Source organism: Amycolatopsis sp. NPDC047767, assembly GCF_040704195.1.
Taxonomy (GTDB): domain Bacteria; phylum Actinomycetota; class Actinomycetes; order Mycobacteriales; family Pseudonocardiaceae; genus Amycolatopsis.
This window is the reverse complement of sequence record NZ_JBEYSJ010000048.1, coordinates 1-57,671: the sequence shown is the minus strand read 5'-3', so window position 1 is coordinate 57,671 and position 57,671 is coordinate 1. Positions and strand designations below refer to the sequence as shown.

49 protein-coding genes, 1 tRNA gene and 1 pseudogene (1 of these 51 running past the window's edge) are annotated in these 57,671 nt (G+C 71.1%); 40 read left to right on the top strand and 11 right to left on the bottom strand.

Going from position 1 to position 57,671, the window contains the following annotated elements; all coding sequences use genetic code 11:
- Positions 1–161, top strand: partial view of a bifunctional DNA primase/polymerase gene (locus AB0878_RS45335; RefSeq protein WP_366588816.1) — the 3' portion only. 460 nt of this gene lie to the left of the window's left edge; only the last 161 of its 621 coding nucleotides appear in the window; its start codon lies beyond the left edge, outside the window; its stop codon occupies positions 159–161.
- 42 nt (positions 162–203) lie between these two features.
- Here the strand turns inward: AB0878_RS45335 and AB0878_RS45330 are convergent, their stop codons facing one another.
- Positions 204–3,290 (bottom strand): DEAD/DEAH box helicase, encoded by a 3,087-nt coding sequence (locus tag AB0878_RS45330; RefSeq protein WP_366588813.1) that lies wholly within the window; start codon positions 3,288–3,290, stop codon positions 204–206.
- A 276-nt stretch (positions 3,291–3,566) separates the two neighbouring features.
- Here AB0878_RS45330 and AB0878_RS45325 point away from each other — a divergent pair, with 276 nt between their 5' ends.
- Complete coding sequence (locus tag AB0878_RS45325; RefSeq protein ID WP_366588811.1) at positions 3,567–5,828, top strand: sodium-translocating pyrophosphatase; 2,262 nt, start codon at positions 3,567–3,569, stop codon at positions 5,826–5,828.
- 160 nt (positions 5,829–5,988) lie between these two features.
- A complete protein-coding gene (locus tag AB0878_RS45320; RefSeq protein ID WP_366588809.1) occupies positions 5,989–6,573 on the top strand; it encodes a hypothetical protein in 585 nt (194 codons plus the stop codon).
- Between the two features lie 886 nt (positions 6,574–7,459).
- Here the strand turns inward: AB0878_RS45320 and AB0878_RS45315 are convergent.
- Positions 7,460–7,915 carry a MarR family winged helix-turn-helix transcriptional regulator gene (locus tag AB0878_RS45315; RefSeq protein ID WP_366588807.1) on the bottom strand — a complete coding sequence of 152 codons (456 nt, stop codon included), beginning with the start codon at positions 7,913–7,915 and terminating at the stop codon, positions 7,460–7,462.
- Between the two features lie 52 nt (positions 7,916–7,967).
- On the opposite strand from AB0878_RS45315, the gene AB0878_RS45310 reads away from it, so the two are divergent.
- Entirely contained in the window at positions 7,968–9,275 is a 1,308-nt protein-coding gene (locus tag AB0878_RS45310) for an MFS transporter (RefSeq protein WP_366588804.1), read from the top strand.
- Positions 9,276–9,345: 70 nt separating this feature from the next.
- Positions 9,346–10,065 carry a hypothetical protein gene (locus AB0878_RS45305; RefSeq protein WP_366588801.1) on the top strand — a complete coding sequence of 240 codons (720 nt, stop codon included), beginning with the start codon at positions 9,346–9,348 and terminating at the stop codon, positions 10,063–10,065.
- Here the strand turns inward: AB0878_RS45305 and AB0878_RS45300 are convergent.
- Positions 10,062–10,877: a serine protease gene (locus tag AB0878_RS45300; protein ID WP_366588799.1), complete on the bottom strand. Its 816-nt coding sequence runs from the start codon at positions 10,875–10,877 to the stop codon at positions 10,062–10,064. The genes AB0878_RS45305 and AB0878_RS45300 overlap by 4 nt on opposite strands.
- 317 nt (positions 10,878–11,194) lie before the next feature.
- On the opposite strand from AB0878_RS45300, the gene topA reads away from it, so the two are divergent.
- The 7 genes and pseudogenes from topA (at position 11,195) to AB0878_RS45265 (ending at position 21,915) form a co-directional block, all read left to right on the top strand.
- Entirely contained in the window at positions 11,195–14,083 is a 2,889-nt protein-coding gene (topA, locus tag AB0878_RS45295; protein WP_366588797.1) for a type I DNA topoisomerase, read from the top strand.
- 71 nt (positions 14,084–14,154) lie between these two features.
- Positions 14,155–15,294: an MFS transporter gene (locus AB0878_RS45290; RefSeq protein ID WP_366588794.1), complete on the top strand. Its 1,140-nt coding sequence runs from the start codon at positions 14,155–14,157 to the stop codon at positions 15,292–15,294.
- A gap of 78 nt (positions 15,295–15,372) precedes the next feature.
- Positions 15,373–15,498: pseudogene (locus AB0878_RS45285) on the top strand (ESX secretion-associated protein EspG); the annotation flags it as partial.
- A 429-nt stretch (positions 15,499–15,927) separates the two neighbouring features.
- Positions 15,928–16,581, top strand: a complete 654-nt coding sequence (locus tag AB0878_RS45280) for an ESX secretion-associated protein EspG (protein WP_366588841.1) — start codon at positions 15,928–15,930, stop codon at positions 16,579–16,581.
- A gap of 1,193 nt (positions 16,582–17,774) precedes the next feature.
- A complete protein-coding gene (locus AB0878_RS45275; protein ID WP_366588792.1) occupies positions 17,775–18,413 on the top strand; it encodes a hypothetical protein in 639 nt (212 codons plus the stop codon).
- A gap of 140 nt (positions 18,414–18,553) precedes the next feature.
- Complete coding sequence (locus AB0878_RS45270) at positions 18,554–20,719, top strand: dTMP kinase (RefSeq protein WP_366588789.1); 2,166 nt, start codon at positions 18,554–18,556, stop codon at positions 20,717–20,719.
- Positions 20,716–21,915: a DNA polymerase III subunit delta' gene (locus AB0878_RS45265; RefSeq protein ID WP_366588787.1), complete on the top strand. Its 1,200-nt coding sequence runs from the start codon at positions 20,716–20,718 to the stop codon at positions 21,913–21,915. The genes AB0878_RS45270 and AB0878_RS45265 overlap by 4 nt, the downstream gene beginning before the upstream one ends.
- A gap of 60 nt (positions 21,916–21,975) precedes the next feature.
- Here the strand turns inward: AB0878_RS45265 and AB0878_RS45260 are convergent, their stop codons facing one another.
- Positions 21,976–23,655 carry a hypothetical protein gene (locus AB0878_RS45260; protein ID WP_366588785.1) on the bottom strand — a complete coding sequence of 560 codons (1,680 nt, stop codon included), beginning with the start codon at positions 23,653–23,655 and terminating at the stop codon, positions 21,976–21,978.
- A 135-nt stretch (positions 23,656–23,790) separates the two neighbouring features.
- Between AB0878_RS45260 and AB0878_RS45255 the strand changes: the two genes are divergently transcribed.
- Positions 23,791–23,864 (top strand) — tRNA-Thr (locus AB0878_RS45255).
- 283 nt (positions 23,865–24,147) lie between these two features.
- On the opposite strand, the gene AB0878_RS45250 is transcribed toward AB0878_RS45255, so the two are convergent.
- Positions 24,148–24,567 carry a hypothetical protein gene (locus tag AB0878_RS45250; RefSeq protein ID WP_366588783.1) on the bottom strand — a complete coding sequence of 140 codons (420 nt, stop codon included), beginning with the start codon at positions 24,565–24,567 and terminating at the stop codon, positions 24,148–24,150.
- Positions 24,539–24,769, bottom strand: coding sequence for a hypothetical protein (locus AB0878_RS45245; protein WP_366588781.1), 231 nt, complete (start codon positions 24,767–24,769; stop codon positions 24,539–24,541). The genes AB0878_RS45250 and AB0878_RS45245 overlap by 29 nt, the downstream gene beginning before the upstream one ends.
- Before the next feature lie 166 nt (positions 24,770–24,935).
- On the opposite strand from AB0878_RS45245, the gene AB0878_RS45240 reads away from it, so the two are divergent.
- Complete coding sequence (locus AB0878_RS45240; protein WP_366588778.1) at positions 24,936–25,364, top strand: hypothetical protein; 429 nt, start codon at positions 24,936–24,938, stop codon at positions 25,362–25,364.
- Between the two features lie 61 nt (positions 25,365–25,425).
- On the opposite strand, the gene AB0878_RS45235 is transcribed toward AB0878_RS45240, so the two are convergent.
- Complete coding sequence (locus tag AB0878_RS45235) at positions 25,426–25,884, bottom strand: GreA/GreB family elongation factor (protein WP_366588776.1); 459 nt, start codon at positions 25,882–25,884, stop codon at positions 25,426–25,428.
- 122 nt (positions 25,885–26,006) lie between these two features.
- Between AB0878_RS45235 and AB0878_RS45230 the strand changes: the two genes are divergently transcribed.
- From AB0878_RS45230 to AB0878_RS45210, 5 genes are all read left to right on the top strand, one after another.
- The gene (locus AB0878_RS45230) at positions 26,007–26,594 is read left to right on the top strand and encodes a TetR family transcriptional regulator (RefSeq protein WP_285971906.1); all 588 of its coding nucleotides are present in this window, start codon (positions 26,007–26,009) and stop codon (positions 26,592–26,594) included.
- Positions 26,595–26,613: 19 nt separating this feature from the next.
- Positions 26,614–27,132, top strand: coding sequence for a gamma carbonic anhydrase family protein (locus tag AB0878_RS45225; protein ID WP_366588773.1), 519 nt, complete (start codon positions 26,614–26,616; stop codon positions 27,130–27,132).
- 124 nt (positions 27,133–27,256) lie between these two features.
- Complete coding sequence (gene glyA / locus AB0878_RS45220) at positions 27,257–28,528, top strand: serine hydroxymethyltransferase (protein ID WP_366588771.1); 1,272 nt, start codon at positions 27,257–27,259, stop codon at positions 28,526–28,528.
- Positions 28,529–29,329: 801 nt separating this feature from the next.
- Positions 29,330–29,647 carry a ParB N-terminal domain-containing protein gene (locus AB0878_RS45215; protein ID WP_366588769.1) on the top strand — a complete coding sequence of 106 codons (318 nt, stop codon included), beginning with the start codon at positions 29,330–29,332 and terminating at the stop codon, positions 29,645–29,647.
- Between the two features lie 123 nt (positions 29,648–29,770).
- Positions 29,771–31,405, top strand: a complete 1,635-nt coding sequence (locus AB0878_RS45210) for an MDR family MFS transporter (protein ID WP_366588767.1) — start codon at positions 29,771–29,773, stop codon at positions 31,403–31,405.
- A gap of 70 nt (positions 31,406–31,475) precedes the next feature.
- Here AB0878_RS45210 and AB0878_RS45205 read toward each other — a convergent pair whose 3' ends face one another.
- Both AB0878_RS45205 and AB0878_RS45200 read right to left on the bottom strand, forming a co-directional pair.
- Positions 31,476–31,991, bottom strand: coding sequence for an inorganic diphosphatase (locus AB0878_RS45205; RefSeq protein WP_326566764.1), 516 nt, complete (start codon positions 31,989–31,991; stop codon positions 31,476–31,478).
- Between the two features lie 324 nt (positions 31,992–32,315).
- Positions 32,316–32,993: a hypothetical protein gene (locus tag AB0878_RS45200; RefSeq protein ID WP_366588765.1), complete on the bottom strand. Its 678-nt coding sequence runs from the start codon at positions 32,991–32,993 to the stop codon at positions 32,316–32,318.
- Positions 32,994–33,350: 357 nt separating this feature from the next.
- Here AB0878_RS45200 and dacB point away from each other — a divergent pair, with 357 nt between their 5' ends.
- The 13 genes from dacB (at position 33,351) to folK (ending at position 46,775) form a co-directional block, all read left to right on the top strand.
- Positions 33,351–35,390, top strand: coding sequence for a D-alanyl-D-alanine carboxypeptidase/D-alanyl-D-alanine-endopeptidase (dacB, locus tag AB0878_RS45195; protein ID WP_366588763.1), 2,040 nt, complete (start codon positions 33,351–33,353; stop codon positions 35,388–35,390).
- 91 nt (positions 35,391–35,481) lie between these two features.
- Positions 35,482–36,498 carry a zinc-dependent metalloprotease gene (locus tag AB0878_RS45190; protein ID WP_366588839.1) on the top strand — a complete coding sequence of 339 codons (1,017 nt, stop codon included), beginning with the start codon at positions 35,482–35,484 and terminating at the stop codon, positions 36,496–36,498.
- The gene (tilS, locus tag AB0878_RS45185) at positions 36,495–37,469 is read left to right on the top strand and encodes a tRNA lysidine(34) synthetase TilS (protein WP_366588761.1); all 975 of its coding nucleotides are present in this window, start codon (positions 36,495–36,497) and stop codon (positions 37,467–37,469) included. Before AB0878_RS45190 ends, tilS begins: the two co-directional genes overlap by 4 nt.
- Positions 37,470–37,471: 2 nt before the next feature.
- A complete protein-coding gene (gene hpt, locus AB0878_RS45180) occupies positions 37,472–38,023 on the top strand; it encodes a hypoxanthine phosphoribosyltransferase (protein WP_220247209.1) in 552 nt (183 codons plus the stop codon).
- A gap of 195 nt (positions 38,024–38,218) precedes the next feature.
- Positions 38,219–38,584: a hypothetical protein gene (locus AB0878_RS45175; RefSeq protein ID WP_285971916.1), complete on the top strand. Its 366-nt coding sequence runs from the start codon at positions 38,219–38,221 to the stop codon at positions 38,582–38,584.
- Positions 38,585–38,603: 19 nt separating this feature from the next.
- The gene (locus tag AB0878_RS45170; protein WP_366588759.1) at positions 38,604–40,016 is read left to right on the top strand and encodes a hypothetical protein; all 1,413 of its coding nucleotides are present in this window, start codon (positions 38,604–38,606) and stop codon (positions 40,014–40,016) included.
- A gap of 149 nt (positions 40,017–40,165) precedes the next feature.
- Positions 40,166–40,969, top strand: a complete 804-nt coding sequence (locus AB0878_RS45165) for an ESX secretion-associated protein EspG (RefSeq protein ID WP_366588757.1) — start codon at positions 40,166–40,168, stop codon at positions 40,967–40,969.
- A gap of 98 nt (positions 40,970–41,067) precedes the next feature.
- On the top strand, positions 41,068–41,892 hold the full coding sequence (locus AB0878_RS45160; protein ID WP_366588755.1) for an ESX secretion-associated protein EspG: 825 nt from the start codon (positions 41,068–41,070) through the stop codon (positions 41,890–41,892).
- Between the two features lie 200 nt (positions 41,893–42,092).
- A complete protein-coding gene (gene ftsH / locus AB0878_RS45155) occupies positions 42,093–44,492 on the top strand; it encodes an ATP-dependent zinc metalloprotease FtsH (RefSeq protein WP_366588753.1) in 2,400 nt (799 codons plus the stop codon).
- The gene (gene folE / locus AB0878_RS45150; RefSeq protein WP_366588751.1) at positions 44,464–45,090 is read left to right on the top strand and encodes a GTP cyclohydrolase I FolE; all 627 of its coding nucleotides are present in this window, start codon (positions 44,464–44,466) and stop codon (positions 45,088–45,090) included. The genes ftsH and folE overlap by 29 nt, the downstream gene beginning before the upstream one ends.
- Before the next feature lie 35 nt (positions 45,091–45,125).
- Entirely contained in the window at positions 45,126–45,932 is an 807-nt protein-coding gene (folP, locus tag AB0878_RS45145; protein WP_366588749.1) for a dihydropteroate synthase, read from the top strand.
- On the top strand, positions 45,925–46,284 hold the full coding sequence (gene folB / locus AB0878_RS45140) for a dihydroneopterin aldolase (protein WP_366588747.1): 360 nt from the start codon (positions 45,925–45,927) through the stop codon (positions 46,282–46,284). Before folP ends, folB begins: the two co-directional genes overlap by 8 nt.
- Positions 46,281–46,775 (top strand): 2-amino-4-hydroxy-6-hydroxymethyldihydropteridine diphosphokinase, encoded by a 495-nt coding sequence (folK, locus tag AB0878_RS45135; protein ID WP_366588745.1) that lies wholly within the window; start codon positions 46,281–46,283, stop codon positions 46,773–46,775. The genes folB and folK overlap by 4 nt, the downstream gene beginning before the upstream one ends.
- A 358-nt stretch (positions 46,776–47,133) precedes the next feature.
- Here the strand turns inward: folK and AB0878_RS45130 are convergent, their stop codons facing one another.
- A complete protein-coding gene (locus tag AB0878_RS45130) occupies positions 47,134–48,072 on the bottom strand; it encodes a MerR family transcriptional regulator (RefSeq protein ID WP_366588743.1) in 939 nt (312 codons plus the stop codon).
- Positions 48,073–48,133: 61 nt separating this feature from the next.
- Here AB0878_RS45130 and AB0878_RS45125 point away from each other — a divergent pair, with 61 nt between their 5' ends.
- The 7 genes from AB0878_RS45125 (at position 48,134) to AB0878_RS45095 (ending at position 55,860) form a co-directional block, all read left to right on the top strand.
- Positions 48,134–48,595, top strand: coding sequence for a DUF3180 domain-containing protein (locus AB0878_RS45125; RefSeq protein ID WP_366588741.1), 462 nt, complete (start codon positions 48,134–48,136; stop codon positions 48,593–48,595).
- A gap of 69 nt (positions 48,596–48,664) precedes the next feature.
- Entirely contained in the window at positions 48,665–50,500 is a 1,836-nt protein-coding gene (locus AB0878_RS45120; RefSeq protein WP_366588739.1) for a DUF6779 domain-containing protein, read from the top strand.
- A gap of 847 nt (positions 50,501–51,347) precedes the next feature.
- Positions 51,348–52,454 (top strand): PrsW family intramembrane metalloprotease, encoded by a 1,107-nt coding sequence (locus tag AB0878_RS45115; protein ID WP_366588837.1) that lies wholly within the window; start codon positions 51,348–51,350, stop codon positions 52,452–52,454.
- Positions 52,455–52,716: 262 nt separating this feature from the next.
- Positions 52,717–53,619 (top strand): DUF2520 domain-containing protein, encoded by a 903-nt coding sequence (locus AB0878_RS45110; RefSeq protein WP_366588736.1) that lies wholly within the window; start codon positions 52,717–52,719, stop codon positions 53,617–53,619.
- Complete coding sequence (gene panC / locus AB0878_RS45105) at positions 53,616–54,524, top strand: pantoate--beta-alanine ligase (protein WP_366588734.1); 909 nt, start codon at positions 53,616–53,618, stop codon at positions 54,522–54,524. The genes AB0878_RS45110 and panC overlap by 4 nt, the downstream gene beginning before the upstream one ends.
- Before the next feature lie 12 nt (positions 54,525–54,536).
- Positions 54,537–55,031, top strand: a complete 495-nt coding sequence (gene panD / locus AB0878_RS45100) for an aspartate 1-decarboxylase (protein ID WP_220244802.1) — start codon at positions 54,537–54,539, stop codon at positions 55,029–55,031.
- Positions 55,032–55,086: 55 nt separating this feature from the next.
- Positions 55,087–55,860: a type III pantothenate kinase gene (locus AB0878_RS45095; RefSeq protein WP_366588731.1), complete on the top strand. Its 774-nt coding sequence runs from the start codon at positions 55,087–55,089 to the stop codon at positions 55,858–55,860.
- Here AB0878_RS45095 and AB0878_RS45090 read toward each other — a convergent pair.
- Complete coding sequence (locus tag AB0878_RS45090) at positions 55,857–56,594, bottom strand: NAD(P)H-binding protein (protein WP_366588729.1); 738 nt, start codon at positions 56,592–56,594, stop codon at positions 55,857–55,859. The two genes, AB0878_RS45095 and AB0878_RS45090, sit on opposite strands and share 4 nt — an antisense overlap.
- A 79-nt stretch (positions 56,595–56,673) precedes the next feature.
- Here AB0878_RS45090 and AB0878_RS45085 point away from each other — a divergent pair, with 79 nt between their 5' ends.
- Positions 56,674–57,534 (top strand): sigma-70 family RNA polymerase sigma factor, encoded by an 861-nt coding sequence (locus tag AB0878_RS45085; protein ID WP_366588726.1) that lies wholly within the window; start codon positions 56,674–56,676, stop codon positions 57,532–57,534.
- The last annotated feature ends 137 nt before the right edge of the window (positions 57,535–57,671 follow it).

Sequence of the window (57,671 nt, the reverse complement as noted above, 5' to 3'; positions counted from 1 at the left end):
CGCTGCCGCCTTCGCCGTTCCAGCACGGTGTCGTGCACTGGCGCGTGAAGCCCGAGGTGTGCGGCTGGCAGCTGCCCGACCCGGCCGAGGTGCACGACGTGCTCATGCGGGCCCTCGCCGACGAGCACGCGCCGCTGCTCGCGGAGACCACCGCTGCCTGACCGGTTCGACCCCGGCAAGCAGCGTCGACAACTGAAGAGATTTCACGCACCACCGTGGCCGCACCGCTCCCCGTGCTGACGCAAAGCCCCAAGCACGGTATCCAGTACGGCCACCGCCCCTGCCTTGTCCAGCGGTTCGTTGCCGTTCCCGCACTTCGGCGACTGAACGCAGGACGGGCAGCCCGTCGGGCACTCGCAGGAGACGATCGCCTCCCGCGTTGCGGCCAGCCACGGGACAATCGCGGCATAACCGCGGTCGGCAAATCCCGCACCCCCGGGATGCCCATCGTGCACGAACACCGTTGCCTCCCCGGTGTCCTCGTGCCACGCGGTAGACACCCCGCCGATGTCCCAGCGGTCGCACGTAGCGAACAGCGGTAGCAGGCCGATCGCCGCGTGCTCGGCGGCATGCAGGGCACCGGGGACGCGCGCCGGAACCAATCCGGCGCCCCCCGGTGCTCTGCCAGCACCCCCGGTCCCCACCGACTCCACACTCTCGGCCCCGACCCGAGCGCCTCCGGTCCCCACCGGCGCGACGGCCTCGGCCCGAGCCTCAGCACCAGCCCCGCCCTCAGCACCCCCGGTCCCCGCCGATACGACCTCCGCACCCGCGGCGTCGCCCAGAGCACCCCCGGTCCCCACCGACTCCACACTCTCGGCCCCGACCCGAGCGCCTCCGGTCCCCACCGGCGCGACGGTCGAACCCGCGGTTTCAGGAGCAGCTTCGGTCCCCACCGGCTCGAGGTCATCGGCCTCGATCCGCGCGCCCCCGGTCCCCGTCGGCGCGATGGTCGCACCCACGGCCTCGTCACGAGCACCCTCGGTCCCCGCCGAAGCCACCTGCACCGCAGGCGACTCCTGTACCGGCCGGCCCTTGTCGACTTCCGGCGACACTTGCTCCGTCGGCCCCGGCTCCATCCGGCTACCTCGCCCGGCATTCGGCACGTGAGCGCCCGAAGCCGCATTGCCGGCCTCGTCCGGCTCAAACTCTTCCTGGCCGCGGGTGGCTGGCGTCGAAGCGCTGCGGTCCGCGGCCGAAGCTTCCGGTTCCACCCGAGCGCGTTCGACCCGTGCAGAAGCTGCAGCGTCGGACGCCGTCTTCCCGGCGGTCCCGACCGCAGCGTCTCCCGCCCCCGCCCCCGCCGCCGCGACCGCACCGGGCCGAGCCGCGCCCACGACACCGGTCCCCACCCGATAAGACGGGCCGAGCAGGTCGCTGGTCACCGTGTACCAGACGGCGCGCGTGTGCAGGCTTTGTTCCGGCAGGTCCAGTGGCGTGTGGTCCAGCACCTCACCCGACGGGCGGCGGCGCAGGTAGCCGACGACCTGCGACGTCACCGCGACCTCGCCCAGGCTCACCGTGACGCCGCCGTGGGTGCACTGCTCCTGGGTGGACAGCACCGAGATGTCCACGACCTCCCGCGGCGACGTGTGCCAGTCCGGGTCCTCGGCGTGCACGAGGGCGAGGCCGGTCTCGAGGTCGAGCTCGTCGACGACGTACGACGAACCCTGGTGCAGGTACACCGCACCCGGGTGCACCGCGTAGCAAGCCGACCCCGGGTCGACGGTGCCGAGCATGCGCCCGGAATCCGCCTCCACCACGGCGATCTGGTCGCCGCCCGAGCCGCGGATGCCGACTTCCGCGTGGGGGCGGTCGCGGGCGGTCCAGTACCAGCCGCTGGACCGGCGGCGCAGCAGCTTCTCCTCCGCCAGGTCCGCGAGCACCGCGCGGGCCGCCGCACCGCCGAACATCGGCAGCTCCGGTTCCGTCAGAGGCAGCTCCGCGACCGCGCACGCGAGCTGCGGCCCGAGCACGTACGGGTTCGTCGGGTCGAGCACGGCCGTCTCCACCGGACGCTCCAGCAACGCCGCCGGGTGGTGCACCAGGTACGTGTCGAGTGGGTCGTCGCGGGCCACGAACACGACCAGCGCCTCGTCGCCCGAGCGGCCCGCGCGTCCGGCCTGCTGCCAGAACGATGCCAGCGTGCCCGGGTAGCCGGCGAGCACCACGGCGTCGAGGCCCGCGATGTCGACGCCGAGCTCCAGCGCGTTGGTGGTCGCCACCCCCAGCAACCGGCCGGACAACAGCGCGGCCTCCAGCGCGCGACGCTCCTCCGGCAAGAACCCGGATCGGTACGCCGCAACGGTTTCCGCCAACGCAGGGTCCACTTCGGACAGAAGGCGCCGCGCGCCCAACGCCGTGAGCTCCGCCCCGCGCCGCGAGCGCACGAAAGCCAGCGAACGCGCGCCTTCCACCACGAGGTCCGTGAGGATCCGCGCCGTCTCCACGCCCGCCGAACGTCGCACCGGCGCGCCGTTCTCGCCCGTCAGCTCGTCGAGCAGCGGGGGCTCCCACAACGCGACCGTCCGCGCGCCCCGCGGCGAAGCGTCCTCGGTGACCGCGGCGCAGGGCAGCCCCGTGAGCCGCGAAGCGAAGTTCGCCGGCGAAGCCGTCGTCGCCGAGGCCAGCACGAACACCGGCGACGCCCCGTAGTGCGCCGCCACCCGACGCAGCCGGCGCAGCAGCAGCGCGACGTGCGAACCGAACACCCCGCGGTAGCTGTGGCACTCGTCGACCACCACGTACGCCAGGTTCTTGAAAAACCGGGTCCACCGCGAATGCGACGACAGGATGCCGCGGTGGAGCATGTCGGGGTTCGTGAACACCCAGTTCGCGTGCGCGCGCACCCAGTCGCGCTCGGTCATCGGGGTGTCGCCGTCGTACGACGCCGCCCGCACCTCGGGGACGTCCAAAGAGGACACCGAACGCAGCTGGTCAGCGCCCAGCGCCTTGGTGGGCGAGAGGTACAACGCGGTCGCCGCGGAACCCGTGGCCAGCGCGGACAGCACCGGCAGCTGGTACGCCAACGACTTCCCCGAAGCCGTGCCCGTCGACACCACCACATGGGACCCCGCGTGAACCAGCGAAGCCGCCTCGACCTGGTGTTTCCAGGGAGTCTCGAGTCCGGAACCCGCGAACGCCGACACGACCGACGGCGCGGCCCACTCCGGCCACGCCACGAAACCGGCTGCCCGCGCGGGAAGCTCGGCCACGTGCGTGACCGGGTTCTCGTTCACCGGGACCCCCGCCGTGACCCGGCTGAGCAGCCTCCGTCCTCGCTCGACCACGTGCCGCAGCTAAGCACAGGGCACCGACAAAACCGGCGCCAGATCGATCAAGTGAGCAATCACACAAGGTCACGGAACGTACTGTCACCGGGACGCGTTGCACGGCCGCTGAGCACTACCAATACACTCCCGCAATCCACACCCTCTGTGGCGATCGTCATGTGAGACGTGCATTGCCCGCACGGCTAGCGTGTCGCTCGGTACAGATCCCATGCCAGTGCAGGCACGCCGGGTACGACGAGTCCGCATTGGCCAACGGCGTTCCCAGGAGGACGAATGTCCCGGCAGTTCCTCGCGGAGGGCGGTCTCACGCTCTCCGGGGGTGGCTACACCATCGTCGGTGTGGTCGCCGTGGTCGCCCTTGCCGCACTCGCCATCGGTTACGTGCTGCTCAGGGAGGTGCTGGCCGCGGGCCAGGGCACCGCCAAGATGCAGGACATCGCCAAGGCGGTGCAGGAAGGTGCGGCCGCATACCTGAAGCGGCAGCGCAACACCCTCGCCATCTTCGGCGTAATCGTGTTCCTGCTGCTGTTCGCGCTCCCCGCCGACGACTGGAACGAGCGCATCGGCCGCTCGATCTTCTTCCTCGTCGGCGCGGTGTTCTCGTTCACCATCGGCTACCTCGGCATGTGGCTCGCGACGCAGGCGAACCTGCGCGTGGCGGCCGCGGCGCGCGAAGAAGGCGGCCGCGAGATCGCGATGCGCGTGGCGTTCCGCACCGGCGGCGTGGTCGGCATGATCACCGTCGGCCTCGGCCTGTTCGGTGCCGCGATCGTCGTGCTCGTCTACACGGGCCAGGCCCCGAAGGTGTTGGAGGGCTTCGGGTTCGGCGCCGCGTTGATCGCGATGTTCATGCGTGTCGGCGGCGGCATCTTCACGAAGGCCGCCGACGTCGGCGCGGACCTGGTCGGCAAGGTCGAGCAGGGCATCCCCGAGGACGACCCGCGCAACGCGGCGACGATCGCCGACAACGTCGGTGACAACGTCGGCGACTGCGCCGGCATGGCGGCGGACCTCTTCGAGTCCTACGCGGTCATGCTGGTCGCCGCGCTGATCCTGGGCAGCTCCGCCTTCGGTTCCAGCGGCCTGATCTTCCCGCTCATCGTGCCGGCCATCGGTGTCATCACCGCCGTCATCGGCGTGTACATCACGAAGGCGCGCGCGGGCGAGGGTGGTCTCGTCACGATCAACCGCTCGTTCTACATCTCCGCGGTGATCTCCGCGGTGCTGTCGGCCGTCGCGGCGTTCGTGTACCTGCCGAGCAGCTTCTCCGACTTCGGTGCGGAGTTCGCCGGCAACAGCGGCAACCCGGCGGTCATCGCGACCGTCGCCGTGATCATCGGCATCGTGCTCGCCGCGATCATCCTGAAGCTCACGGGTTACTACACCGGCACCGAGCACAAGCCGGTGCAGGACGTCGCCAAGACGTCGGAAACCGGTGCCGCCACGGTGATCCTGTCCGGCATCTCGGTCGGTTTCGAGTCCGCCGTGTACACCGCGCTCGTGATCGGTGCCGCCGTGTTCGGCGCGTACCTGCTGGGTGGCGGTGTCGCACTGTTCGCGGTCGCGCTCGCCGGTACCGGCCTGCTGACCACCGTCGGCGTCATCGTCGCGATGGACACCTTCGGCCCGGTCTCCGACAACGCGCAGGGCATCGCCGAGATGTCGGGCGACGTCGACGAGAAGGCCGCGCAGATCCTGACCGAGCTGGACGCGGTGGGCAACACCACCAAGGCCATCACCAAGGGCATCGCGATCGCCACGGCGGTCCTCGCGGCCACGGCGCTGTTCGGGTCCTATTCGGACGCGATCACGAAGGCCGTGGGCGGAACGGGTGCGTTCATCGCCAACGTCGTGAACCCGTCGACGCTGGTCGGCGTGATCGTCGGCGCGGCTGTGGTGTTCCTGTTCTCGGGTCTGGCCGTCAACGCGGTTTCGCGCGCGGCCGGCGCGGTGGTGCAGGAAGTGCGCCGCCAGTTCCGCGAGATCGCCGGGATCATGGAGGGCACCACGCGGCCCGAGTACGGCAAGGTCGTGGACATCGTCACGCGCGACTCGCTGCGTGAGCTCGCCACGCCGGGTCTGCTCGCGGTGTTCGCCCCGATCGCCGTGGGCTTCGGCCTCGGCACGGGCGCGCTCGCCGGCTACCTGGCCGGTGCGATCGCCACCGGCACCCTGATGGCGATCTTCCTCGCCAACTCCGGTGGTGCCTGGGACAACGCCAAGAAGCTCGTCGAAGACGGCAACCACGGCGGCAAGGGCTCCGACGCGCACGAGGCCACCATCATCGGTGACACCGTGGGTGACCCGTTCAAGGACACCGCGGGCCCGGCCATCAACCCGCTGATCAAGGTGATGAACCTGGTCTCCGTGCTGATCGCGCCGGCGGTCGTCTCCCTGACGCTGGGCGGCGGCGCCGACACCACGTGGCGCATCGTGATCGCGGTCGTCGCGCTGGCGGTCATCGTCGCGGCGGTCGTCGTGTCCAAGCGACGCGGCACGGTCATCGAGAACACCCCGGCGGAGGCGAAAGCCTGATCCGCCGTATCGAACACCGTTTCGGGGCCCGGCGCGCCGCTCGCGTGCCGGGCCCCGGCGTGTCGGGAATTGCTCCCGCACTCCGGTGGGTGACTTGCGAATGATTCTCGGATCGGTACGGTCGGGGGCACCTGGACGTCGACGGGCAGGAGGTGTCGCGGTGCGGCCGCGGTCGACCGTTCTAGCCGCGCTGGTCACGGCACTCGGGATCGGCCTCGCCGGCTGCGGGCAGCAGCCGCCGGTGTCGCAGACCCACAGCGGTGGGCAGGCAGACCCCTCCAGCCAGGCCGACCCGGCCGCGAGATGGGCGGACGGCTACTGCTCGGCGGTCACCCACCTCGTGCGCACCCTCGCGAACCTGCCGGCGATCGACCCCAGCTCACCCGAACAGGCCTCCCGCACCTCGAGCCGGCTCCTGTCGTCCGTCGTCGACGGCATCGACCAGACCGTCGAGGGCCTCAACCGCGTCGGCCCCCCGCCACTCCCCGGCGACGACCAGGCCCGCACCGACCTGCTCAAGCAGTTCTCGTCCGTCCGCTCGCGCGCCGACACCGCCCGCGAACGCCTCGACACCGCCACCGACGCCGCCACCACCAAAACCGCCCTCGGCGACGCCCGCGCCACCCTCGACGACGTCTCCGCCCTCGACGTCCTCCACGCCCTCAACGCGACGCCGGAACTCTCGGCCGCGGGGAAGCGGGCGCCGGACTGCCAGCAACTGGTGGTGCCGCCGGCGCCACGGTGACGACGTGGCTGTTGGGTTGGGTGGCTGAGGTGGCCGGGGTTGGCTGGCGCGCAGATCGAGGCGGGGTGTGGTGACGCCGGTCGCCGCCATCGGTGGGCCGCTCGCGCCCCTGCCGGTGAGCAGCGACGCAAGGCAGCGGCCCTGTTCCGCGGTGCTTCGCGAGACGTGACCGCCCGCGGTCGGGCTTTTGAGCCAGCCGGCGGTCGGTTGCTGTGCGGGCGGCGGTGCGCTGGTCGGACGCCAGCCGCTGTCGCTCGTGAAGGCACGTCGAGCAGTTCGCGACCGCTGCCGATGAGCAACGCCCCCCCCGGCGGCAACCCTGACCCGCGGTGCTTCGCGAGACGTGGCCGACCGCGGTCGGGCTTTTGAGCCAGCCAGCGGTCGGCTGCTGCGCGAGTGGCGGTGGGCTGGTCGAACGCCGGCCGCTGGCCGTCGCTGGGACTGGTCGAGCAGCTCGTGCCTGCGTCCACTGAGCGACAGCGGCGCCCGGCGGCGACGGTGCTTCGCAAGACGTGAACGCCCGCGAACAGCCGGCTGAGCTAGTCGACGGTCGGCCGCTGCGCGAGTGGTTGTGAGCTGGTCGAACGTCGGTCGCTGCCATTCATGGGACGCGTCGGCAGTTCGCGCCTGCGTTCGATGAGGTGCATTGACGCCGGTTCCGAGCCTGGTGTGCGTGGCGTGGCCGACGATCGTCGGGAGTTGAGGTAGCCGGCGGCTGGCCGCTGCGCGGGTGGCCGTGAGTTCGTTGAAGGTCGGCTGCTGCGCGACTGGCGGTGAGCTGGTCGCTGCCGGTGAGCTGCGGCGGCGTGTGGTGCAAATCTTGCGCCGAGGCATCAGGCGTGACCGGCCGCCGTCACCGCGGACCGTGCGAGCGCGCCCGCGCTGACTAGCTCTCCAGGTCGAGTTCGGTCGTCAGCCGGATCAGGTAGGTGGCGAAGCGTTGGCGGTCGGTGGGCGACCAGGTGGCGGTGAGGTCGTTGAAGGTTCGGCGTTGCCATTGGTGCGAGGCGTTGAGCAGGTCGCGGCCGCTGTCCGTGAGTTCCAGTGATGCCCGGCGGCGGTCGTGGCCCGAGGTGCCGCGGGTGAGGTAGCCGGCGGCGGTTGCGTCGCGGACCATGCGGCTGGCGCCGGAGTGGTCGAGGCCGAGGTGGTGCGCCACGGTCGCGACGGTCACCTCGTCGGTGTGCTCGCTGCCCGTGTCGACGGCTTCGACCGCGAGGATGTGCTGCACGTGGCGCATCTCGCCCGTGAGTTCGGTCGATGTGCGCACGGTCCAGCGCCGGGACCAGTGCCTGACCAGGCGGAACAAAGCGGGGCCGGCTTCGGTGAGGGGTGGCGTCACGGCAGCCACCCTACCTTGACTGTGTGCGATTCGCATGCATAACGTGTGCGATATGCACATACTTTTCCGTGGCCGCGACGTCGCGTTCGCCGCGCTCGTGCTGGGGATGCTGATGGCTTCGCTCGACACGAGCGTGGTGGTGGCGGTGTTGCCGTCGATCGGCGCGGACCTGGGTGATCCGGGCTCGGTGGGTGGGGTGACGGCGGCGTACCTGCTGGCGGTCGCGGTCGCCACGCCGGTGCACGGGAGTCTCGGTGATCGGTGGGGGCGGCGGCGGATGTTCGTCGGCTCGGTGACGACGTTCGCCGTCGGGTCGGTGGGGTGTGCGCTGGCGCCGGACCTGGCCGTGTTGATCGGGTTTCGCGCGGTGCAGGGGCTGGGTGGGGGCGGGCTGATCGTGGCCGCCGTCGCGGCCATGGCGGAGCTGTTCGATCGCGACGAGCTGGTGCGGCGGCAAGGCTGGCTGACGGCGGTGTTCGCGGTGTCGTCGATCGGTGGGGCGCCGTTGGGTGGCCTGTTGGCGGCCGTCGCGGGATGGTGGTCGATCTTCCTGATCAACCTGCCGATCTGTGTTGTGTCCCTATTCCTCGGGGCTCGCTCGGTGCCCGGGACGCGACGCGCGGGCCGAATCCGGTTCGATTGGGCGGGCGCGGTTCTGGTCGCGGTCGCCGGTGGGTGTGTCGTCATGCTCGGCAGCGGCGGCAGCGGTGAGGCGCCCGTCCTGGTGGCCGTCGCGCTGGTCGCGACCGTGGCCTTCGTGCAGGTCGAACGGCGTGCCACCGCGCCGCTCGTTCCACCCCGGCTGTTCGCCGACGCCGGCCTCGCACGGACTGTCGCCGTCACGTTCCTGACGGGTGTGGCGTTGTTCGGCAGCTTCACCTATGTCCCGCTCGCCCTCGGCGACGCGCGCCCGGTGGCCACGGGCCTGCTGCTCCTGCCGATGAGCGTCGGACAGGTGCTGGCGACGACGGGCTTCGCGGTACTCGCGCGCAGGTGGCCGAAGGTCACGGCGTGGGGCCGGTTCGGCCTGGTCCTCGGCGTGGCCGGACTCCTTGCCACGGCGGCACTCCCGCTGCTGGACCCGGCGAGAGTCGTCGGAGTCGTAGGGCTCGCATGCAGTGGCGCCGCGCTGGGCCTGTCCATGCAGGCCTGCACCCTGCTCGCGCAGTCCTGGGCACCGAAGGACATCCTCGGCGCCGGCATGGCCACGCTCACCTTCGCGCGCCAGATCAGCAGTTGCCTCGGCATCGCCGTCTTCGGCCTGCTCACGCTGCCCGCGGTGTTCCTCGTCGCCGCCGCCGCGATGGTGGTGGCCGTGGTCATCGCGCCGCGCGGCGCCGACGAACGCGTGCCGGCATGATCGCCCGATCGGCGAAAATCCGCCGCGCAACCCTCGCGTCCGATCGAACTTGTGTTCTATCATGATCCGCGTGGATCGCACGATCTCGCTGTTCTCCGCAGACGCGAGCGGCCCGGGGCTTTCGGACCTGGCCGGCCTGCTGTGCTGCCAAGGGCAGATCACCGGCTTCGGGCGCACGGCGGCGCGGCTGTCCGTGGACGTCGACGAGCAGTGGCGCGCCCGGGTGCTGGCGCGCGAGTGCCGGCGGCGCGGGGCCGATGCGCAGGTGGCGGTGCGGGAGTGCGGGCGGCCACAGGTGCGCACGTCGTTCCGGGTCGACCTGCTGCCGCTGTCGGTGCAGTGGCTGCGGCGGGGATGCTCGGGTCCGTCCGAAGACGATTCGGGCAAAGCGCTGCCCGAAGGCTTCCGGCTGAGTGGCGCGATGCTGCGCATGTGGGCGCTGGCCGCGGGGCGGCAGGGGCCGTCGGGCTACCTGCTGGGCATGGACCCGCTGGCGCCCCACCTGCACGACGATCTGCTGGCCGCGCTGGCGCCGCTGGGCGTCCACGCGCGGTTGCTGGGGCCCAAGGCCGAGGAGCCTGCCGCGCGGTTGACCGGGCGGCGCAAGCTCGACGGGCTGCTGGAGCTCATCGGCGAAGCGCCCGCGGGCGCGGAGGCCGCGTGGCCCGAGCTGCCGGAGCTCCGCGAGGAAACCCGGCCCGAACGCACCGAAGGGGACTCACGCCGCAGCGGAGGCGGCGAGAGTCCCCTTCAGTATTTGCTGGGCGACGTCCTGGAGGCCGTCGGCTAAGGCTTCGGCAGCGTGCACCCGGCCCGGTTGAGGTCGATTTCGCTCGCCGCCGTCAGGCACGCGGGAATACCGAACGTCTCCTCGCCGTACTTGATACCGGGATGCACGGTCACGTTCCCGGATCCGTCGACCTCACACGGGTTGTCGAGCGTGCAGCGCTGGCCGTCGTCGTTCGACGTGTTGTTCACGCCGATGACCTTGCCGGTCGCGGTCTCGACGATCGGGGAGCCGGACGTGCCGCCGATGGTCTTGCACTCGGGTGTGTAGCGGATCGAGTCCTTCCAGACCCAGCCGTTCTCGTGCAGCTCGTGCACGAACCCGTCGATCGAGCAGGAGTAGATGGTCTTCCAGTAGCCCGAGACCACGTCGATGTGCGTGCCCGCGGCCGGGTGCGCCGCCACCAGCTCGAGCGGGGAGACCCGGTACTTCTGCTTGATCGCCGCGTACGTCGTGTCGAGCTGGTAGAGCGACACGTCCGTGTCGGTCATGGTCGCGTACACGACCTTTTTGGCCCTCAGCGTCCCGAGTGAACTTTTGCCGTCCGACGACAGAAGGCTGAAGGTCCGAGTGGACCGCCGGCCGACGATGACCTCGCCGGGGTCGGGGAAACCCGACTCCAGGCAGTGACCGTTGGAAAGTACGAGCGCGGGTGCCGTGTCCGGCGTTCCGGCCGGTTTGACGACCGAGCCGGAGCAGTTGGACAGCGCCACCGTGCCGGAGAACGTGGTGGTCGCGGCGCTCGCCTCGGGGGCGGTGACCAGGGCAAACGCGGCCACGGCCGCGAGCACGCCACCGAGCAGGCGTCGGGTCATGGTGGTTCCTTTCGGCTCGACGAGGTAGTAAGTGAAGCGGTGCCAACGTCGGGTCCACCACCGTCGAACGGAGGGTATCGGCGTGATCGCGAGATACCCTGCACGGCACGTGTCCGGAATCACGTGCTAGGTGTGGAGAGGAAACATCGCCGAGGTCACAGGCGATCCGACGGGCAGGGGCCGGGCGGCGTGTCAGGCCACCTAGCCGCTGCGCGGCCGGTGCGGGCGTGCACACTGGCAGGTCGAAGACGCGGGCGCAGCACCCCTCGTCGAGGGGTAAAAGGAGTGCCGCCGCCATCGAGGGCGATGGCGCGGGGATGAGTGGAGAGCAGGGCAGCGTGGCAGGAGCACGGACCAAGAAGGACGGCACCGGGACGAACGGCGCCGGGACTCGGCGGCTGGTGATCGTCGAGTCGCCTACGAAGGCCCGAAAGATCGCCCCCTACCTTGGCGGCAACTACGTCGTCGAGTCCTCCGTCGGGCACATCCGCGACCTTCCGCGCGGCGCGGCCGACGTGCCGGCCCAGTACAAGGGCGAGTCGTGGGCGCGCCTCGGCGTGGACATCGACAACGACTTCAAGCCGCTCTACATCGTCACGCCGGACAAGAAGTCCAAGGTCACCGAGCTCAAGGGCCTCCTGAAGGACGTCGACGAGCTCTACCTCGCCACGGACCCCGACCGCGAGGGCGAAGCCATCGCGTGGCACCTGCTCGAGACGCTCAAGCCCAAGGTGCCCGTGCGCCGCATGGTGTTCCACGAGGTCACCGAGCAGGCGATCCGCGCGGCCGCGGATGCCACCCGGGAATTGGACGTCGACCTCGTCGACGCGCAGGAGACCCGCCGCATCCTCGACCGCCTCTACGGCTACGAGGTCTCGCCGGTGCTGTGGAAGAAGGTCATGCCGAAGCTCTCGGCGGGCCGCGTGCAGTCCGTCGCGACGCGGATCGTGGTCGAGCGTGAGCGGGAGCGCATGCGCTTCACCTCGGCTTCGTACTGGGACATCTCCGCGACGATGGACGCCGGCGAGGACGCTTCGCCGCAGACGTTCCCGGCGCGCCTGGTCGGCGTCGACGGCGCCCGCCTGGCCACCGGCCGCGACTTCGACTCCGACGGTCAGCTCAAGGGCACGGCCAAGGAGATCCGCGTGCTCGGCGAGGCCGAGGCGCAGGCGCTGACGCAGGCCCTGGCCAACCGCGACTTCACCGTGTCCAGCGTCGAGGAGAAGCCGTACACGCGGAAGCCGTACGCGCCCTTCATGACCTCGACGCTGCAGCAGGAAGCGGGCCGCAAGCTGCGCTTCACGTCCGAGCGCACGATGCGGATCGCGCAGAAGCTGTACGAAAACGGTTACATCACCTACATGCGTACCGACTCGACCACGCTGTCGGAGTCGGCGATCTCGGCCGCCCGCAGCCAGGCGACGCAGCTGTACGGCAAGGAGTACGTGTCGCCTTCGCCGCGGCAGTACACCCGCAAGGTGAAGAACGCGCAGGAAGCCCACGAGGCGATCCGCCCGTCCGGCGAGGTGTTCCGCACGCCGGGCCAGGTCGCGGGCGAGCTGGACTCCGACGAGTTCCGCATGTACGAGATGATCTGGCAGCGCACGATCGCGTCGCAGATGGCCGACGCGAAGGGCACCACGATGTCGGTGCGCATCGTCGGCACGGCGACCTCGGGCGAGGAGTGCACCTTCGCCGCTTCGGGCCGCACGATCACCTTCGCCGGCTTCCTGAAGGCCTACGTCGAGGCCGTCGACACCGAGGCCGGCGGCGAGGCGGACGACAAGCAGAGCCGCCTGCCGGTGCTGGTGAAGGACCAGGGGCTGACCGCGTCCGACCTGTCGGCCGACGGCCACACCACCTCGCCGCCCGCGCGCTACTCCGAGCCCAGCCTCGTGAGCAAGCTGGAAGAGCTGGGCATCGGCCGCCCGTCGACGTACGCGTCGATCATCAAGACCATCCAGGACCGCGGCTACGTGTGGAAGAAGGGCTCCGCCCTGGTGCCCTCGTGGGTCGCGTTCGCCGTGATCGGCTTGATGGAGCGGCACTTCGAGCGCCTGGTGGACTACAACTTCACCGCCGGTCTCGAGGACGAGCTCGACCGCATCGCCAACGGCGACGAGCAGCGCGTGGAGTGGCTCCAGAAGTTCTACTTCGGCGGCGACTTCGGCGTGGAGGGCTCGGTCGGGCGGCTCGGCGGGCTGAAGAAGCTGGTCGACGGCAGCGTCGAGGGCATCGACGCGCGCGAGATCAACTCGATCCCGCTGTTCAACGACGCCGACGGGCACAAGGTCGTCGTGCGCGTGGGTCGCTACGGGCCGTACCTGGAGCGCGAGGTCGACGGCCAGTCGCAGCGCGCCAACCTGCCCGAGGACCTCCCGCCGGACGAGCTGACGTCGGAGATCGCGGAGAAGCTGTTCGCGACGCCGCAGGAAGGCCGTCAGCTGGGCGTCGACCCGGTGAGCGGGCACGAGATCGTGGCGAAGGAAGGCCGCTTCGGCCCGTACGTCACCGAGGTGCTGCCCGAGCCGGAGCCGCTGCCCGAGGGCGCGACGGCCGCGCAGAAGAAGGCCGCCAAGGCGAAGCAGCCGAAGCCGCGTACGGGCTCGTTGTTCAAGTCGATGTCCATCGAGACGATGACGCTCGAAGACGCGCTGAAGCTGCTTTCGCTGCCGCGCGTGGTGGGCAAGGACCCGGAGTCGGGTGACGAGATCACCGCGCAGAACGGGCGCTACGGGCCGTACCTGAAGAAGGGCACGGACTCGCGCTCGATCCAGACCGAGGACCAGCTGTTCTCGATCACGCTGGAAGAGGCGCTGAAGATCTACTCGGAGCCGAAGCAGCGGGGCCGCTCGGCCACGGCGAAGCCGCCGCTGAAGGAGCTCGGCGACGACCCCGTGTCGGGCAAGCCGATGGTGGTCAAGGACGGTCGCTTCGGCCCGTACGTCACTGACGGCGAGTACAACGCGACGCTGCGGAAGTCCGACAGCATCGAGGAGCTGACGGCCGAGCGCGGCGCGGAGCTGCTGGCGGAGAAGCGGGCGAAGGGCCCGGCCCCGAAGCGCCGCACCACGACGACGCGCAAGGCGCCGGCGAAGTCCACGGCGGCGAAGTCGGCTTCGGCCACGAAGTCGGCCGCCGCGGCGAAGACGACGACGGCCAAGAAGGCGCCCGCGAAGAAGGCGAGCACCGCGAAGGCCAAGTAGCAGGCGGAGTTTCCGTCGGGGCCACCCGAGACTTTCGGGTGGCCCCTTCTTCGCGTCTGGGGGACGTTTCGATGCAGGAGACGCGGCGTGCGCGGGCGGCCGTTTCGGTGGTGTTCGCGGTGTGCGGGGCGGCGTTCGCCACGTGGGCCGCGCGGATCCCGGCGGCGCAGGCCCACGCGGGGCTGAGCGCGGGGCAGCTGGCGATCGGCTTGTTCGGCCTGGCGGCCGGGTCCGTGGTGGCGCTGGTGGCGGCCGGGCCGTTGCTCACGAAGATCGGCAGCCGACGGGGTGTCGTGGTCGGGGCCACGGTGCTGTGCGCGGGCCTGCCGCTGGCCGCGCTGGCGTCGGACCTGGTCGCTTTCGTGGGTGCGCTCGTGGTGCTCGGCGTGGGCAACAGCCTGCTCGACGTGTCGATGAACGCCCACGCCGCGCGCGTCGAGGAGGCGTACGGGCGGCCGATCTTCGCGGGGTTCCACGCGTTCTGGAACGTCGGCGGGCTGCTGGGCTCCGGCGTCGGCGCGCTGCTGGAGCGCGTGCCGATCGGGGTGCACTTCACCGTGACCGGCGTGGTGCTGCTGGTGGTCGCGCTGGCCGCGTCGACGCGTTTCCTGCCGGGCGCCGACCGCGGCCAGGGCGACGCGGCGTTCGCGCTGCCGGGCAAGGCGCTGATCCCGCTCGGGGTGATCGCGTTCTGCGGCTTCGTGGCCGAGGGGACGGTGAACGACTGGAGCGCGGTTTACCTGCGCGACGTCACGGTCGCGTCGGCTGCTCTGGCGTCGCTGGGGTACTTCGCGTTCTCGATCACGATGATCGCGGTCCGGGTGGTGGCCGACCGGCTGGTGGCGAGGTTCGGGGTGGTGCTCTTCATGCGGGTGGCGACCTTGGTGACGGTGGCCGGGTTCGTGCTGGTGGTCGCCGTGCCGGTGCCGGGGTTCGCGGTGGCCGGGTTCGCCGTGGTGGGACTCGGGGTGTCCGGCATGGTGCCGCTGGCGTGGAGCGCGGCCGGTCGCAAGCAGCCTTCCGCGCCGGGGCGCGCGATCGCGGCCGTGGCGGCGTGCGGCTACTTCGGCTTTCTCGTCGGGCCGGTCCTCATCGGCGCCCTGGCCGGCGGCATCGGGCTGCACTGGACTTTGGGCGTGGTCGGGGCGCTGGTGGTGTCGGTGTACTTCCTGGCTCCGACCATGCGGGCGGCCCCGGTTCCGGCCCGCTGACCGACCGTTCGGCGCAAGGTGGCGGCGAGTCGAACAAAAGTTCGAAAAATTGTCGGTACCAGGGTGTTCAATGGAGGGGTGAGTTCAGCGACCGCAGTCTTCGACGTCATCGACGAAGTCATCGCGCCGCTCCGGGCCGAGGTTCCGGAGCGGCCGTCGGTGATGGAGTTCTACGACCCGCAGTTCACGGTGCCACCCGTGCTGGAGGGGGTGGGTGGTTCCGGTTCCGGCGGTTCGGGGCCGCCTGGGAGCCGGGGTTCTCGTGGCCCGGGGTCCCGTGGTGGTACGGATTCCCGAGGCGATGGGGAGGCCGGTGGAGATTCCGGTTCCGGTGCGGCCGGAGGCACGGGCTTTTTCGGAGGCTCGGAGTCTCGGGGAGGGTCGGGGTCGTCCGGCGGTGCGGATGGCTGGGGCCTTGGCTCGGAGGGCTCGGGGCAGCCTGGTGCCGGGGACGCTCGGGGCGGTTCGGGGCCTGCGGAAGGCCGGGATCCTCGGGACGGGTCGGGTCGCTCGGGTGAGTCCGGCGCGCGGGGTGGCTCGGGAGCTGCCGGGGCCGACGGTGCTTCTGGGTCTTCTGGGGCCTCGGGTACTTCTGGGTCTTCGGGCGCGGAGGAGCTGAGCCTGGCCGACCAGGTGCGGCAGTCGTTCGGGCCCACGCTGGTGCCTTCGTTGATCGAGGAGATCGAGCAGTACACGCGGTTCGTGGCGGGCATGGCCGAGCTCGGCCTGGTGCCCGAGGGTCAGGTGACGGCGGAGGCCGTCGGGCTCTACCGCGTGCTGCGGGGCGGCTTCATCCGCGGCGTGGTGACCGGTGTTTTCCCGGCGCGCCCGGAGCCGTGGGAGGTGCGCTTCTTCGGCGACGAGGACTACACCACCGTGATGAGCAAGCTGGGCCGCCGCGCGCGGCTGCGGTCCGGCCTGCTCAGCGCCCTGCCGGGCTGGGTGTTCGACGGGCTGCCGGACCGTCCGCCGGGGCCGGGGCCGGCCATCCGCATCGAGACCGACCGCAGCGGCCTCGTCCCGCGCGCCGCGTGGGGCTCGCTCGACGTCATCCGCGCCGCCGTCGCCCGCCCGCGCCTCGGCACGGTGCTCGTCGACCTGGCCGTGCGCGACGCCGTCCTCGCCGAGTACCCGCACGGCGCCTTCGGCCTCGTCGACAACGACCAGGGCCGCTACCAGTTCCGCGCCGCCGCCCGCCCTGACGGCGGCTGGCTCATGACCTGGGAACCCGCCACCCGCACCACGGCGGAAGCCTGGATCGTCGAGGCGGTGCGCAACCATGCCTGACCCGCACAACACCCGGCCTGGGCCTTCGGGCACCGGGAACGGAGGTGAAGGCGACCGGCATTGAGGGTGCCTGGCCGACTCGCTGGAGCCACGCGCGCGCCGCACCGGCGCCTGGCTTGCTCGGCCGCCGGCTCGTGCCGTCCCGACCGAGCACGGCGGACCGTCGCGGCATCCACCTGAGCCGGCACTGCGATCTGTGGCGACGCGTGCCCCACCGGGCGGGTGAGCCTGGCCTGATCGCCGGCCGAACGGGAGGTGTGGACCGTCGTCGCGGCTGAGGCGGTTCGGCGGCGAAGCTCGACCCGTCGCCGACCTGCGATCGCGGACGGCGGCGAGGCAGGTGCTCTCCGAGCGTTCGATTCAGACCTGGTCGCCGACCGAGCAGGAGGTGGCGACTGTCGTCGCGTTTGCCGTGGTTCGACGGGCGCTGAGTTCGACCCGTCGCAGACCTGGGATCGCGGACGGCGGCGAGGCAGGTGCTCTCCGGGCGGTTGATTCACGCCTGATCGCCGGTCGGGTGAGAGGTGTCGACTGTCGTCACGGTTGAAGTGGTTCGGCGGCGGCCGAGCTCGATCCGTCGCAGACCCGGGATCGCGGATTGTGGCGAAGCGGATGCTCGCGGGCGGATGAGCCTGGCCTGTTTGCTGGTCGGGTGGGAGGCGTCGACTGCCGTTGCGCCTGAATGGTTCGGCGATGGCTGAGTTCGACCCGTTGCTGCCCCGGGACCGCGGATTGTGGAGAGCCAGGTGCTCTCCGGGCGGTTGACACGCCTGATCGCCGGTCGGATGGGAGGTGTCGACTGTGGTCGCGGCTGAGGTGGTTCGGCGGCGGCGAAGCTCGGCCCGTCGCCGAGCCGGGATCGCGGACTGTGGCGAGGCAGATGTTCGCCATGCGGTCGAGCCGGGCCTGATCGCCGGCCGGGTGGGGGGCCGACTGGCGTCCCGCCCGGCCGGCGATCAGGCCCCAGCGCGCCGGCCACGATCGATTACGAAGAGTGCCCGATCTCGTGACCGGTATCACCCCTGCACGTCGCTTTCGGCGGTCGACCGGGGTGGCCGTGGCCTGCAAACTGCTGCGGGACCGTCCGGTCGGCGGCGTGGCCGCGAGCGTTTCTGCGGCCATTGGGCGGATGCGGGAGCCGGTAGTGTCGCCGACACTGGAAGGCGAGGACATTCCGTAGTGAGGTGGTCACCATGAGCACGAGCGGTGGGGCTCCCTTCTTCAATGCCCCCCAAGGCACGCAAAGCGCCCCCAACGCCAACGCCCGCAGCGCCCCGCAGCCGGAGCGCGACGGGACGCTGGACGGCAGCGTCGGCGGGGAGCGGTTTGCCGATCCGCTCGCCGGGCTGGTCACGGCGGCCGAGGCGGCGCCCGCGGCGTCGGCGGACGAGTCGCGGCCGTTGCCGACCGCGCGGCCTGTGCAGCACGACCCCGAGGCCGTGAAGCGGATGGTGGAAGCCGCGCTGCGGGAAGAGGCCGCGCGCACGCCGCAGCCGAGCCAGTCGGCCGAGGAGAAGCCCGACGGCGTGCCGCTCGGGTTGCTGCCGCGGCAGCGGACGTGGCCCACGCGCGCCCCGCAGCTGCTCAAGCGGGTGCCGCGGCCCCGGCCGAAGGCGAAAGCCGAGGTCGCCGACGACGACATCGAGGCCGAACTAGCCGAACGGCAGGCCAAAAAGCGCGGTCTGCCGAACATCGGGATGCCGAACCTGGGCCGTCCGTCGACGAGCGCGGCGGGCGTGATCCTCGCGGTCGTGCTGCTCATCGTGTTCGTCGTGATCGCGCTGTACATGGTGTCGAGCCTGGTCAGCAGTGTGACGGGCCTATTCAGCTGACGTCACTCCACCACCGCCACACCCGGGCCGGTGCCGTGTCCGGATCGGCGATCGGGCTACCCTGACGACACGGTCGGGGGATCCGAAACGGGGTTTCCCGACGCCGCCGTGACGAGTGGGGTGGGCGTATCAGCGAAGGCGTGCGGTCGGTACCCGGCGCCGGATCGGGTGCCTCGGCGAGCGCCGAGGCATCCACGATCCACCGCGTCCGTCGGGTGCTGGCGATCAGACCATTCCGTCGGCTGTGGGGCGTCACGTACCTGTGCAGTGTCGCCGACTGGCTGAACCTGCTGGCACTGACGGCGTTGAGCACGAAGCTGCTCAACAACTACACCGCGCAGAACTTCGCGTTCGTCGGCGTGGTGCTCACGAACCTGCTGCCCGGCCTGCTGTTCGCGCCGATCGGCGGCATCCTCGCCGACCGCTTCGACCGCCGCAAGGTGATGGTCGTCTGCGACTTCCTGCGCTGCGGTTTCCTGCTGTCGATCGCGATCGTCGGCGCGCCCTGGTGGCTGTTCGTCGCGAACTTCCTGGTCGGCTGCTGCTCGATCATGTGGATCCCGTCGAAGGACGCGGCGGTGCCCAACCTGCTGCGCCGCCCGGACCAGGTCGAGACGGCCAACCAGCTCGGCATGGTGATGACCTACGGCCTCGCCGTGATCACCGCCGCCGGCGCCAACGCGCTCATCCTCGGCGCCAACACCACGTTCCACCTGTTCCAAGGCGCGACGGCCGATCTCTACATCGCGAAGATCGTCGTCGTCATCAACGGTCTGCTGTACCTGACCAGCGGCATCCTCATCGCCACGCGCATCCCCGAGCTCTCGCTGCGCGACGTCCACAAGCTGCCCGACCAGAAGGTCAAGAAGGCCGACGAAGAGAAGTTCGGCTTCGGCGACATGGTGCGCGACGGCCTGCGCTTCGTGAAGAGCACGCCTTTGGTGCGCGGCCTGCTGATCGGCGCGTTCGGCGCGTTCGCCGCGGGCGGGGCGGTGGTGGCCTCGGCCAAGCCGTACTCGTCGTCGCTGCTCGCGGGTGACGCGGCGTTCAACCTGCTGGTGCTCGCCGTGTTCCTCGGCCTCGCCTCCGGGATGGCCCTCGCGCCCAAACTCGCGCGGCGGCTGCCGCACGACCGGCTGTTCGGCATCTCGATCGTCGTGGCCGGGCTGTCGCTGGTGATCATCGCGCTGTCGCCGCACCTGGCGATCTCGGTGATCGCCGTGGCGCTCACCGGCTTCTGCGCCGGCATCGCGTTCCTCACCGGCGTCACGATCATCGGCTCGCGCGTGGAAGACGCGATCCGCGGCCGCGTCAACGCGATCTACCAGTCGATGCTGAAGATCGTGCTGTTCGGCTCGACGATCGTCACGCCGGCGTTGATCGGCCTGGTCCGCCCGCACCAGATCAACGTGTGGGGCAGCCCCGTCACCATCGACGGCACGCGCCCGGTGATGATCGGCGGCGGCGTGCTCGCGATGCTGCTCGGTGTGATCGCCTACCGGCAGATGGACGACCGCCGCAGCGAGAAAATCCTCACCGACCTGCGCAACGCCTTGCGCCGCGCACCCCGGCGCGTCAACGGTTTCCTCATCGCGCTCGAAGGCACCACGGCCATCAACACAGCCAGCCAGGCCGCGCGCCTCTCGCGCTGGCTCGGCACCGGCACCCGGCCCGTGGTGCTGGCTGCCGACCCCGCGCTCGACGAGCGGCGGTTCCGTTCGCTGATCTCCGACGCGTCGCTCACCGGGGCGCGGGCCCAGGCCCTCGTCGCCGCAGCGGTGCGCGCGGAGCTGGTCGAACGCGAGATCCAGCCGGCGCTCGACGCCGGGTCCGTGGTGGTGATGGAGCGCTTTGTCGACTCGCCGCTCGCGCACCTGTGCACGGTCGCCGGCCTCGACGCGGGTGAGCTCGAGGGCCTGGCCGACTGGGCGACGGGCAAGCTGCGCCCCGACCTCACGGTGCTGCTCGACGCCGATCCGGGCCAGCGCGACCACAACTCGTCGGTGTCGGTGAACGACCAGTGGCGGGTCCAGACCCTGCTCGCGGAGATGGCCGCGGCCGACCCCGACCGGTACGTGGTCGTCGACGCCGACGGCACCGACGACGAGGTCGCCGCACGCGTTCGCACGGCCGTGCTGGCGGTGTTCGTCGGCCGCCTGTCCGGGCTCGCCCCTTCGGAGCCGGCCGAGCGTCCGGAGCTGGACCACAGCACCCACGCGGTGGCGACGGCCGACGTCGTCGAAGGCGCCGTCGCGGAGGCCGAGCTCGCGCCCGCGCAGGAAGTGTCCGAAGTGGACGCGAAGTGACCGGGCCGATCGGCGTCTGGGCCGAGCTCGTGGGGCAGGAGCCGGCGGTCGAAACGCTGTCGACGGCTTCGTCGGCGGCCGCGAAGATCGTGGCGGGCGAGCCGGTTCCGCCGGGCGCGATGACGCACGCGTGGCTGATCACGGGCCCGCCGGGGTCCGGCCGTTCGGTCGCGGCGCGCACGTTCGCGGCCGCGTTGCAATGCAGCACCGGCACCGGCTGCGGCGCGTGCCCCGGCTGCCGCACGACGATGGCCGGTACCCACGCCGACGTCCGGCTCGTGGTGCCCGAAGGCCTGTCGATCTCGGTCGCGGAGATGCGCGCGCTGGTGCAGGCGGCCGCGCGGCGCCCGACCACGGGTGAGTGGCAGGTCGTGATCATCGAGGACGCCGACCGGCTCACGGAAGGCGCGTCGAACGCGCTGCTCAAGGCCGTCGAGGAGCCACCGGAACGCACGGTGTTCCTGCTGTGCGCGCCGTCGGACCACCCGGACGACGTGTCGGTGACCATCCGCTCGCGGTGCCGTCTGGTGACGCTGCGGACGCCGCCGCCCGAGGCCATCGCGCAGGTGCTGGTGGCGCGCGACGGCGTCGATCCTTCACTCGCGCAGTGGGCCGCGTCGGTCTGCGGCGGCCACGTCGGCCGCGCGCGCCGGCTCGCCACGGACGACTCCGCGCGCCAGCGCCGCGCCACCGTGCTGCGGATCCCGACGGGCCTGCGCCGCCCCGCCGACGTCTTCACCAGCGCCGACCAGCTGATCAGCGCCGCGGAGGCCGACGCCGGCGAGGAAAGCAAGGCCCGCGACGAGAACGAACGCTCCGAACTCCGCACCGCCATGGGCGGCGACGGCATCGGCAAGGGCGTCGCCGGCGCCAAGCGCGCGGCCGAGGCCGCCGTGAAGCAGCTCGAAAAACGCCAGAAGTCCCGCGCGACCCGCACCCAGCGCGACACGCTCGACCTCGCGCTCGTCGACCTCGCCGGCTTCTACCGCGACGTCCTCGTCACCACCACTCACTCCGGCGCCACGCTCAACCACCCGGACCACGCCGACGACATCCGCGCCGCCGCCGCGGCCTGGACGCCGGAATCCACGCTGCGCCGCCTGGAAGCCGTCCTGGAGTGCCGCGAGGCGATCGAGCTGAACGTCAAGCCGCGCATCGCCGTGGAGGCCATGGTGACGACGCTTCGCCAGGGCTGACCGCACCGACGACAACGGCCCGGCCACCGAGAAGGTGACCGGGCCGTTTCGCGTGGCAATTCAGTCGCGCGGATGCGGTGAAGGCTTGCGCGGTGCGTCGTCGGAGTGGAGTTTCACCGGCGTGGCAACGCGGCGGCGGTTCGGGAACGCCGCGACCATCACGACGCCCATCAGCAGCATCGCCGTGCCCGCCCAGAAGAGCGGCACGGTGTCGTACGCGGTGCCCGTGTAGGCGAGGTTCTTCACCGGCCCCTTGGGCGCCGGGCCGCCGGCGGCGGGGGGAGTCACGCCGGTCGTGCCGCAGACGACGCCGCCGGTGGGGGCGTAGGCGCGCGCGACCTGTTCCCCCAGGGACAGCTGCGCCAGGGACGACGGGAGGTTGTCGCCGGCGCCGGCGGGGAGCAGGGTCTTCAGGTTCTTCGTCGGGAGCACCTGGAGGTCGAACAGCCGTGCCGACGCGCCGAGCTGGTAGCCCTTGTACGGCGTGGTCGCGGCGGAGCCCTTCTGGTCCAGACCGGCGATGGACAGGCGCAGGACGCCGAGGTCGAGGACGGTGCCCGCGGTGTCGCCGACCTGCTGGATGCCCTTCGTCAGCGTGGACACGAGGCCGCCGACCACCGGGATCGAGTTGAGCTGCCCGAACTTGTCGCTCAGCCCCGCGAGCGGCAGGCCGATCGGGATGTCCTCGGTCGGGTGCGCCGCGTCGAGCGTGTACAGCGTCTTGCCGCCGGCCTGGATGGTCAGCACGGGCGCGGTGTAGTCGACTTTCGAGGTCTTCTCGTCGCCGGTGGAGGTGACGGTGAGCGTCGGCTGGCTGGCGACCTTGATCGACAGCTCCAGCGGCGTGCCCTTGAGGATGTCGATGTCGGCGGCCTGCAGGGTCGACGACGACTGCACCGCCTTGTTCTTCGACCCCGGGATGTCCACGAGCTTCACCTGCGAACGCGACGACAGTGTGTTCGGCAGGCTCAGCAGCGAACCGGTGCCGTCGGCCGCGGTCTGGCCGCCGCCGGACAGCAGGCCGCCGAGGCTCTGCAGGCCCTTGGCCGGGTCGAAGCCCTGGGCGAGCTGCGTGCCCTGCGGCAGGTTCAGTCCACCGTTGCCGAGCAACGGGATCTGCGGCAGCGACGGGATCACGTTCAGCAGCGAAAGGCTCGCCACCGACGTGCTCGCGTCGGCGATCGTGTCCACGCACGGGCCCAGCGAGTCGCTCCAGCGGGCGTGCGCGGTGCCGTTCAGCACGCCGATGTTGAGCAGCGGGTTCGACGGTGCGTTGAGCCCGCCGGACAGCGGCTTGGGGTTGTCCGGCAGCGCGGTCTGCACCACGCTGCCCGGCGTCTGCGGCGCCTGGCCGCCGACGGCCACCCCGAACGGCGACGCCTGCGCGATCGACTTCTCGTACGCCAGGTACGCCTCGGAGTTCGCCGATGCGCTCGACAGGCCCATCCCGGCCTCCAGCGCCGACTGCTTCGGCAACGTCTGCCCGAAGCCGGGCAGGATCGTCGACGTCGGCACGGAGTTCGGCAGCAGGCGCAACACGCCCAGCGCCGTGCCCGCGTCGCCCACCGCGTGGCCGAGCGGCTGCGGCCCGATCGGCGCGGACGCCGGGGGCTGCGTGGGGTTCGCCGGCTGCGGAATCGGCGTCGTCGGGATCTCCTGCGCGCTCGCCGGCGCGGCGATGAGCAGCAGCAACGCCGCTGCCGCGGGCAGGGCCACCGCGCGGGGCAGTCTTCGCCGCATGTGCCGAGTCCTCCAGGTAGGCCGGGCGGGGAGTGAGACCGAGGTCATAGGACCCTAACGACGCGGCCCCCGCAAGGTGACGCCAACGGCCTCCGCTACACTTGTTCCCGTCGGACGGCGCCAGCCACCCGACATGCCGCCTTAGCTCAGTCGGCCAGAGCGATTCACTCGTAATGAATAGGTCGGGGGTTCGATTCCCCCAGGCGGCTCCCAGGTCAGGGCCCATCCGAGACTCCTCGGATGGGCCCTGATTCGTGTGGTGGGTGTCCACCTGAAGCCGGTTGGTTCAGTTCGAGAAGATCACCCGTTGAGGGGACATTTGTCCTCGGGCTCACGCGCTGCGTTCGGCGAGTAGCTCCAGCCCGCCGGGGCCGAGCCGCAGCGCGGAGGGGACCAGCTCCGTGGGCTCGTGGGGCGAAGCGAGCACCTGCTCCCGGACGGTGTCCGCCAACCCACTGCCCCCGCGGACGACGAACATCTCGTCCGGACACGTCAGGCCGACGAGCAGGTCGCCACCGCCGAGGTGCGGGCCAGCTGGGAGTACCGGTCGGGCAGGGCGACGGCGGCCGCCGCCGGCAGGTTCTCCCGGGTGATCGACACCAGCGCGTCCTCGCCTGAACCGCGGACCGCCATCTTCAGCCCACGGGCCAGGGCGCCGTATCCGACGTCGAACAGCGTCTCGAGCGGCCGGCCCATCTGATCGTGCTGATGCCGGGTCACGTGGTGCATCCCGATCTTGCCCTGCGGAGTCCGCGCCACCACCGCGAGCGCGACCGACAGCCGGCCGGGTACGGGCGGCCGGTGCGGCAGCGTGTCGAGCAATCCGGCACGTGGCGACGAGGCGCTCCACAGCACTGGCAGCAGTTCCTCGGAGTTCTCCTGCTCACGCGCTTTGTGCGTTTCTGCCCTCACGGTGCGCCGCGGCGAAGGCGCGCTCCCAGTCATCCGGCGCGGGGCGGGCGAAGCTGTAGGTGCACTCGGCTTTGCGGAAGTTCTTGGCCATGAGCTTCTGGTCGGCCATCGACGGCTGCCATTCGCTGGACACCGCCGAAACCGCGGAGCCGCGCACTTTGTGCTGCTGCCGGACGCTCGCCCAGGCCTGCTCGCCCCGCACCGAAGCTGACGACGACGATCTCGGCCGTCAACACCGCGCTGGCGATCACGTCGTACGCAGTGGAGCCGGAAGAGCCGAAAGACAACCGCTGAGTCGGCCATCCGGCCCGCGGCTTCGGACCGGAAAGCCGATGCTGCCGCGAATGCGCCCGGATTGACTCGGTGGCATGAACGAAATCGGGAAAACCGCGATCTGGTTCGCGGCGATCGCGGCGGCACTGGCGACCGTCACCGCGTGTGCGCCGGACGGGCCGGAGCACGTCAAGAACGTCGCCTACGACACCGGCGCTCTCGGCAAGGCCGACGCCGACGCGCGTCTGCCGGCCTGGGTCCCCGACGACGCGACGGCCGTCACGGAAGCCATCCGCACCACCGGGTCCGAACGGATCCTGCGCTACACGCCGGGCGCCTCGGGCCTGCCCGCGACCTGCGTCAAGGGTCCCGCGTCGGCGACCCCCGCGACCCTGTCGGCCGATTGGTGGCCCGCCGGCCAGGAACGCAGCACCGCCCGCGTCTGCGACACCGACTGGCACGTCGTCGCCGACCAAGGGCTGATCTACGCGTACAAACCGGAGACGCTCGACCAGCGTCGGTGAAAGACGGATCGGGCTGCCGAGGCGTGGTGCCCGGCAGCCCGATCCGTGGAGTCCGAAGTGGTCAGTCCTCCGGCGGGGTCAGCTCGATCACCGTGGCGGTGGCTTCGCCGCGCGGGGTGCGGTAGGTGATCTTGTCGCCGGCCTTGGCGCCGACCAGGGCGAGGCCCAGTGGGCTGTCCGACGTCACCGAGTCGAGGTCCTCGCCGGGGAGGGTGACGACGTTGAGCACTTCCTCGTCACCGTCGGCGAAGCGCAGGGAGACGCGCGTGCCGTCGGGAAGCAGGTTGCTGTTGTAGGCGCCGTGTTCGAGCTTGGCGGCGACGTCGGAGATCTGGCGCTCCAGCCGCGCGGCGGCCTCGGCCCGGTCGATCACGTCGGCCTGGTCGGCCGCGTCCCCCGTGCGTTCCTGCTCGCCGGGCTGCGGCGCGAGCGCCGCCCGTTGCGCGCGCAGGTCGGCTATTTCCTTCTCCAGCTGGCGGCGCGCCGCCTCGCTGAGCCCCTTGTCCCCTGAGATCACCATGCCGGGCATTGTCCGCTGTGCGGACCGGGGTGGCCAATCCGCTTTTTCACCCGAGAGGGCGCGATGGGACGTCTGCCCTAGGATTCGGGGCTGTCGTCCTGAATAACGTAACGAGGATCACCGTGACCGCCGTACCCGGCCGCAGCGCGCAGCTGTCGCCCAACCAGCTGCAGAAGCAGGAGCAGATCGTCGAGGCCGCACGAGTCGTGCTCGCCAGAGACGGGCTCGCCGGCTGCACGGTACGCGCGATCGCCGACGCGGGCCCGCTCACGAAGAGCGCGATCCATTACTACTTCGCCGACATCGACGTGCTCATCGACCGCGCGATGGCCGCCCACATCACGACTTTCGCCACAGACCTGCGTGCTGTCGGGGAGAAGTTCGACGACCCGCGCGAGCGCCTGTTCGAGGTGACCAAGGCGTACCTGGCGGAATTCGCGGAGCGGCCCAACGGCGCGTTCCTGTGGTTCGAGTACTGGATCGCGGCCGGGCGGGCGCAGCACCCGCAGGCCATCGACGCGATGCTGACGTCGATCACCGAGCTGTTCGCGGAACTGCTGGCGCCGCTGGACGTCGACGATCCGCGGGCGCGGGCCCGGGCGTTGCTGAGCTACCTGCTCGGCGCCGTGGTGCAGCAGCGGGTGCGGCCGCGGCCGTTCGAGAGCCTGCGCGGTGACGTCGAGGCGCTCTGCTTCGCGGGTTATCGCTGACGCCACTTAGGGTGCTGGCATGCCTCTGTTCTCCTTCGAGGGCGCCAGCCCGCAGGTCCACCCGGACGCCTGGATCGCCCCCACCGCCACCTTGATCGGCGATGTGACCGTCGAGAAGGACGCTTCGGTCTGGTACGGCGCCGTGATCCGCGCCGACTTCGGGCCGATCATCATCCGCGAGGGCGCGAACGTGCAGGACAACTCCGTGATCCACTGCGGCGGGACACTGACCGAGGTCGGGAAGAACGTGACCGTGGGGCACCAGTGCCTCGTGCACGACTGCACCATCGGCGAGCAGGCGCTGATCGGCAACGGGTCCACCGTGCTCGACGGGTCCATGATCGGTGCGCGGTCGCTGATCGCCGCGGGCTCGACGGTCACGCCCGGCACGGAGGTGCCCGAGGAAGTGATCGCGATGGGCAGCCCGGCCAAGAAGTTCGTGCCGCTCACCGATTCGGCGCGGATGTGGGTTGAGCACAACGCCGGGATCTACCAGGAGCTCGCGCGACGGCACCGGGAGGGCTCCAAGCCGGTCTGACGTGCACTAAACTCCGGCACGCAGCTGCGACTGGCGCCATCAGAGGTGGAGCACCACCGGGAAGCGACGACGAGGCCGGCACCGCGCGCCTGGGTGCCCCGGCCGGTTCAGAACCGGAGACGTGATGACACACCAGCCCTCCCTTTCGACGCTCGCCGCCGCCGACCCGCAGATCGCCGGGCTGGTCGAGGACGAAGCGAAGCGTCAGCACGACAAGATCCGCCTGATCGCGTCGGAGAACTACGTCTCGCGCGCGGTGCTCGAGGCCACCGGCACCGTGCTGACCAACAAGTACTCCGAGGGCTACGCCGGCAAGCGCTACTACGAGGGCCAGCAGTTCATCGACCCCATCGAGAACCTGGCGATCGAGCGCGCGAAGTCCGTGTTCGGCGTGGACCATGCCAACGTGCAGCCGTACTCCGGCTCCCCGGCGAACCTGGCCGCGTACCTGGCCTTCGCACAGCCCGGCGACACCGTGCTCGGCATGGCCCTGCCCGACGGCGGCCACCTCACCCACGGCTGGTCGGTGTCCGCGACGGGCAAGTGGTTCAACGCCGTCCGCTACGGCGTGCGCAAGGAAACCGGCCGCGTCGACTTCGACCAGGTGCGCGACCTGGCCCTGGAGCACCGCCCGAAGCTGATCTTCGCCGGCGGCACGGCCATCCCGCGCACCATCGACTTCCCGCGCTTCGCGGAGATCGCGCGCGAAGTGGACGCCGTGCTGGTGGCCGACATCGCCCACATCGCCGGCCTCATCGCGGGCGGCGCGCACCCGTCGCCGGTGGGCCACGCCCAGGTCATCACGACCACCACGCACAAGACCCTGCGCGGCCCTCGTGGCGCGATGATCCTTTCGGACGCCGCACACGCGAAGGCGATCGACAAGGCCGTGTTCCCCGGCCTGCAGGGCGGCCCCCACAACCACACGACTGCGGCCATCGCGGTCGCGCTGGGTGAGGCTGCGCAGCCGTCCTTCGCCACCTACGCGCAGACGATCGTCGCGAACGCCGGGGCTCTGGCGTCGGCGCTGCTCGACCGCGGCTACGACCTCGTCTCCGGCGGCACGGACAACCACCTGCTGCTGATCGACCTGACGAACAAGAACGTGGCGGGCAAGCCGGCCGCCCAGGCCCTGGACCGCGCCGGGATCGAGCTGAACTACAACACGGTGCCCTTCGACCCGCGCAAGCCGTTCGACCCGTCGGGCATCCGGCTGGGCACCGCGGCCATCACCACGCGGGGGCTGCTGCCGGAGCACCAGGTGCAGGTGGCGGAGTGGATCGACCGGACGGTCGTGGCCGCGGCCGGGTCCTCTCCGGACGCGGAACTGGACCGGATCGCCGCTGAGATCCGGGAGTTCCTGGAGCCGTTCCCGATTCCGGGTTACATCGCCTGAGTCTGCCTTTCGCTGGGCGAATGGTCCCCTCGTGCTTGGTGGTTGGCGCGGGGGGACTGTTCGCGCCGCGGACCTGGCGCGAGGGGACGGTTCGGGCTGAGGTTTGGTGCGAGGCGTCCGTCGGTGCCGTGTTGACGTCGCGAGGGGACTGTTCGCGCGGCGGGTTAGTTGTGAGGGGACCGTTCGAGCTCGAAGGTTTGGTGCGAGGGGTGCATTGGTGCCATGTCGACGCCGCGAGGGGAAATGTTTGTGCGCCGTCGGCGTTGCGAGTGGACCGTTCGCGGAGCGGACGCGGTGCGAGTGGACCGTTCGTACGGTGTCGATGTTGTGAGGGAGCCGTCGTTCCGGCTGGCGCGCGGGTCCAGCTGTGCCGAGTGTGCGGCGGGACCGCTCGTGTCGTCGGCTTGGTGTGAGGGGACCGTTCGCGCCGCGGGCTAGGTGCGAGGGGTCCCCTGGCGCCGTGTCGGTGTTGCGAGGGGACCGTTCGTGCTGTGCCGGCGGCGCAAGGTGAGCGGTCGTGGCGGTGGGTGAGAGGGTCGGTCGGGTTGGCGGTCGTAGCTGTCCAGTCGTGCCGAGCGGGTGGTGTGAGGGGACCACTCGCGCCGCGGACCTGGCGTGAGAGGACGGCTCGTTTCGCGGGTTTGGGCGCGAGTGGACCGTTCGTGCCGTGGTGGTGGTGCGAGGGGACCGTTCGCGTGGCGAACGGGCCCGCCGGCGGCTGGGAGCGGAGCCGTCAGAACGGAGCGAGTCGGCGGCGGGCCGGGCGATGATGAGCCCATTTCGCCTCTTCGCCTGCCGGCCGTGTTCCTGCCGACGGGGCTCGTCGTGCGGTATCGCGCCGTTGATCGGGAGTTGGTCGGGTCTGCGTTGGTGGATACGCCGCGACATCTCGATGAGCTGGCCGCGGACATCGCGCGGCGTGGGATTCTCACCCCGCTCAGGCTGGGGTTCAACGAGGAGTTCGCCATCCTGGACGGCAATCACCGCATCGCCGTGGCGGTGAGGCTGGGGCTCGGCGAGGTGCCCGTCGCGCTGGTGGAGGAGCCGCGGAGTCCCCGGCCGGGTCATGCGCGGCCCATGCGGGAAGCCGACTTCGCCCTGCTCAGAGGGCACCTGTAACTCCCTGCGAGCAGCATCACACCCTACTTGCTTGCCTCATACAAGCTTTCCGGGAACAGTTGCAACCTGAAAGTAGTTGATGGATACAAGCAACTGCTCGACCAGACTTGAGGGAGTACCAAGATGACCGCCACCATCACCGCGGAAGGGGGCACCGGCAAGCTGTCGCACCGGCAGATCCTCACCGTGTTGTCCGGGCTGATGCTCGGCATGTTCCTGGCCGCGCTGGACCAGACCATCGTGTCGTCGGCGATGAAGACGATCGCGGACGAGCTGCACGGCCAGAGCCTGCAGGCGTGGGCCACGACGGCCTACCTGATCACCGCGACGCTCTCGACGCCGCTCTACGGCAAGCTGTCCGACCTGTTCGGGCGCAAACCCATGTACCTCACGGCGATCTCGCTGTTCCTGGCCGGCTCGATGGCCAGCGGGTTCGCGAGCTCGATGTACGAGCTGGCCGCGTTCCGCGCGTTCCAGGGCCTCGGCGCCGGTGGGCTGATGTCGCTCGCGCTGGCGATCATCACGGACATCACGGCGCCGCGGGAGCGGAGCAAGTATCAGGGTTACTTCATGGCCGTGTTCGGGATTTCGAGCGTGGCGGGACCGGTCGTCGGCGGGTTCTTCGCGGGGCTGGACTCCTTCGCGGGCATCACGGGCTGGCGCTGGGTCTTCCTGGTCAACGTCCCGATCGCCCTGGCCGCGCTGGTCGTGGTGAGCAAGGTGCTGAACCTGCCGCACACCCGCGTGCAGCAGCGCGTGGACTTCCTCGGCGCCGGCGCGCTGACGGTGGGGCTGGTGCCGCTGCTGATCGTCGCCGAGCAGGGGCGTGAGTGGGGCTGGGGTTCGCCCGGGTCGCTTGGGATGTACGCGATCGGGCTCGTCGGTGTGGTGCTGTTCGTCCTGCAGGAACGCCGGATGGGCGACGCGGCTCTGCTGCCGCTGCGGCTGTTCCGCCGGCCGGTGTTCCGGGTGGCCACGCTGGTCACGGTGATCCAGGGCGCGGGCATGTTCGGCGCGATGATGTCGCTGCCGCTGTACCTGCAGATCGTGAAGGGCGCGACGCCGACGCAGGCGGGCCTGCAGATGCTGCCGCTCACCCTGGGGATCATGGTCGCGAGCCTCGGCTCCGGTGCGGTGATCTCGCGGACCGGCCGCTACAAGGTCTTCGCCGTGGCCGGCCTCGGGCTGATGGCGGCGGCGCTGTTCGGACTGTCGACGATCGGCGCGGCCACGTCGCTGGGCGTCGTGATGGCGATCGCGTTCGTGATCGGCCTGGGCCTGGGCGCGTCGATGCAGACGCTGCAGCTGGCCGCGACCAACGACGTCGCCCCGCAGGACATCGGCGTCGCGACCTCGTCGGCCACGTTCTTCCGCCAGATCGGCGGCACGGCGGGGACGGCGGTGTTCCTCTCGATCTTGTTCGGCACGGTCGGTGACCGGATCACGGCGGCGGTGCGCTCGGCGATGGCGACCCCGTCGTACGTCGCCGCGCTCGCCCAGCACCCGGAGTTCGCGCAGCAGATGGCCAACGGCGGCGTGGACGTCAACGACACCTCGTTCCTCGCCCACCTCGACCCGGTGCTGGCCCGCCCGATCCTCGACGGGTTCGCCGGCTCGATGAGCACGGTGTTCCTGGTCGGCGGGATCGTGCTGACGGTCGGGTTCGCCCTGGTCTGGCTCCTTAAGGAGAAGCCGCTTTCGGACAAGTCGGCGATGGAGCAGCGTTCGGAGCAGGAAGCGCTCGCGCTGGCGCACTGAAAAAGATCAACGAAAGGGCCGTTCACCCCAACCCGGGGTGAACGGCCCTTTCGCGTGTTTTCGGTCGCTCTCAGTGAGCGGGACCGTCGACCTCTTCCTTGGCCAGCCGGTCCTGCTCACGCTGGTACGACCGCGAAATCTCGGCCTCGGCCTCCGCGCGGCCCACCCACGACGAGCCCTCGACGCTCTTGCCCGGCTCGAGGTCCTTGTAGACCTCGAAGAAGTGCTGGATCTCGAGCTTGTGGAACTCGTTGAGGTGGTGGATGTCGCGCAGGTGCTCCAGGCGCGGGTCGTTGGTCGGGATGGCCAGCACCTTGTCGTCCGGACCCTTTTCGTCGGTCATGCGGAACATGCCGATGGCGCGGCAGCGGATCAGGCAGCCCGGGAACGTCGGCTCCTGCACCAGCACGAGCACGTCGAGCGGGTCGCCGTCCTGGCCGAGCGTGTCGTCGATGAAGCCGTAGTCCGCCGGGTACTGCGTCGCCGTGAACAGGGTCCGGTCCAGCTTGATGCGACCGGTCTTGTGGTCGACCTCGTACTTGTTGCGCTCCCCCTTGGGGATTTCGATCGTGACGTCGAACTCCACGGCCGTCCTCGCTGCTTCTCGAATCTCGGTATCCCACACGTCGTGGGCGGCAACCGTAATCACCTCATTGACGTCACTAGTGTGGACTACGCGCTGCCGCCGGGTCCCATGGATGTCGGCTAGGCAGCATGTGACCTTGGCCCCTTCCGGGCAGGTGAGAAGGAGTGGTGGGTGCCGGACAACGACCAGCCGATGTGGCCCGAGGGTGACGAGGACACGTCGTCGCGCACCGGTGGCGCGACGGCGCGCTTCCCCATCCCCAAGCCCGGCCAGACCGTCACGGACCGGCTCGCCGTGCCGAACGTCACACCGCCCACGGGTTCTTCACCGGGCTCCGGCGAGCGTCCGCCGGGGTCTTGGTTCAAGCCGAACGTGCCTCCTGAACTGATCCCGGGGCTGAACACTCCGGTCGAGAAGCGTCCCGGGCAGCCGGGTCAGCAGGGACAGCCGAGCCAGCCGGGGCAGTCCGCGCAGATGCGACAGCCGGGACAGCCGCGGCAGGACCTCGCCGACCGGCTGGGGCCACGGCCGGGCGAGCAGCCGCGAGCGCCACAGGCCCAGAACCAGCAGACGCCGGGGCAGCAGCAGCAGGGCGAGCGGAGCCAGACCCAGCAGGGGCAGGGCCTGTTCGGTCAGCAGGATCAGGGCAGCCAGCCCCAGCAAGGCCGGCAGCCGCCGCAGGGGCCAGGCCGCCAGCAGCCCGGCAACGCGCCGTGGGGCCAGCAGCAAGGTCAGCCGCAGCAGCAAGGTGCGTCCCAGCAGGGCCGGGAGCAACAGGGTCAGGGCCAGCCGGGACAGGGCCGGCAAAGCCAACAGCAAGGCCTTTGGTCGCAAGGGCTGCCACTGGACCGCTCGGAGGGGCAGCGGTCCGAGGGGGAGAACCAGCCGGGGCAGCAGGATCGCCCGGAAGGTCAACGGTCGCAGTCCCAGCAAGGGCAGCAGGACCGTCCAGACGGCCAATGGCTGCAGGGGCAGAGCCAGCGAGGCCGCCAAGACGGCCATGGGCCGCAGTCCCAGAACCAGTTGGGGCAGCAGCAGGATCGGTCGGAGGGGCAGCGGCCGCAAGAGCGGAACCAGCAGGACCGCTCGGATGGCCTGTGGTCACAGGGTCCGAACCAGTCAGAGCAGGCGCAGGACCGCTCGGAGGGCCTGCGGTCGCAAGGTCCGAACCAGCCAGGGCAGGCGCAGGACAGCGCGGAAGGCCAGAGGCCGCACGGGCAGCAAGGCCGGCAGCAGGACCGCACGGAAGGTCAGAACCAGCCGGGGCAGAACCAGCAGAGTCAGGAGCTGTCCTCGTCGGAGCGGTCGCAGCAGGGGCCGTCCGATCAGTCGACTCAGCAGTTGCGGGTGCCGCCGGCTGTGCCCTGGGTGCCGGTGGAGCGGCCGGCGCGCCCGGGTGAGGGTGAACGGAACCGCGACGAACAGAACCGTGGCGATCAGGGCCGCGGAGAGCAGAACCAGGGCGACCAGAACCAGAGCCAGAACGAAGAGCCGCGTCTGGGCGGGGCGATGTTCCAGGCTGCCGAGCCGTCGAAGGAAGAGGCGGGCGAGGGCGCCGGACCGGCCAACAGCGACAGCGGCACCGAGTACATCGACGTGTCCAAATGGGACGTCTTCCGCAATGAGCAGAAGCGCGAGGAACCCCAGCGCCAGCAACAAGACCGCCAAGAATCCCAGCGCCAGAACACCGAGTCCCCGCGTGAAGAACGCTGGGACGTCTTCCACACCAACCAGAGCGGCAAGGAACCCGAAGGCCCGCGCGAAGCACCCCAGTGGGACAGCCTCCAAAACCCAGGCTCCCGCGGCCTCCCGGAGCCGCCGCGGGGTGCGGTGCCGCCGGCGTCGGGGACGCAGGCGCGCCCGGTGCGGATCGAGCCGTCGGGCGGGCAGTTCCCGGCGGAGGCGACCGTCGGGATCGAGCGTCCCGCCGAAGGGTTCGCCGGCGGCTACGACGACCAGGAAAGCGGCGAGGCGCAGCGGGAGACCCCCGCGGATGAGCCGAAAACCAAGAGGGGCAAGAAGAAGTTCATCGTCCTCGGGCTGGTCGTGGTGCTGGTGCTCGCGGCGGCCGGGGTCGCGTCCGCGATGCCGCAGGTGTCCAACCGGCTCGGCCTTCCGTGGGCGCCGAATGCGCCGAAGGGTGACAGCCCCGACCCCGCGTCCGTGACGCTCGCGTTGCACGGCCCGGAGACGTCGGGCCAGGGCCCGAGCGCGAGCGGCGTCGCCTCGGCGCTGGCCGGGCCTGCCGGTGCGTCGGCGCTTTCGCAGCTCAGCGGCAGCGTGATCGACCCCGCGACCGGCTCCGTCCTGTGGGACCACAGCTCGGCCACGCCGCTGACCCCGGCATCGACCACGAAGATCCTCACGGTGTCGGCCGCGCTGCTGTCGATGGACCCGACGAAGCGCATCGTCACCAAGGTCGTTCAAGGCTCGACGCCCGGCACGGTGATCATCGTCGGCGGTGGCGATCCGTCGCTGACGGCGCTGCCCATCGGCACCGACTCGCCGCTGTACCCCGGTGCGGCTCACGTGGACGACCTCGTCGCCCAGATCAAGAAGGCCGACCCCAGCGTCCAGAAGGTGCAGGTCGACGTCAGCGCCTACTCCGGCCCCACCACCGCCCCGGGCTGGGAGCCCGGCGACGCGCCGTCGACCTACGGCGCGCCGATCGTGCCCGCGATGGCCGACGGCGGCCGCCTCAACCCGTCGGTCGACGAGACGCCGCGGTCGGGCAACCCGGCGACCACGCTCACCCAGCTCGTCGCCGACAAGCTCGGCGCGCAGGCCGCCGGCACCGCCAAAGCGCCCGCCGACGCGAAGGTCGTCGCGCAGGTGCAGTCGGCGCCGTTGCCGGACCTGGCGTACGCGCTGCTGCAGATCTCCGACAACGTCCTCGCCGACGCCCTCGGCCGCCAGGTCGCCATGACCGCGGGCGCCGAGGCGTCGTTCTCCGGCGCGGCCGCGTCCGTGAAAAAGGTGCTGGCCGACCACGGGTTCGACGTCACGGGCCTGCAGCTGTCCGACACGAGCGGCCTGTCCAACCAGAACAAGGTGCCCGCGCGGCTGCTCGCGCAGGTGCTGGCCGAGGCCGCGGCGCCGGACGGCAAGAACCCGGACACCCCGAAGCTGCGCCCGCTGCTCGCGGGCCTGCCCGTGGCCGGCAGCCCCGCCGGCACACTCGCCAGCCGCTACGCCACGCCGAACTCGGCCGCGGGCAAGGGCTGGGTCCGCGCGAAGACGGGCACGCTCACCGGCGTCAACACCCTCGCCGGCTACGTGCTCGACAGCGACAACCGCGTGCTCGCGTTCGCGTTCATGTCCAACGGCTCGGAGAAGAACCCGGGCCAGGCCGCGCTCGACGTGCTGGCCACCACCCTGCGGAAGTGTGGCTGCAACTAGGCGAATCGGTTGCGGATTCAGTCGGGCAAAGTGCCCTCGTGCAGGTAGCGTCGGACAGGTGAGCCAGGAAACCGAGACCCGACGGCGGCCGATGGTCGACTGGGACCTCGCGGCGTCCACCGGAGCGCGGTTGGTGCGCGGTGGTCCGCAGGTGCCGAAGGAAGAGGCCGCGCGCGCGGTCACCGACCTGCGTGACCTCACGGCCGAGGCCGAGGGCCACGTGCGGGAGCTGACGGGCCTGGGCAGGGACCTGCCGCTGCTGCCGGGCACGGTCGTCGACCGGCCGGGCTGGGTGCGCTCCGCCGCGTCGGGGCTCGAAGCGCTCACGGGCCGCGCGCTGCCCGAAGCGCAGGGCGGCCCGCTCGGCCCGATCCTGGCGTCGGGCGCGGGCGTGCAGACGGGGCTGGTGCTGTCCTTCCTCGCTTCGCGCGTGCTCGGCCAGTACGACCCCTTCGGCGGCCCCGAACGCGAAGGGCAGCTGCTGCTCGTCGCGCCCAACGTGGTCGCCGCGGAGCGCGCGATGAAGGTGCACGCGCACGACTTCCGGCTGTGGGTCTGCCTGCACGAGTGCACGCACCGCCTGCAGTTCACGGCCGTGCGGTGGCTGCGCGACTACTTCGCCGACGAGGTCGAACGCCTCGTCACCGGCATCGCCGGCCACTCCGCCGACGGACTGTCCGATCTCGTGGGCCGCCTGCCCGAGGCGCTGAAGCAACGCGGCAAGGGCATCGGCATCGCCGAACTGCTGCAGTCGCCGTCCGAACGCGCGATCTTCGACCGGCTGCTGGCCCTGTCGACGCTGCTCGAAGGCCACGCCGACTACGTGATGGACGCCGTCGGCCCGCAGGTCGTGCCCACCGTCGACGTGATCCGCTCGCGCTTCAGCGCGCGGCGTCAGGGCGGCGGTGTCTTCGACCGCATGCTGCGCGCGTTGCTCGGGCTCGACGCGAAGATCCGCCAGTACGAAGAAGGCGCGAAGTTCACGAAGCACGTGGTGGACGCCGTCGGCATGGAGGGGTTCAACGCGGTCTGGCGGTCGCCGAACACGCTGCCGACCCGGGCCGAGATCAGCGATCCCGCGGCCTGGGTGCGGCGCCTGCACGGGTGAGCGCGCTCGCGGCGGTCCGCCGGGCCGTGCGGGAGTTCCTGACGACGCACACGCCGCCGCCGGAGGTGTGCGTCGCCGTGTCCGGCGGGGCGGATTCCCTTGCCCTGGCGGAAGCCACGGCATACGTCGCGCGCCACCTGAAGCTGCGTACGCGAGCGCTGATCGTCGATCACGGGCTTCAGGACGGCTCCGCCGAAGTCGCCGCGCGAGCCGCTGTGGCCGTGAAGGAGCTCGGAGTGGATGCGACGGAGATCCTCACCGTCGACGTCACCGGCAAGGGCGGCCCCGAAGCCGCCGCGCGCACCGCGAGGTACCGCGCGCTGCGCGAAGCAATGCCCGACGGCGAAGGAGGACTCGTGCTCCTCGGCCACACCCTCGACGACCAAGCCGAAACGGTGCTGCTCGGCCTCGGCCGCGGCTCCGGACCGCGGTCGCTGGCCGGCATGCGCCCGCTCGACCCGCCGTGGGGCCGGCCGCTGCTCGGCGTCACGCGGGAGCAGACCCGCGGCGCCTGCGCCGAGCTCGGCGTCGAACCGTGGCAGGACCCGCACAACGCCGATCCGCGCTTCACCCGCGTCCGCCTCCGCACGGAAGTGCTGCCGCTGCTGGAAGACGTGCTCGCCGGTGGCGTTGCGGCCGCGTTGGCCCGAACGGCCGCACAGCTGCGTGACGACACCGAGGCGTTGGACACAGTCGCGGACAGGATTCTCACCCGCGCGGGCGGGCCCGAAGGGCTGGCCGTGACAGTGCTCGAAGCCGAACCCGCGGCACTGCGGAGACGGGTTCTCCGCAGGTGGCTGCTGGGCTCGGGCGTGCGCGAACTCACCGACGCGCACCTGCGCTCGGTCGACGCGCTCGTGGCGCGCTGGCGCGGGCAGGGCGGCGTCTGGCTGCCGGGCAACTTGGAGGCGCGCCGGTGCCGTGGCAGGCTCTCGCTGTCCGGACCCGAACCCACCACCCGAGGGGAATGACCGTGTACGAGGGCGAGATCGCCTCCGTGCTCATCACCGAGCAGCAGATCAAGGACAAGATCGCGGAGCTGGCGGCCAAGATCGCCGCGGACTACCCCGAAAACGGCCAGGGTGACCTTCTCCTGGTGGGCGTGCTCAAGGGTGCCGTGATGTTCATGACCGACTTCGCCCGCGCTCTGCCGGTGCCGACGCAGCTGGAGTTCATGGCCGTGTCGTCGTACGGCTCCTCGACCTCGTCGTCGGGTGTGGTGCGCATCCTCAAGGACCTCGACCGGGACATCGCGGGCCGCGACGTGCTGATCGTCGAGGACATCGTCGACTCCGGCCTCACGCTTTCGTGGCTGCTGAAGAACCTCGCGAGCCGCAACCCCGCGTCGCTCGAGGTCGTCTCGCTGCTGCGCAAGCCGGAGGCCGTGAAGGTCGACGTGCCGGTGAAGTACATCGGCTTCGACATCCCCAACGAGTTCGTGGTCGGGTACGGCCTCGACTACGCCGAGCGCTACCGCGACCTGCCCTACATCGGCACACTGGACCCGCACGTCTACACGTCCTGAAGCCGGGGCTGAACCTCGCGGGGCCTTCGAACGTGTCAAAGGTGGTAACGCGCAGGCGGTGTTGCGGCGATCACACACAGCGGGGAACCTGGGGTTCGCCGATCGCGTCATAGGTGCCGACCTGGTGCGTTAACCTATGCGAAGACCTACTGCCAAGCGAGCGGGGAGCTCGCGCGGGGGAACGGAGAGAGGGCAATGGGCAACAGCAGCTTGGCCGATGCCAACGCGTTCAAGAGCGCCGCTGTCAACGGCCAGGTCGGCATCGACCCGGACGCCGCGCAGACCGCGCTCAACAAGATCCGCACGGGCAAGGACGCGGTCGAAGCCCTGCTCAACAGCGCGGGTTCGCTGGCGCAGCCGCCGAAGCTCGGCGCGAATCCCGTCGGCCAGGCGATGGCCGAGAAGTTCGTCCAGCGCGCCGACGGCGGTGGCGACTCCTACTCCGCGGCCCTGCAGAACCTGCTGAGCCAGTACGAGGCGGCCGAGCAAGGCATCCTCACCGCGATGGCGCGCTACCACGAGTTCGATCAGTCCGCGGCCGACCCGTTCCGCAAGGCCTGACGAGGGGGATCACGAAGTCATGGCTGGAAACCACGACAGCAGCAGCTACGGCCAGCAGCCGCCGGCGCAGAACGCGCCCGCGAGCGGGTCTGCGGTTCCGCTCGGCGACAACTCGGTCTCGCAGAACATCGTCGACTCCGCGCGCGATCGCGCCGGCGGGTTCGAGATGGGCGGCGACCGGGCGATCGCCAACCCGCCCAACTGGAACGCGCAGGAGAGCCACCAGCTCTACAACGGCGCGATCACCGACAACGACCCGGGCACGGCCGAGGCCACCGGGCAGCAGTGGACCAAGCACGGCACCGAGCTGAAGACCGCGTCGGACGACCTGTTCAACGCCGTCGCCGAGCTCGGCAACGCGTGGGTCGGCGAAGGTGCCGCGGGTGCGCAGGGCGCGCTCGTGTCCATCGCCAACTCGGGCACGCAGGCCTCCGACGCCGCGCACACGATGGCCGACCGCCTCGCGAAGCAGGCCGCGGCCGCCGCCGAGGTCAAGAAGATGCCGGCGCCGCTCGACTACGACCCGAAGCAGGCCATGTCCGCGGCGCTGGCCGGCGGTCCCGCCGCGCTCGCCGCCGACCAGAAGGCCCAGGCCGACGCCGCCAACGACGTCAAGGCCCAGCAGGTCGCCTTCTTCAACGCCTACACGCAGTCGATGAAAGAGGTCGACAACACGACCCCGAGCTTCGGCCCCGACTCGCTCGGCATGAAGCCCACGCCCACGCACTTCAACGGCAACGACTTCGGCAACGTCGGCGCGGTCTCGGCGCCGGTCGGCGCCGGTGCTCTCGCCGCCGGCAGCTACGGCGTCGGCGGCGGTGGCACGGGCTACTCGGGCTACTCGGGCCACTCCGGCAGCAGCGTGGCCGCGGGGACGTCCGGTGCGGGCGGCCCGCTGGTCACCGGCAACTCGGGTACCTACGGCACGTCGGGCTTCGACGGCGGCATGGCCGCTTCGGCAGGCGCGGGTGCCGCGCCCGCCCCGGCACCGGCTCCGGCCGCGCCGGCCGTGTCCGCCGGTGGCGGCGGCGGTGGTGGTGCCGCTTCGGCGCTCGGCCTGAGCGCGCTGGGCGGCGGTGCCGGCTTCGCGAGCGCCAAGCTCGGCCAGGGCTCGCGCAGTGGCGCGCGTAAGAACGAGGAGAGCACGTCGGCGGCCGCCGAGCACCAGAGTGCCCAGGGCGCCGCGCCCGCGCAGCAGCAGGGCGTGGTCTCGGCCGGCGGCACGATCGGTGGCCAGACCCCGCCGGGCATGAACCCGATGGGCGGCGGCATGGGTGGTGGCATGGGCGCCCACGGCGGCCAGGGCCAGGAGGACCAGGAGCACACCCACGCGTCCTTCCTCATCGAGCCGGACCCGGACGACGCCTTCGGTGCCAACGAGGCCACGCCTCCGCCGGTGATCGGTGCCTGGTCGGACGACGACGACAACTGACGGACTTCCCGCGGGCGCGCGGCCTTCCCGGCCGCGCGCCCGCGTCTGTCTCTGATCGTCTGTCTCGGACACGGCGCAGCACCACCGACAATTTCTTGAACACAACGTCCTGAACACAAGGTGTGACACGGGGTTTGGGGGTTTGGTCGATGCCGAACGCGGAACTGCTCACCCCGCTCGAGGTGGACTTCCTGTGGGAGTCGGCCGCGCTGGGTGAGCTGCCCTACCCGCTGCGGATCCGTTCGCACGGCGCCACCGTCGACGAGCGCGACGCACTGCGCGCCCGCACGCTCGGCGGCCTGGTCCAGCGGGGTCTCGCCGACGGCCGCGGCCGGCCCGCGCCGCACGTCGAGGAGTACTTCGGCATCCTCGCCGCGCCCGACACGAGCCTCGACACGGTGCAGCTGCTCGATCCCAGCGCCGAACCGCTGCTGGCCGTGGCCGGCGTCGTCGGCGAGCAGGGCCTGTTCGCCGTGCAGGACCAGCGCGGCCTGCACCTGCAGCCGTGCCCGGCCGACGGCTTGGCCACCGCCATCGTCTCGCTCCTGCCGGGCGCGCCGCGCGGCACGGAGAAGTCGATCACGGTGCCGCTGGAGCAGCTCGTGGGCAGCTCTGGCGTCGACTTCATGCAGCGGCGCGGCAACCAGGTCGACGCCTCGGGCCGCGCGAGCGTGGACGAGGACCGCAAGGCACTCGCCCGCCTGCACGCCCAGCCGCGGCTGCGCGGCGGGCAGATCGGTGCCAACGCGCGCAATCGCCTCGGCGGGCGCAGCCGGTCGCCGGTGCTCAGCTGGTTCGACACGGAGACCGGCCGCTACTTCACGCAGGCCACCCGCGGTCGCGACGGGCGCGACTGGATCACCATCGCGCCGGCCGACGCCGCGACCCTGCGGCACCGTCTCGGCGAGATGATGGCCGGCGCGGCGGGGCAGGAGAGCGCGGCAGCGTTCTGAGGAGCTGCTGGTAGTTCAGCACTTCAGGCCGTTTCTGCCCGGGGTTCGCTCGCGCTACGCTGAGCAAGAGATCGATCCTGGAGGGTGAGCACCACCGCATGCACCAAGAGTTCTTCTCGCCGTTGGCGTTCGACTTCCTCTGGGAGTCCGCGGGTCTCGGCGAGCTGCCCTACCCGCTGCGCGTGCGCTCGCACGGTGCCACGGAAGACGAGCGCGTATCGCTGCGGCACCGGGTCGACGTCGAGCTCAAGGCGCGGGGCGTCCGCGACGCGCGCGGCCGGCTCGAACCGCCCGTGGACGAGTGGCTCAACCTGCTCGCCCGCGCGCCGATCTCGCTCGACGCGCTGCACATCCCCGAGTTCCAGGCCCACCCCGTCGCGCTGCTCGCGGCCGGCGACGGGCGGGCCGCCGGCGTCGTCGCCATCCAGGACGCCGACGGAATCTGGCTTCGGGAGACCCCGGCCGACGGCCTGGTCTCCACGATCGTCGACCTGCTGCCCGGCGGCCGCCGCGGCAGCGAGGCGTCCGTCACACTCCCGTTGGACGAGGCGTTGCACACACGCCCGATCCGCGTGCCTGTCGCCGCGGGCGGCCTCGGCGGGGCGGAGGAGAAGGGGCGACGGGCCAAGCGCCAGTCGCTGAGCGAGCGCGCGACGGTCGACCCGCGCGAGACGTACGCGCTGATCTCCGGCCAGCCGCGGCTTCGCGGTGGTCAGCTGGCCGCGAACAGCCGTACCCAGCTCGGAGCCCGGCAGCGGTCCCGCGTGCTGGGCTGGTTCGACACCGCCACGGGCCGTTATCTGAGCCTGTCGCGGGCGGGATCCGATGGCCGCGAATGGGTGACAGTGGCGCCCGCTGACCCGATGACGCTACGGACGCGACTCGGTGAGATGGTGGCTTCAGTGGCCGCCGACACACGCTAGGGTGACGCGAACCGGCACGATCCGGGAACCCTCATGCCGTATTGCCCGTTGACCTGCGTGAGGCTCACAAGGGTCGATCGTCCGGACGGGCGGTACCCTGGTGGGACTGGCCCGGGCACCACGGGTTGTCAACATCGTGATGGCGGGTATCACAGGAGCCGCCCAACCAGGGAGGGTCGAGGCCGCAAGGGCCGAGTCGTATGAACCGGAAGAGCGTGCTCAGGAACCCACTGCTGTGGATCGTCGCAGGGTTGCTGGCGTTGTTCGCCTACAACACGATCTTCGACAGCGATCGTGGCTACACCCAGGCTCCGATCTCCGTGGCAAACGCGCAGATCGACGCGGGTCACGTCAAGGAAGCCAGCATCGAGGACAAGGAACAGCAGGTCAAGCTGTCCTTGACCCAGAAGATCGACGTCAACGGCACCCAGACCGACCAGATCGTCGCGCAGTACCCCGCGAACGCGGCCGTGAACATCTACAACGACCTCGTCTCCGCGAAGGTCAACGGGCAGCCGGTCAAGTTCGACACCAAGGTCACGCAACAGAGCATCCTGACGCAGATCCTCATCTTCGCCATCCCGCTGGCCCTTGTCCTGGGCCTGCTCATGTGGATGATGAACAACGCGCAGGGCGGCGGCAACCGCGTCCTCAACTTCGGCAAGTCCAAGGCCAAGCAGCTGAACAAGGACATGCCGAAGACGACGTTCGGTGACGTGGCGGGCGCGGACGAAGCCGTCGAAGAGCTGTACGAGATCAAGGACTTCCTGCAGAATCCGGCGCGCTACCAGGCACTCGGGGCGAAGATCCCGAAGGGCGTGCTGCTCTACGGGCCGCCCGGTACCGGTAAGACGCTGCTCGCGCGAGCCGTCGCCGGTGAGGCGGGCGTGCCGTTCTACACGATCTCCGGTTCCGACTTCGTCGAGATGTTCGTCGGTGTGGGTGCGTCCCGCGTCCGCGACCTGTTCGAGCAGGCCAAGCAGAACGCGCCGTGCATCATCTTCGTCGACGAGATCGACGCGGTGGGCCGCCAGCGTGGTGCCGGCCTCGGCGGCGGGCACGACGAGCGCGAGCAGACGCTGAACCAGCTCCTCGTGGAGATGGACGGCTTCGACGCCCGCGGCGGCATCATCCTGATCGCGGCCACCAACCGGCCGGACATCCTCGACCCGGCGCTGCTGCGCCCGGGCCGGTTCGACCGCCAGATCCCCGTGTCGGCGCCGGACCTGCGCGGCCGCAAGGCGATCCTCGAGGTGCACTCGAAGGGCAAGCCGATCGCGCAGGGCGTGGACCTCACGAGCCTGGCCAAGCGCACCGTCGGCATGTCGGGTGCGGACCTGGCCAACGTGCTCAACGAGGCCGCGCTGCTCACCGCCCGCCAGAACGGGCACGTGATCACCGACGTGGCGCTCGAAGAGTCGGTCGACCGCGTGGTCGGCGGGCCGGCGCGCAAGAGCCGCATCATCTCCGAGAAGGAGAAGAAGATCACGGCCTACCACGAGGGTGGGCACGCGCTCGCCGCGTGGGCGATGCCGGACATCGAGCCCGTGTACAAGCTCACGATCCTCCCGCGCGGACGCACCGGCGGCCACGCCCTGCTCGTGCCGGAGGACGACAAGCAGCTGATGACCCGGTCGGAGATGATCGGCCGCCTGGTCTTCGCGATGGGTGGCCGCACGGCGGAGGAGCTCGTGTTCCACGAGCCCACCACCGGTGCCTCCTCCGACATCGAGCAGGCCACGAAGATCGCCCGCTCCATGGTCACCGAGTACGGCATGAGCGCGCGGCTCGGCGCCGTGAAGTACGGCCAGGAGCAGGGCGACCCGTTCCTGGGCCGCTCCGCGGGCCGGCAGGCCGACTACTCGCTCGAGGTGGCGCACGAGATCGACGAGGAGGTGCGCAAGCTCATCGAGACGGCGCACACCGAGGCGTGGCACGTGCTCAACACCTACCGCGACGTGCTCGACAACCTGGTGCTGGAGCTGCTCGAGAAGGAGACGCTGCAGCGCAAGGATCTCGAGCGGATCTTCGCGACCGTCGAGAAGCGCCCGCACATCACCGTCTTCAACGAGTTCGGTGAGCGCACCCCGTCGGACAAGCCGCCCATCAAGACCCCGGGCGAGCTGGCGATGGAGCGCGGCGAGCCGTGGCCGCCGCCGGAGAAGGAGAAGCCGGTCCTGCAGCCGGCGCCGACGCCCGTCGGCACCGCCGCGGGTGCGGGTGACCTCCCCGGTGGTCCGCCGTACGCGCCGCCGACGCCGCCCGACCCGAACGCCAACCCGTACGCTCCGCCGCCCAACGGCGGCCGTCCGAACGGTGGGCCGAACGGCACTGGTCGCTGGCCCCAGTCGTATGGTGGTCAGCAGCCGGGCGGTCCGGCAGGCGGCTACAACCCAGGTGGCCCGAGCGGTGCGCAGAGCGGTCCGCCCAACTACGGGGCGCCTCCGGGCTGGACCCCGGCGACGTCCCCGGGCAGCCAGCCGTGGCGCCCCGCCGAAGACCGTCCGCGTGAGCAGGGCTGGTTCGCCGACGGCGCGAACGGCCAGCAGCCGGACGAGGGGCAGCAACGGCGTGACGTGGACGGACCAGACAAGCACTAGCGACGACGGCCTCCGCCCGGTCCCGGTCTTCGACCAGGACCGGGCGGAGCGCGCTGTCCGGGAACTTCTGCTGGCCTGCGGCGAGAACCCCGACCGCGACGGCCTGCGCGACACGCCGGCCCGCGTGGCCCGCGCCTACCGCGAGATGTTCGGCGGCCTCTACACCGACCCGGACGAGGTGCTCGCGAAGACGTTCGACGAGTCGCACGAGGAGCTCGTGCTCGTCACGGACATCCCGATGTATTCGAACTGCGAGCACCACCTCCTCCCGTTCCACGGCGTCGCCCACGTCGGGTACATCCCCAACGCCAACGGCAAGGTCACCGGGCTGTCCAAGCTCGCCCGGCTCGTCGACCTCTACGCGAAGCGGCCGCAGGTGCAGGAACGGCTGACGTCGCAGGTCGCCGACGCGCTGGACCGCAGGCTGGAGCCGCGCGGCGTGATCGTGGTGATGGAGGCCGAGCACCTCTGCATGTCGATGCGCGGGATCCGCAAGCCCGGTTCGCTGACGGTCACGTCGGCGGTGCGGGGGCTGATGCGGACTTCGGCGACTTCGCGCGCGGAGGCGATCGAGCTGATCAAGGGCCGGCGCCCGTGATCCCGGGCCTGCCCCGGCCCGGGCGGTGCGCCGTGATGGGCGTGCTGAACGTGACGCCGGATTCGTTCTCCGACGGCGGCCGCTACCTCGACCTCGACCAGGCGCTGGAGCACGCGCGCGACATGTGGGCGCGCGGGGCGGACCTGATCGACGTCGGCGGCGAGTCGACGCGGCCGGGCGCGCTGCGCGTGGACGCGGAGACCGAGGCGGAGCGGGTGCTGCCGGTGATCCGGCAGCTGGCGTCGGAAGGTGTCGCGCTGTCTGTGGACACGACGCGTGCTTCCGTCGCGGAGGCGGCCGTCGAGGCCGGGGCGCGGGTGATCAACGACGTGTCCGGTGGGCTGGCCGACGCGAACATGGGGCGCGTCGCCGCGGAGTGCCGCGTGCCGTGGGTGCTGATGCACTGGCGCGGGCACAGCAAGGACATGACCAAGCTCGCGACGTACACCGATGTCGTGGCCGAGGTGCGCAGCGAGCTTCAGTCCAGAGTGGACGAAGCGCTCGCCGCGGGCGTGGACGAAAGCGCGATCGTGCTCGACCCCGGGCTCGGGTTCGCGAAGCACGCCGAGCACGACTGGGCGCTGCTGCACGGCCTGGATTCGGTGCTGTCGCTGGGTTTCCCGGTGCTCGTGGGCGCTTCGCGCAAACGGTTCCTCGGCCGGCTGCTGGCCGAAAAGGACGGTGAGCCGCGGCCGCCGGACGGGCGGGAGAACGCCACCGCAGCGATTTCCGCGCTGGCCGCCGCGGCCGGGGCTTGGGGAGTGCGCGTGCACGAGGTGGGCGCGTCACTCGACGCGGTCGCCGTCGCGGCCGCGTGGCGGAAGGGGCGGGCTGATGGCTGATCGCATCACGTTGACGGGGTTGCGGGTGTTCGGCCGCCACGGCGTGTTCGAGCACGAGAAGCGCGACGGTCAGGAGTTCATCGTCGACGTCACCGCGTGGCTCGACCTCGGTCCGGCCGCCGCGTCCGACGACCTGACCAAGACCCTGCACTACGGCCAGCTCGCGGAGCTGGCCGCCGGGATCGTGGCGGGCGAGCCGTACGACCTCATCGAGAGCGTCGCGGGCAAGATCGCCGACGAGGTCATGCGCGACTCGCGCCTGAACGCCGTCGAGGTCACCGTGCACAAGCCCTCGGCCCCGATCCCGCTGACGTTCGACGACGTCGCGGTCACCGTCCGGCGCGAGCGGTGAGCCGCGCCGTCCTCTCGCTGGGCTCCAACCTCGGCGACCGGCTGGCGTACCTGCGCATCGCGCTGGACACCGTCGGGCCGGCGCTGGTGGCCGTGTCGAGCGTGTACGAGACGAAGCCGTGGGGCGTCGAGGACCAGCCGGACTTCCTCAACGCCGTCTGCGTCGTCGACGACCCCGCGCGCGACCACTGGGCGTGGCTGGAGGTGGCGCAGGCCGCGGAGCAGGCGGCCGGCCGCGTCCGCGAGCTGCGCTGGGGGCCGCGGACCCTCGACGTGGACGTGGTGACCGTCGACGCCGTGGTTTCCGACGATCCCCGGCTGCTGCTGCCGCACCCCGGTACGCCGGACCGCGCCAGCGTGCTGATCCCGTGGCTGGAAATCGAACCGGACGCGGTCCTGCTGGGCCACGGCCGCGTCGCGGATCTCTTGCGGGCTCGGCCGGAGAACGACAAAGCGGGTGTCGTCCTCCGGCCGGACCTGCGGCTCGCTTAGACCCATCGAGCTCCCCGCGGGCGTGGTGCCCCGCCTGGGGCGAGGTTCCAGGCTCGCCGACGCAGCGGCTGTCGCCGGATTGGGGCGGTGGCCAGTGCGCCGGTGTGTGTCGCGCCGGAGGACTCAGCATTCGCCGGACCTGCGGCTCGCCTAGACCCGCCGGGGCCGAGCGACCCGCGGGCATGGTGCCCCCGCCTGTGGCGAGGTTCCAGGCTCGCCGCAGTGGCCGTCGCCCGGTTGGGGTGGCGGCCATCGCGCCGATGGGTGTCGCGGGTGGACGCCGGACCTGCGGCTTTGGTGACTCGGCGCCGTTCACCGGCCGTTCACCGATTCGGCGGTAACGCAGTCGGGCCCGCCCTTACTCAGACCGCAGCGCCGCCAGCAGGAAACCCACCTCGGGCTGGGCGCTCGGGATGGGCGGCCAGCCGTTGATGATCGCCAGCAGCTGCCAGTAGCGCTCGGCCCTGGGGTCGCCGCCGGAGGCGAACTTGTCGGCCAGGGCGCGGCGGAAGGCCGGGTCCGCGGGGTCGTCGCCGGTGCCGGCCGAGGCCGTGGCGATGGTGTCGGCCAGTTCTCGGCCCTGGGGTGAGTCGGGGCCGACACCCTCGTCGAGGGCGGCGCGGGCGGCGGTGGACCAGGCGAACCAGTTGTCGCGCTGGGCCTGTGTGACCTCGGTGGCCGCGCCGGCGTCGCGGTCGGCCGCGTGGCGTTCGCTCATGCCGCGGATCAGGCGGCGGAACTCCGGGTCCTGCACGAGCTCGGCGAACTCGAGCCAGGCCTCCAGCTGCTCGGGCGACGGGTCGTCCGGCAGCTCGGGCTTGGCCGAGCCCATGCGCTCGTAGAACTCGGGGTCCACGTCGAGGCCCTCGGTCATCTCGGCCCAGAACTCGTCGACCAGGCGCTTGCGCTCTTCGTCGGACATCTGCGCGAGGCGGTTCATCAGCTTCACTTCCTCCAGTTTGGAATCTCTCTTCGCCACCGCCCGCAGCACGGCCCGGCGCAGCCGGAGCCTGCGGATCTGCTCGTCGAGGGCCTCGACGTGGCGCACGGCCAGGTCGCGCACCGACGACTCGCGCTCCAGGACGCGAGCGACGTCGGCGAGGCCGAGCCCCAGCTCACGCAGCGTCCGCACCAGCTCCAGCCGGGCGAGCGCGTGGGCGTCGTACAGCCGGTAGCCGGCGTCGGTGCGCTCCGTGGGCGGGAGCAGGCCCTCGTCGGAGTAGAAGCGGATGGTCTTGACCGGCAGCCCCGTCCGCCTGGACAGCTCGCCGATCGTGAAGACCGCGGTGGCACCCACACGACGCATGGTGGAGTCTCCAGCCACTGGAGGGTCAAGTGCTCTCGGTACGGTAGACCCCATGCACTTCACCCGGCCCCGTGAGCTGGTGGTGGCCGCGGTTCTCGGCCTCGTCCTGGTCTACGTCGTCTTCCAGCTCGCCTACGGTGACCTGCCCCGACTCCCGACACTGGCAGGAGTCACGTTCGCAGTACTCGCTGTGATCGAGGCGATCATGGCTTACACGATCAGGTCGAGAATCAAGGCCGGACGGGTGACGGCGTCGATCGGCATCGCACGCTCAGTAGCGCTCGCGAAGGCGTCCTCGTTGGCCGGATCCTTCATGACAGGGGGTTGGCTGGCAGCGTTCGCGTACGTTTTTCCCCGACGTGACGAACTCGTCGCCAGCGTCTTCGACACCCGTGCCGCGGTGGTCGGCGCGGTGTGCTCCGCGATGCTCGTAGCTGCGGCTTTGTGGCTCGAGCACTCCTGCCGGACCCCTCCCGGCGACGAGCGGCCGGACAACCGTTCGACGACCGGTTAACGACCAGATCCTGCCGCTCGAAGTACCGACTAGGTCTCGTTCGGATCACTAGAAGGTACGGTGTCTGTCATGACCGGCGTGGGTGACGACTCGCGCGGCCGCCTTCTGGGCAGGCCGTGGCTCGTCGTCGGATTCGTCCTCGCCATCGGAGCCACTCTCGCACTGGTGCTCAGCGACGACCTCCGGTTCCTCCGGTTGGGAATCATCGCAGCCCTTTGGGCCGCCTTGATCGGCGCCTTCCTCGCCGTGAGGTATCGCAAGCACGCGGCGCACAGCGAGGACGCGGTCGCCGAGGCGCAGGCGGTATACGAACTGGAACTGGAACGCGAGATCGCGGCTCGGCGTGAGTACGAGCTGGAGATCGAAGCCGAGACGAGGGAGTCCGCGGAGGCCAAGTCGCGCGAAGAGCTCGACGCGCTGCGCGCCGAGGTGTCAGCGCTGCGCGAGAGCCTGCAGTCGCTGTTCGGCGGCGAGGTGCTGCTCGAACGCGTCGCGCTCACCGCGCAGGCCACGCGCATGCGCTCGCTCAACGACGACCAGCGGCTCGTGTCCGCCGGCTCGGAGTCGAAGAACGGCAACGGCAAGAAGCCCGCGCAGCTGATGGCCCCGAAGAAGCCGGTGGTCGAGGTCAGCAACGACCGGCCCACCGAGCTGATGGACCGCGTGCTCGACACCCCCGGCACCGACCGGCGGCGCAAGCCGGCCAACGGCACGGGCCAGCACGGTCCCGGGCAGGGCCAGGGGCCGAACGGCAAGCCGCCCGCTTCGCTGAACACCCAGCGCACGCAGCAGCTCGCGCGGCCGAAGCAGAACCGGCCGAAGCCGGCTCCGCAGCCGTCGCCCCAGCCCCAAGCCGAGCCCGAGTCGGCCGCCGCGCGCGCCGTGAAGGCCGCCGAGCTGCGCGCCGAAGCCGCACGCCGCCAGGCCGCCGCCTCCGAGTCGCAGCCGACGCGCACCGTCGCGCCGGTCGCGAAGCCCGATTCGCTCGAGGAGACGCGCCAGGTGCCGCGGGCCGAGGTTTCGCGCCCGGGCATGCGCCGGGTGGAGCCGCCGGTGTCGCGCGCCGAGGCGTCTCGGCCGGATCTGCGTCGCGTCGAGGCGCCGGTGTCACGGGCTGAGGCCTCTCGGCCTGACTTGCGCCGGGTGGAGCCCCCGGTCTCGCACGCTGAGGTGTCTCGGCCGGACCTGCGCCGCGTCGAACCGCCGGTGTCGCACGCCGAGGTGTCGCGCCCCGACCTGCCCCGCGTGGGCCGCCAGGACCCGCCGACCGGAGAGTCGACGGCCGCGTGGAAGCCGGCCTGGGACGCGTCCGCCGACTTCGGCGACCGCCGCTCCTCCGGCGACACCCCGCCGAAGCCCCGCGAGGCCACCGCGTCGCGCACCGACCTCCCGCCCGTGGCGGAGCCCCCGGAGCCGTCGCACACGGAACCGGGCCAGCGCAAGCCTTCGCGCCTGGAACAGTTCTCGCGCACGGACCTGTCACCCCTGGCCGACTCCGCCCCCGCGACCAGGCACGGCGCCCACTCGAACCCGGGCGACGAACCCGAGGAGCCGGTCAACCCGACCTTGCCGGAATCGGTCCGCAGCACCGTCACCAAGAGTTCCGGCGGCCGCCGCCGCCGCTCCGACGACGAACCGGCCGAAACGCCCGGCAGCGGCCGTCGCCGTCGCCCAGACGGCGAGCCCCCCGCGTGGGAAGGCATGGTCACCGAGCGGGCTTCGCAGAGCCGCCGCAACGTGCCCCCCGTCGACGCCCCCGAGGACACCCCCTCTCGCGGCCGCCGCTCCGCCGACCCCACACCGGCCAGCGGCTCCCACGCGGCGGGCCGGTCGGTCACGGAACTCCTGGCCGCCAACGGCGCCGCCGAATCCGCCCCGCGCCGCCGCCGTCGCGCGGAGGACTGAACCGCACGGAAAGCCCCGGCCCAGCATGGATGGGCCGGGGCTTTTCGCTGTGTACAAGCCTTCTGGCGGCCCGCACGCCTCACGGGCTCGCGGGCTCGCCGCTTGGCAAACGCGGGGGTGATGGCAGCGCCGCCTCACTACGCCCGCGGGACCGGGGTCGTACGGCCGGTTCGACCCGAGCCGGAGGCGTCGCCGCCGGTAGCTGCCGGCCCGCCGCGCGGCAGGCGACGACAGCAGCGCCACTGCGCAGTCGTCGGTGACCCGAGAACGGCACCGAAACACTGGCCGGGCAGCGTCCCTGCGCTGGGCCGCTCGGCTGCTGTGGCCGGAGCAGGAGAGCGCGTCGGTTAGCGGCGCATTCGTCGCTGCGCCAGGAGCCAGTGGCCCGAGCCCGAAGGAACTCGCGCGGCAACGGCGGCCGGAGTCGAAGAGCGCGGTCGCTCTTCGAGCCGGATTCATCGTTGAGCCAGACGCCTGGGCCTAAAACCTGCGGCGCTTGCGCGGCAATCGCACCCGAGGCCGGTGGGGGCGGGCTGAGCCGGGTTCTTCGCGGAGCCAGAAGTCTGGAGCGGGGCTTGCGCGGCAACGGCGGCCGGTGCCGTCGCCGGTGCGTTCGGGCCGAGCCGGATTTGTTGTGTGGGTGGCCTCTCCAGCCGAAACACCGAGCCCCGAGATCATCGGTGAAGCCCGCGCAGCCGAGGCCACGGCGGGAAAACCGCGGCCTCGAAGAGCCACAGCCAGCACCGCACACCTCACCCCCGTATGGTGACCGCTCGTGAACGGAACCCTCCCCACCACGAAGGGCTCAGCGGCGAGACCCGGTGCTCGCCTTCCGCGTCGGGTGACGGTGTTCTTGCCCGTGGTCGGGTTGATCGTCGTGGCGTTGTGTGGCCTGTTTCTGTTCGGGCTGGCCACGGCGCGCGTCGGGGTGGGGGCGGTCGCGATCGGGGTGCTGGCGGCGCTCGTGCCGGTGGCGGTGGTGGTCGCGGGGTTCCTGTGGGTGGATCGGTGGGAGCCGGAGCCCGCGAAGTTGCTGTTGCTGGCCTTCGCGTGGGGGGCGTGCATCGCGACGATCACCGCGCTGGTCATCAACAGTGGCGCCGAGGCCGTGGGTGACATCCTGCTCGGCAGTGGGAACGGCTCCAAGGTCAGCGCGCTCGTCTCCGCGCCGCTGGTGGAGGAAGCGGCGAAGGACGCCTTCGTGCTGCTCATCTTCTGGCGCCGCAGCGCGGAGTTCGACGGGGTGGTCGACGGGATCGTCTACGCGGGCTTCTCGGCGGCCGGCTTCGCGTTCACGGAGAACATCTACTACTTCGGCCGCGCGTTCGCCGAGTACGGCTTCGGAAACGGCGCCAACGCGGGTGTGCTCGCCGCGTTTTTCCTGCGTGGGGTGCTGTCGCCGTTCACGCATCCGTTGTTCGCCGTGATGGCGGGCATCGGGTTCGGGGTGGCGGCGCGCACGCGGCAGCGGTGGCTGCGGGTGGTCGCGCCGCTGGCCGGGTATCTGGCGGGCGTCTTGCTCCACGCGTTGTGGAACAGCGCGGCCACGCTGGGCGGCTCGAAGGCGTTCCTCACCGTGTACTTCCTGATCATGGTGCCGTTGTTCATCGGCGTGGTCTACGTGATCGTGCTGCAACGGCGGCGCGAACAGCGCATCGTGGCGGCCGCGCTGCCGAAGATGGTGGCCGACCGGTGGATCGCGAAGTCGGAGGTCAGCCTGCTGGCGAGTCTCTCGGGGCGCCGCGCGTGGCGCAGACAGGCCAGACGCGAATCCGGCAGAGCGGCGGCGCGGGCGGTCGGGCTGTACCAGGCGAGCGTTTCGGAGCTCGCGTTCCTGGGGCGCAACAGAATCCGCAGCGAAGAGGACCAGCAACGCCAGGACGAGCTGCTGCGCACCCTCAAAGCAGCTCGCGCCGACGCCGTGCGCCTCGCCACCACGGCCGAGCCGCGATGATCGTCATCCCCCCGGCGGGGTAGCTCGATCGAGCCGAAAAACCCGTGCTCAGCGGGGGTGCGGCGGCCCTCCGCCGCACAGATCTCCGAGACGCGATTAAATTACTTCCGCGATTGAACGACCGGGTGAAGCTCGTCACCAGAGCTCCGCGATCCGGACGCGACGGGGCTACTCTCGCGCCGTCGTCTGGTACCCGCGCCGTAAGAGCGGGACTGGAACGAGCCAAGGAGTTTCGAGCCATGAGCGTCCACAGGCGCACGCCATGAACCGACCGGCCCGCCTCGCGGTGGGCGTGGTCTCGGCCGGCCGGGTGGGCAGCGTCCTCGGCGCCGCACTGGCCAGGGCCGGCCACACGGTCGTCGCCGCGTCCGGCCTGTCGGCCGAGTCGCTGGCGCGGGCCGAACGCCTGCTGCCCGACGTCCCCCTGCTGCCGCCCGACGAGGTCGTCCGCCGCGCCGACCTGGTGCTGCTCGCGCTGCCCGACGACGCCCTCGAAGGCATGGTTCGCGGGCTCGTGGCGACGGAGTCGCTGCGGCCGGGCCAGATCGTCGTCCACACCTCCGGCGCTCACGGCGTCGACGTCCTGCAGCCCGCCGCACAGGCCGGTGCGCTGGCGCTCGCGCTGCACCCCGTGCTCACGTTCACCGGCCGCGCCGAAGACCTCGAACGCCTCAGCACCGCCAGCATCGGCGTCACCGCGGCCCCCGACGACGAGGTGGCCTGGAACGTCGGCGAGGCGCTGGCCGTGGAGATGGGCGCCGAGCCGGTGCGCATCCCCGAGGCCGCCCGCGCGCTCTACCACGCGGCCCTCTCGCACGGCGCCAACCACCTGATGACGCTCGTCGCCGACTGCACGGAGCTCCTGCGCGAAGCCGGAATCGGGCATTCGGAACGACTCGTCGCACCACTGCTGTCGGCCGCACTGGATAATGTGCTGCGCCACGGCGACCGCGCCCTCACCGGCCCGGTGGCGCGTGGTGATCTCGGCACCGTCCGCAAGCACCTCACCGTGCTCTCGGGAACGGAGCCGGCGATCGCCCCGGCCTACCGGGCACTGGCCCGGCGCACGGCCGAGCGGTCCCACGCCGCCGGCCTGCTCGACGCGGCGACCGCCGCCGAGCTGACCGACCTCCTCGACGACCCCGCCGAAGGGCAGACCCCGTGACCACACCGAAGTTCCAGCGCGCGACGCTCAACGCGTACCAGCCGCCCGAACACATCAGCCAGGTGAGCCGCGCGCTGCGCAGTGTCGGCCACAAGGTGGCGCTCGTGCCCACGATGGGCGCGCTGCACGACGGCCACCGCGAGCTGATGCGCCGCGCGAAGCGCCTGCCGAACACGATCGTGGCCGCGTCGATCTTCGTGAACCCGCTGCAGTTCGGCGCGGGTGAGGACTTCGAGGCGTACCCGCGGCGCATGGAAGAGGACCTCGCAACGCTGGGCGAAGCCGGCGTCGAGCTGGCCTTCACGCCGAAGGCGAGCGACCTGTACGCCGAGAACGCGATGGTGACCGTGCACCCCGGCCCGCTCGGCGACGAGCTGGAGGGCGCCGTGCGGCCCGGGCACTTCACCGGGGTGCTCACTGTCGTCGCGAAGTTGTTCAACCTGCTGCGCCCGGACTACGCGTTCTTCGGGGAGAAGGACTACCAGCAGCTGGTGCTGATCAAGAAGATGGTGGCCGACCTGAACATCGACACCCGGGTGATCGGGGTGCCGACGGTCCGCGAGCGCGACGGGCTCGCACTGTCTTCCCGCAACGTGTACCTGACGCCGGAGCAGCGGGAGGACGCCGTGGTGCTTTCCGCGGCGCTGACCGCAGGGGCGCACGTCGGCCGCGAAGGGGCCGAAGCGGTGCTGGACATGGCTCGCCGGACGCTCGCCGAGCGTCCGCAGGTGGAGGTGGACTACCTGGAGCTGAGGGGAACCGATCTCGGGCCGGCGCCCGTCGACGGTGAGGCACGGCTGTTGATCGCCGCCCGGGTGGGGAGCACCCGGCTGATCGACAACGTGGGAGTGCTGCTCGGACGGGCTGTGGACCATCCGAGCGTGGATCCGGACGCAGGGGAATAGGGAGAGTCCACGATGTACCGCACGATGCTGAAGTCGAAGATCCACCGGGCCACGGTGACGCAGGCGGATCTGCACTACGTGGGGTCGGTGACCGTCGACGAGGACCTGATGGAGGCCGCCGACCTCCTGCCGGGTGAACAGGTGTCCATTGTGGACGTCACGAACGGCGCCCGGCTCGAGACCTACGTGATCAAGGGTGAGCGCGGCAGCGGCGTGCTCGGCATCAACGGCGCCGCGGCGCACCTGGTGCACCCGGGTGACCTCGTCATCCTCATCTCCTACGGCCAGATGGACAGCGTGGAGGCGCTGAACTACGAGCCGCGGGTGATCTTCGTCGACGAGGACAACCAGATCGTCGAACGCGGGACCGATCCGGCCCACGCGCCGGAGGGGTCGGGGCTGCTGAGCGGCACCGTCACGCTGCCCGAGGAGGACACGATCGCCTTCCCGGTGGCCGAAACCGCCGACGCCCGCCGGCTCGACGCGTTGCTGCACGCGGAAAGCTGAGCCCGTAACCCACCGAGTCGGCGGCGAAACCGGGCCGCAGTAAAGGAAGTCCGCGTTGCTGCTCACCGTCGACGTCGGCAACACCAACATCGTCCTCGGCCTGTACGAGGGCCAGCGGCTCGTCGGCGACTGGCGCATGCGCACCGACGCGCGCATGACCGCCGACGAGCTCGCGCTCACCATGCGCGGCCTGCTCGGCCCGCACGCCGACGCGATCACCGGCATCAGCGCACTGTCCACAGTGCCCGCCGTGCTGCGCGAACTGCGCGTGATGCTGAGCCGCTACTACGCGCGGCTCCCGAAGATCGTGGTGGAACCCGGCGTGCGCACGGGCGTGCCGCTGCTCGTGGACAACCCCAAGGAGGTGGGCGCCGACCGGCTCGTGAACACCCTCGCCGCCCACCACCTGCACGCCACCGCGTGCGTGGTGGTCGACTTCGGCACGTCCACGAACGTCGACGCCATCTCCGCCAAGGGCGAGTTCCTCGGCGGCGCGTTCGCCCCCGGCATCGACATCTCTGTGGACGCGCTCGCCTCCCGCGCTGCCGCGTTGCGCAAGGTGGAGCTCGTGCGGCCGCGTTCGGTCATCGGGAAGAACACCGTGGAATGCCTGCAGTCCGGCATCCTCTACGGCTTCGCGGGCCAGGTCGACGGCCTCGTCAAACGCATTGTGCGGGAACTGCGCAGCGAGGAAACCGAGCCGGTCGCGGTGATCGCGACCGGCGGCCTCGCGCCGTTGGTGATCGGCGAATCGGAGACGATCAAGGAGCACGTCCCCGATCTGACGTTGCTGGGGCTGCGGTTGGTCTACGAACGAAACGTGCGCTAGTTCTGCGCGAGGAATTCCTCCCAGGTGCGGGTGCCGGTTTCCGCGTCGAGGTTGAGGTTGTCGCCGGCGCGGTAGGCGCGGCCGGCCTTGCCGGGCAGGCGGACGGGCAGCTTGGGGCGGCGCTTTCCGTTGGCCCGCAGGTAATCCTCCACGAGTTCACGCATGGTGTAGACCTTCGGGCCCGCCAGGTCGGGGACGCGGCCGGCGGGCGCGCCGAGGGTCAGTTCGGCGAGCCGGGCCGCGACGTCGTGGGCGTCCACCGGCTGGAACCGCATGCCGCCGGGCACGGGGACGACGGGCAGTTTCGCGGCGGCGCGCACCGCGTCGAGGCAGAAGCCGTGGAACTGGGCGGCACGCAGGATCGTCCACGGCAGCCCCGAGGCGATCACCGTCTTCTCCGCCTCGAACTTGCGCGTGAAATAGCCCAGCGGCACGCGGTCGGCCGCGATCACCGAGATGAGCACGAAGTGGCCCACGCCCGCGCGTTCGGCGGCTTTGACCAGGTTCGCGGTGGCCACGTCGTCACCTTTGGGTCCGCCGGCCAGGTGCAGCACCACGTCGACGCCGTCGACGGCGGCTTCCAGCCCTTCGCCGCTGAGCAGGTCGCAGGCGACGTGCTCGGCGGCGCCGGCGGGTGCGTGGCGGCTCAGAATGCGCAGCTTCGCGTCCCGCAGCAGCGGGGTGACGAGGGTGCCGAGCGTGCCGGTGCCGCCGGTGACGAGGATCGTGCTCATTTCTTCCTCCGTTCCGGTCACGTGACCGGGATTGTCGGTGTGTACTTCGGTGAACCCGCGCGACGGAGGAATGTGACACGTGGACGAAAAGGCCTGGTTGGCGCAGCAGTTCGAAGAGAACCGGCCGCGGCTGCGCTCAGTCGCGTACCGGATGCTGGGCTCGTTGAGCGAAGCCGAAGACGCCGTGCAGGAAGCCTGGCTGCGGCTCGACGGCGTGGACGCGCGGGAGATCGAGAGCCTGCCCGCCTGGCTCACCACGGTCGTCTCGCGCCAGTGCCTCAACCAGCTGCGCACGCGCGAACGCCGGCGTGAGGACTCGCTCGAGGCGCAGGTCTTCGAACGCGGCGACGACTTCGACCTCGAGGCGGAAGCGCAGCTCGCCGACTCGGTCGGGCTGGCGCTGCTGGTGGTGCTCGACTCGCTGGGGCCGGCCGAGCGCATCGCGTTCGTGCTGCACGACATGTTCGCGGTGCCGTTCGAGGACATCGCGGTGATGCTCGACCGCACACCGGCGGCCGTGCGCCAGATCGCCAGCCGCGCCCGGCGCCGGGTCCGCGGCGAGCAGCCGACGGCCGACGTCACGCGCAGCCGCCAGGCCGTGGAGGCCTACCTGGCGGCCGCGCGCGGCGGCGACTTCGAGGCGCTGCTGCAGCTGCTCGACCCCGACGTGGTGCTGCAGGCCGACGCCGCCGTGTCCGGGGCGCCGGCGCCCGTCGTGCTGCGGGGCGTCCGCAGCGTGAGCAAGGGCGCGCTGCTCGCTACGGCCCGCGCGCGGGGCACGCAGGTGGCGCTGGTCAACGGTGCGCCTGCCCTCGTGCTCGCGCCGCGTGGCCGGCTCGAAGTGGTGCTCACGTTCACCTTCGACGGCGACCGCATCACGGCGATCGACGTGGTCGGTGATCCCGAGCGGCTGCGTGCGTTGGAGATTTCGGTTTTCTAGTGCAGCACCTTCAACCCCACTGAGTCTTCTGCCCCGGCTCCGCCGGGGCGCGCGAGATCGCCGAAAGTCGGCTTCTTCCCTCCCGGTTTCGTCGGCCCGGGCCGAGGGCGCCGACCTCGATGACGACGTGCCCCGGG

What these genes read in the sequence shown, in the direction of transcription:
- AB0878_RS45200 (WP_366588765.1), bottom strand. Translation starts at nt 32,993, where the DNA reads ATGGCCGTCTTGGCGGCCTCGCTGGCTCTGCCCCTGCAGCCATTGGCC.
- folB (WP_366588747.1), top strand. Translation starts at nt 45,925, where the DNA reads ATGGCTGATCGCATCACGTTGACGGGGTTGCGGGTGTTCGGCCGCCAC.
- AB0878_RS45300 (WP_366588799.1), bottom strand. Translation starts at nt 10,877, where the DNA reads ATGACCCGACGCCTGCTCGGTGGCGTGCTCGCGGCCGTGGCCGCGTTT.
- AB0878_RS45290 (WP_366588794.1), top strand. Translation starts at nt 14,155, where the DNA reads ATGCAGGAGACGCGGCGTGCGCGGGCGGCCGTTTCGGTGGTGTTCGCG.
- AB0878_RS45275 (WP_366588792.1), top strand. Translation starts at nt 17,775, where the DNA reads ATGAGCACGAGCGGTGGGGCTCCCTTCTTCAATGCCCCCCAAGGCACG.
- AB0878_RS45225 (WP_366588773.1), top strand. Translation starts at nt 26,614, where the DNA reads ATGCCTCTGTTCTCCTTCGAGGGCGCCAGCCCGCAGGTCCACCCGGAC.
- AB0878_RS45170 (WP_366588759.1), top strand. Translation starts at nt 38,604, where the DNA reads ATGGCTGGAAACCACGACAGCAGCAGCTACGGCCAGCAGCCGCCGGCG.
- AB0878_RS45260 (WP_366588785.1), bottom strand. Translation starts at nt 23,655, where the DNA reads ATGCGGCGAAGACTGCCCCGCGCGGTGGCCCTGCCCGCGGCAGCGGCG.
- ftsH (WP_366588753.1), top strand. Translation starts at nt 42,093, where the DNA reads ATGAACCGGAAGAGCGTGCTCAGGAACCCACTGCTGTGGATCGTCGCA.
- AB0878_RS45110 (WP_366588736.1), top strand. Translation starts at nt 52,717, where the DNA reads ATGAACCGACCGGCCCGCCTCGCGGTGGGCGTGGTCTCGGCCGGCCGG.
- AB0878_RS45240 (WP_366588778.1), top strand. Translation starts at nt 24,936, where the DNA reads ATGAACGAAATCGGGAAAACCGCGATCTGGTTCGCGGCGATCGCGGCG.
- topA (WP_366588797.1), top strand. Translation starts at nt 11,195, where the DNA reads ATGAGTGGAGAGCAGGGCAGCGTGGCAGGAGCACGGACCAAGAAGGAC.
- folP (WP_366588749.1), top strand. Translation starts at nt 45,126, where the DNA reads ATGGGCGTGCTGAACGTGACGCCGGATTCGTTCTCCGACGGCGGCCGC.
- AB0878_RS45210 (WP_366588767.1), top strand. Translation starts at nt 29,771, where the DNA reads ATGACCGCCACCATCACCGCGGAAGGGGGCACCGGCAAGCTGTCGCAC.
- panD (WP_220244802.1), top strand. Translation starts at nt 54,537, where the DNA reads ATGTACCGCACGATGCTGAAGTCGAAGATCCACCGGGCCACGGTGACG.
- AB0878_RS45325 (WP_366588811.1), top strand. Translation starts at nt 3,567, where the DNA reads ATGTCCCGGCAGTTCCTCGCGGAGGGCGGTCTCACGCTCTCCGGGGGT.
- AB0878_RS45120 (WP_366588739.1), top strand. Translation starts at nt 48,665, where the DNA reads ATGACCGGCGTGGGTGACGACTCGCGCGGCCGCCTTCTGGGCAGGCCG.
- AB0878_RS45125 (WP_366588741.1), top strand. Translation starts at nt 48,134, where the DNA reads ATGCACTTCACCCGGCCCCGTGAGCTGGTGGTGGCCGCGGTTCTCGGC.
- AB0878_RS45175 (WP_285971916.1), top strand. Translation starts at nt 38,219, where the DNA reads ATGGGCAACAGCAGCTTGGCCGATGCCAACGCGTTCAAGAGCGCCGCT.
- AB0878_RS45090 (WP_366588729.1), bottom strand. Translation starts at nt 56,594, where the DNA reads ATGAGCACGATCCTCGTCACCGGCGGCACCGGCACGCTCGGCACCCTC.
- AB0878_RS45165 (WP_366588757.1), top strand. Translation starts at nt 40,166, where the DNA reads ATGCCGAACGCGGAACTGCTCACCCCGCTCGAGGTGGACTTCCTGTGG.
- AB0878_RS45310 (WP_366588804.1), top strand. Translation starts at nt 7,968, where the DNA reads ATGCACATACTTTTCCGTGGCCGCGACGTCGCGTTCGCCGCGCTCGTG.
- AB0878_RS45235 (WP_366588776.1), bottom strand. Translation starts at nt 25,884, where the DNA reads ATGGTGATCTCAGGGGACAAGGGGCTCAGCGAGGCGGCGCGCCGCCAG.
- AB0878_RS45190 (WP_366588839.1), top strand. Translation starts at nt 35,482, where the DNA reads ATGGTCGACTGGGACCTCGCGGCGTCCACCGGAGCGCGGTTGGTGCGC.
- glyA (WP_366588771.1), top strand. Translation starts at nt 27,257, where the DNA reads ATGACACACCAGCCCTCCCTTTCGACGCTCGCCGCCGCCGACCCGCAG.
- AB0878_RS45160 (WP_366588755.1), top strand. Translation starts at nt 41,068, where the DNA reads ATGCACCAAGAGTTCTTCTCGCCGTTGGCGTTCGACTTCCTCTGGGAG.